This is a genomic window from Yimella lutea (assembly GCF_006715095.1).
Lineage (GTDB): Bacteria > Actinomycetota > Actinomycetes > Actinomycetales > Dermatophilaceae > Yimella > Yimella lutea.
This window is the reverse complement of the sequence record NZ_VFMO01000001.1, coordinates 340706-396209: the sequence shown is the minus strand read 5'-3', so window position 1 is coordinate 396209 and position 55504 is coordinate 340706. Positions and strand designations below refer to the sequence as shown.

At 67.8% G+C, this 55504-nt stretch carries 60 protein-coding genes, 1 pseudogene and 1 riboswitch (2 of these 62 cut by a window edge); of the genes and pseudogenes, 38 read left to right on the top strand and 23 right to left on the bottom strand.

Features of this window, described 5'->3' with window-relative positions:
* The 3 genes in view from murJ to FB459_RS01855 are tightly spaced (at most 28 nt apart) and all read right to left on the bottom strand, a layout consistent with a single transcriptional unit that may run on beyond the window.
* Window positions 1-545, bottom strand: the 5' portion of a protein-coding gene (murJ, locus tag FB459_RS01865; RefSeq protein ID WP_141927266.1) for a murein biosynthesis integral membrane protein MurJ. 3256 nt of this gene lie to the left of the window's left edge; the window shows 545 of its 3801 coding nt (coding positions 1-545); its start codon is at window positions 543-545; the stop codon falls past the left edge of the window.
* Window positions 535-3051: a DUF6049 family protein gene (locus FB459_RS01860; protein ID WP_281279581.1), complete on the bottom strand. Its 2517-nt coding sequence runs from the start codon at window positions 3049-3051 to the stop codon at window positions 535-537. Before FB459_RS01860 ends, murJ begins: the two co-directional genes overlap by 11 nt.
* 28 nt (window positions 3052-3079) lie before the next feature.
* On the bottom strand, window positions 3080-3559 hold the full coding sequence (locus FB459_RS01855) for an NUDIX hydrolase (RefSeq protein ID WP_129626344.1): 480 nt from the start codon (window positions 3557-3559) through the stop codon (window positions 3080-3082).
* 58 nt (window positions 3560-3617) lie between these two features.
* On the opposite strand from FB459_RS01855, the gene FB459_RS01850 reads away from it, so the two are divergent.
* Window positions 3618-5156, top strand: a complete 1539-nt coding sequence (locus FB459_RS01850; protein WP_141927264.1) for a CCA tRNA nucleotidyltransferase — start codon at window positions 3618-3620, stop codon at window positions 5154-5156.
* A 15-nt stretch (window positions 5157-5171) separates the two neighbouring features.
* Here the strand turns inward: FB459_RS01850 and FB459_RS17485 are convergent, their stop codons facing one another.
* Window positions 5172-5408: a biotin/lipoyl-binding carrier protein gene (locus FB459_RS17485; RefSeq protein WP_129626340.1), complete on the bottom strand. Its 237-nt coding sequence runs from the start codon at window positions 5406-5408 to the stop codon at window positions 5172-5174.
* 177 nt (window positions 5409-5585) lie between these two features.
* Between FB459_RS17485 and FB459_RS01840 the strand changes: the two genes are divergently transcribed.
* From FB459_RS01840 to FB459_RS01820, 5 genes are all read left to right on the top strand, one after another.
* Window positions 5586-6590 (top strand): Gfo/Idh/MocA family protein, encoded by a 1005-nt coding sequence (locus FB459_RS01840; protein ID WP_141927263.1) that lies wholly within the window; start codon window positions 5586-5588, stop codon window positions 6588-6590.
* Entirely contained in the window at window positions 6587-7471 is an 885-nt protein-coding gene (locus FB459_RS01835; RefSeq protein ID WP_141927262.1) for a TIM barrel protein, read from the top strand. Before FB459_RS01840 ends, FB459_RS01835 begins: the two co-directional genes overlap by 4 nt.
* Window positions 7472-7625: 154 nt before the next feature.
* Entirely contained in the window at window positions 7626-8630 is a 1005-nt protein-coding gene (locus FB459_RS01830) for a substrate-binding domain-containing protein (RefSeq protein WP_141927261.1), read from the top strand.
* A gap of 3 nt (window positions 8631-8633) precedes the next feature.
* Window positions 8634-9671, top strand: a complete 1038-nt coding sequence (locus tag FB459_RS01825) for an ABC transporter permease (RefSeq protein ID WP_141927260.1) — start codon at window positions 8634-8636, stop codon at window positions 9669-9671.
* A complete protein-coding gene (locus FB459_RS01820) occupies window positions 9668-10501 on the top strand; it encodes an ATP-binding cassette domain-containing protein (RefSeq protein WP_129626331.1) in 834 nt (277 codons plus the stop codon). The genes FB459_RS01825 and FB459_RS01820 overlap by 4 nt, the downstream gene beginning before the upstream one ends.
* Window positions 10502-10562: 61 nt before the next feature.
* On the opposite strand, the gene FB459_RS01815 is transcribed toward FB459_RS01820, so the two are convergent.
* Window positions 10563-11894: a PIG-L family deacetylase gene (locus FB459_RS01815; RefSeq protein ID WP_141927259.1), complete on the bottom strand. Its 1332-nt coding sequence runs from the start codon at window positions 11892-11894 to the stop codon at window positions 10563-10565.
* A gap of 2 nt (window positions 11895-11896) precedes the next feature.
* Window positions 11897-12895: an acyl-CoA dehydrogenase family protein gene (locus FB459_RS01810; protein WP_129626327.1), complete on the bottom strand. Its 999-nt coding sequence runs from the start codon at window positions 12893-12895 to the stop codon at window positions 11897-11899.
* 146 nt (window positions 12896-13041) lie between these two features.
* Between FB459_RS01810 and FB459_RS01805 the strand changes: the two genes are divergently transcribed.
* Window positions 13042-13773 (top strand): glycosyltransferase family 2 protein, encoded by a 732-nt coding sequence (locus FB459_RS01805; RefSeq protein ID WP_141927258.1) that lies wholly within the window; start codon window positions 13042-13044, stop codon window positions 13771-13773.
* On the opposite strand, the gene FB459_RS01800 is transcribed toward FB459_RS01805, so the two are convergent.
* Window positions 13770-14471, bottom strand: a complete 702-nt coding sequence (locus tag FB459_RS01800) for a Type 1 glutamine amidotransferase-like domain-containing protein (protein WP_141927257.1) — start codon at window positions 14469-14471, stop codon at window positions 13770-13772. The genes FB459_RS01805 and FB459_RS01800 overlap by 4 nt on opposite strands.
* 72 nt (window positions 14472-14543) lie before the next feature.
* Here FB459_RS01800 and FB459_RS01795 point away from each other — a divergent pair, with 72 nt between their 5' ends.
* Both FB459_RS01795 and FB459_RS01790 read left to right on the top strand, forming a co-directional pair.
* A complete protein-coding gene (locus FB459_RS01795; RefSeq protein ID WP_141929369.1) occupies window positions 14544-14876 on the top strand; it encodes a nucleoside triphosphate pyrophosphohydrolase family protein in 333 nt (110 codons plus the stop codon).
* Complete coding sequence (locus FB459_RS01790; protein WP_170221644.1) at window positions 14873-15196, top strand: gamma-glutamyl-gamma-aminobutyrate hydrolase family protein; 324 nt, start codon at window positions 14873-14875, stop codon at window positions 15194-15196. The genes FB459_RS01795 and FB459_RS01790 overlap by 4 nt, the downstream gene beginning before the upstream one ends.
* A 49-nt stretch (window positions 15197-15245) precedes the next feature.
* Here FB459_RS01790 and FB459_RS01780 read toward each other — a convergent pair whose 3' ends face one another.
* Window positions 15246-15470, bottom strand: a complete 225-nt coding sequence (locus FB459_RS01780; RefSeq protein WP_141927255.1) for a hypothetical protein — start codon at window positions 15468-15470, stop codon at window positions 15246-15248.
* Window positions 15471-15716: 246 nt separating this feature from the next.
* Window positions 15717-16412 (bottom strand): hypothetical protein, encoded by a 696-nt coding sequence (locus FB459_RS01775; RefSeq protein ID WP_141927254.1) that lies wholly within the window; start codon window positions 16410-16412, stop codon window positions 15717-15719.
* A 236-nt stretch (window positions 16413-16648) separates the two neighbouring features.
* On the opposite strand from FB459_RS01775, the gene trhO reads away from it, so the two are divergent.
* The 10 genes and pseudogenes from trhO (at window position 16649) to FB459_RS01730 (ending at window position 24848) form a co-directional block, all read left to right on the top strand.
* The gene (trhO, locus tag FB459_RS01770) at window positions 16649-17416 is read left to right on the top strand and encodes an oxygen-dependent tRNA uridine(34) hydroxylase TrhO (RefSeq protein ID WP_141927253.1); all 768 of its coding nucleotides are present in this window, start codon (window positions 16649-16651) and stop codon (window positions 17414-17416) included.
* 148 nt (window positions 17417-17564) lie between these two features.
* Window positions 17565-18188, top strand: coding sequence for an AIM24 family protein (locus FB459_RS01765; RefSeq protein ID WP_141927252.1), 624 nt, complete (start codon window positions 17565-17567; stop codon window positions 18186-18188).
* A 5-nt stretch (window positions 18189-18193) separates the two neighbouring features.
* Window positions 18194-18877, top strand: a complete 684-nt coding sequence (locus FB459_RS01760) for an AIM24 family protein (protein WP_129626301.1) — start codon at window positions 18194-18196, stop codon at window positions 18875-18877.
* Window positions 18874-19629 carry an AIM24 family protein gene (locus tag FB459_RS01755; protein WP_141927251.1) on the top strand — a complete coding sequence of 252 codons (756 nt, stop codon included), beginning with the start codon at window positions 18874-18876 and terminating at the stop codon, window positions 19627-19629. The genes FB459_RS01760 and FB459_RS01755 overlap by 4 nt, the downstream gene beginning before the upstream one ends.
* Window positions 19630-19665: 36 nt before the next feature.
* Window positions 19666-19908 carry a hypothetical protein gene (locus FB459_RS01750; protein WP_141927250.1) on the top strand — a complete coding sequence of 81 codons (243 nt, stop codon included), beginning with the start codon at window positions 19666-19668 and terminating at the stop codon, window positions 19906-19908.
* A gap of 422 nt (window positions 19909-20330) precedes the next feature.
* Window positions 20331-21059: pseudogene (locus FB459_RS18095) on the top strand (benzoate/H(+) symporter BenE family transporter); the annotation flags it as partial.
* Window positions 20966-21517, top strand: coding sequence for a benzoate/H(+) symporter BenE family transporter (locus tag FB459_RS18090; RefSeq protein WP_342771364.1), 552 nt, complete (start codon window positions 20966-20968; stop codon window positions 21515-21517). The pseudogene FB459_RS18095 and the gene FB459_RS18090, both read left to right, overlap by 94 nt.
* A 14-nt stretch (window positions 21518-21531) precedes the next feature.
* Window positions 21532-22737, top strand: a complete 1206-nt coding sequence (locus tag FB459_RS01740) for a M20 metallopeptidase family protein (RefSeq protein WP_246092274.1) — start codon at window positions 21532-21534, stop codon at window positions 22735-22737.
* Between the two features lie 191 nt (window positions 22738-22928).
* A complete protein-coding gene (locus tag FB459_RS01735) occupies window positions 22929-24263 on the top strand; it encodes a toxic anion resistance protein (RefSeq protein ID WP_129626295.1) in 1335 nt (444 codons plus the stop codon).
* Window positions 24264-24848 carry a hypothetical protein gene (locus FB459_RS01730; RefSeq protein ID WP_141927249.1) on the top strand — a complete coding sequence of 195 codons (585 nt, stop codon included), beginning with the start codon at window positions 24264-24266 and terminating at the stop codon, window positions 24846-24848.
* 59 nt (window positions 24849-24907) lie between these two features.
* Here FB459_RS01730 and FB459_RS01725 read toward each other — a convergent pair whose 3' ends face one another.
* Both FB459_RS01725 and FB459_RS01720 read right to left on the bottom strand, forming a co-directional pair.
* Window positions 24908-25168 carry a metal-sensitive transcriptional regulator gene (locus FB459_RS01725; protein ID WP_141929367.1) on the bottom strand — a complete coding sequence of 87 codons (261 nt, stop codon included), beginning with the start codon at window positions 25166-25168 and terminating at the stop codon, window positions 24908-24910.
* 46 nt (window positions 25169-25214) lie between these two features.
* Complete coding sequence (locus tag FB459_RS01720; RefSeq protein ID WP_141927248.1) at window positions 25215-26834, bottom strand: FAD-dependent oxidoreductase; 1620 nt, start codon at window positions 26832-26834, stop codon at window positions 25215-25217.
* Between the two features lie 63 nt (window positions 26835-26897).
* Here FB459_RS01720 and FB459_RS17070 point away from each other — a divergent pair, with 63 nt between their 5' ends.
* The gene (locus tag FB459_RS17070; RefSeq protein WP_170221643.1) at window positions 26898-27062 is read left to right on the top strand and encodes a hypothetical protein; all 165 of its coding nucleotides are present in this window, start codon (window positions 26898-26900) and stop codon (window positions 27060-27062) included.
* Window positions 27063-27120: 58 nt separating this feature from the next.
* On the opposite strand, the gene FB459_RS01715 is transcribed toward FB459_RS17070, so the two are convergent.
* The gene (locus FB459_RS01715) at window positions 27121-27468 is read right to left on the bottom strand and encodes a hypothetical protein (protein WP_141927247.1); all 348 of its coding nucleotides are present in this window, start codon (window positions 27466-27468) and stop codon (window positions 27121-27123) included.
* 161 nt (window positions 27469-27629) lie between these two features.
* Between FB459_RS01715 and FB459_RS01710 the strand changes: the two genes are divergently transcribed.
* The 9 genes from FB459_RS01710 to FB459_RS01670 all read left to right on the top strand — a co-directional run bounded on the left by FB459_RS01710 (window position 27630) and on the right by FB459_RS01670 (window position 36097).
* Window positions 27630-29327, top strand: coding sequence for a BCCT family transporter (locus FB459_RS01710; protein WP_141927246.1), 1698 nt, complete (start codon window positions 27630-27632; stop codon window positions 29325-29327).
* Between the two features lie 123 nt (window positions 29328-29450).
* Window positions 29451-30005, top strand: coding sequence for a TerD family protein (locus FB459_RS01705; RefSeq protein ID WP_211345230.1), 555 nt, complete (start codon window positions 29451-29453; stop codon window positions 30003-30005).
* The gene (locus FB459_RS01700; protein ID WP_141927244.1) at window positions 30002-31126 is read left to right on the top strand and encodes a hypothetical protein; all 1125 of its coding nucleotides are present in this window, start codon (window positions 30002-30004) and stop codon (window positions 31124-31126) included. The genes FB459_RS01705 and FB459_RS01700 overlap by 4 nt, the downstream gene beginning before the upstream one ends.
* A gap of 60 nt (window positions 31127-31186) precedes the next feature.
* Window positions 31187-31774, top strand: a complete 588-nt coding sequence (locus FB459_RS01695) for a TerD family protein (protein WP_129626284.1) — start codon at window positions 31187-31189, stop codon at window positions 31772-31774.
* An 88-nt stretch (window positions 31775-31862) separates the two neighbouring features.
* A complete protein-coding gene (locus FB459_RS01690) occupies window positions 31863-32981 on the top strand; it encodes a DUF475 domain-containing protein (protein WP_141927243.1) in 1119 nt (372 codons plus the stop codon).
* A 10-nt stretch (window positions 32982-32991) separates the two neighbouring features.
* Complete coding sequence (locus tag FB459_RS01685) at window positions 32992-33582, top strand: TerD family protein (RefSeq protein WP_129626280.1); 591 nt, start codon at window positions 32992-32994, stop codon at window positions 33580-33582.
* Between the two features lie 75 nt (window positions 33583-33657).
* Window positions 33658-34377: an HAD family hydrolase gene (locus tag FB459_RS01680; protein WP_141927242.1), complete on the top strand. Its 720-nt coding sequence runs from the start codon at window positions 33658-33660 to the stop codon at window positions 34375-34377.
* Between the two features lie 45 nt (window positions 34378-34422).
* Window positions 34423-35265, top strand: a complete 843-nt coding sequence (locus FB459_RS01675; RefSeq protein ID WP_141927241.1) for a phosphoribosyltransferase family protein — start codon at window positions 34423-34425, stop codon at window positions 35263-35265.
* A complete protein-coding gene (locus FB459_RS01670) occupies window positions 35258-36097 on the top strand; it encodes a phosphoribosyltransferase family protein (RefSeq protein WP_141927240.1) in 840 nt (279 codons plus the stop codon). Before FB459_RS01675 ends, FB459_RS01670 begins: the two co-directional genes overlap by 8 nt.
* A 29-nt stretch (window positions 36098-36126) precedes the next feature.
* On the opposite strand, the gene FB459_RS01665 is transcribed toward FB459_RS01670, so the two are convergent.
* Genes FB459_RS01665 through FB459_RS01655 form a run of 3 tightly spaced genes read right to left on the bottom strand, consistent with a single transcriptional unit; the run spans window position 36127 to window position 38758 of the window.
* Entirely contained in the window at window positions 36127-36795 is a 669-nt protein-coding gene (locus FB459_RS01665; protein ID WP_141927239.1) for a methionine ABC transporter permease, read from the bottom strand.
* A complete protein-coding gene (locus FB459_RS01660) occupies window positions 36795-37817 on the bottom strand; it encodes a methionine ABC transporter ATP-binding protein (RefSeq protein ID WP_141927238.1) in 1023 nt (340 codons plus the stop codon). Before FB459_RS01660 ends, FB459_RS01665 begins: the two co-directional genes overlap by 1 nt.
* Window positions 37814-38758 carry a MetQ/NlpA family ABC transporter substrate-binding protein gene (locus tag FB459_RS01655; protein WP_246092273.1) on the bottom strand — a complete coding sequence of 315 codons (945 nt, stop codon included), beginning with the start codon at window positions 38756-38758 and terminating at the stop codon, window positions 37814-37816. Before FB459_RS01655 ends, FB459_RS01660 begins: the two co-directional genes overlap by 4 nt.
* Before the next feature lie 185 nt (window positions 38759-38943).
* Between FB459_RS01655 and FB459_RS01650 the strand changes: the two genes are divergently transcribed.
* The 6 genes from FB459_RS01650 to FB459_RS01625 all read left to right on the top strand — a co-directional run bounded on the left by FB459_RS01650 (window position 38944) and on the right by FB459_RS01625 (window position 45298).
* Entirely contained in the window at window positions 38944-40368 is a 1425-nt protein-coding gene (locus tag FB459_RS01650; protein WP_141927236.1) for an amidase, read from the top strand.
* A 53-nt stretch (window positions 40369-40421) separates the two neighbouring features.
* Window positions 40422-41180, top strand: coding sequence for a cobalt-precorrin-6A reductase (locus FB459_RS01645; RefSeq protein WP_141927235.1), 759 nt, complete (start codon window positions 40422-40424; stop codon window positions 41178-41180).
* A gap of 1018 nt (window positions 41181-42198) precedes the next feature.
* A riboswitch (TPP riboswitch) is annotated at window positions 42199-42295 on the top strand.
* Entirely contained in the window at window positions 42287-43114 is an 828-nt protein-coding gene (gene thiM, locus FB459_RS01640) for a hydroxyethylthiazole kinase (protein WP_072626064.1), read from the top strand. Its footprint overlaps the riboswitch before it by 9 nt.
* Window positions 43111-43758, top strand: coding sequence for a thiamine phosphate synthase (gene thiE, locus FB459_RS01635; RefSeq protein ID WP_006590956.1), 648 nt, complete (start codon window positions 43111-43113; stop codon window positions 43756-43758). Before thiM ends, thiE begins: the two co-directional genes overlap by 4 nt.
* Window positions 43755-44600 (top strand): bifunctional hydroxymethylpyrimidine kinase/phosphomethylpyrimidine kinase, encoded by an 846-nt coding sequence (gene thiD, locus FB459_RS01630; RefSeq protein WP_170221642.1) that lies wholly within the window; start codon window positions 43755-43757, stop codon window positions 44598-44600. Before thiE ends, thiD begins: the two co-directional genes overlap by 4 nt.
* Entirely contained in the window at window positions 44597-45298 is a 702-nt protein-coding gene (locus FB459_RS01625; RefSeq protein ID WP_017824196.1) for a TenA family protein, read from the top strand. Before thiD ends, FB459_RS01625 begins: the two co-directional genes overlap by 4 nt.
* A gap of 213 nt (window positions 45299-45511) precedes the next feature.
* Here FB459_RS01625 and FB459_RS01620 read toward each other — a convergent pair whose 3' ends face one another.
* From FB459_RS01620 to FB459_RS01610, 3 genes are all read right to left on the bottom strand, one after another.
* The gene (locus tag FB459_RS01620) at window positions 45512-46786 is read right to left on the bottom strand and encodes an HAD-IIA family hydrolase (protein ID WP_246092272.1); all 1275 of its coding nucleotides are present in this window, start codon (window positions 46784-46786) and stop codon (window positions 45512-45514) included.
* A 254-nt stretch (window positions 46787-47040) separates the two neighbouring features.
* Window positions 47041-47673, bottom strand: a complete 633-nt coding sequence (locus FB459_RS01615) for a recombinase family protein (RefSeq protein ID WP_141929366.1) — start codon at window positions 47671-47673, stop codon at window positions 47041-47043.
* Between the two features lie 99 nt (window positions 47674-47772).
* On the bottom strand, window positions 47773-49029 hold the full coding sequence (locus tag FB459_RS01610) for a TniQ family protein (RefSeq protein WP_141927232.1): 1257 nt from the start codon (window positions 49027-49029) through the stop codon (window positions 47773-47775).
* 75 nt (window positions 49030-49104) lie between these two features.
* Here FB459_RS01610 and FB459_RS17675 point away from each other — a divergent pair, with 75 nt between their 5' ends.
* Window positions 49105-49599: a TniB family NTP-binding protein gene (locus FB459_RS17675; RefSeq protein ID WP_425472270.1), complete on the top strand. Its 495-nt coding sequence runs from the start codon at window positions 49105-49107 to the stop codon at window positions 49597-49599.
* Here the strand turns inward: FB459_RS17675 and FB459_RS17670 are convergent.
* The 5 genes from FB459_RS17670 to FB459_RS01580 form a co-directional block, all read right to left on the bottom strand.
* Entirely contained in the window at window positions 49485-49958 is a 474-nt protein-coding gene (locus FB459_RS17670) for a TniB family NTP-binding protein (RefSeq protein ID WP_425472269.1), read from the bottom strand. The two genes, FB459_RS17675 and FB459_RS17670, sit on opposite strands and share 115 nt — an antisense overlap.
* Window positions 49955-51655: a Mu transposase C-terminal domain-containing protein gene (locus FB459_RS01595; RefSeq protein WP_141844136.1), complete on the bottom strand. Its 1701-nt coding sequence runs from the start codon at window positions 51653-51655 to the stop codon at window positions 49955-49957. Before FB459_RS01595 ends, FB459_RS17670 begins: the two co-directional genes overlap by 4 nt.
* Window positions 51656-51820: 165 nt before the next feature.
* Window positions 51821-52639 (bottom strand): AAA family ATPase, encoded by an 819-nt coding sequence (locus FB459_RS01590; RefSeq protein ID WP_037161208.1) that lies wholly within the window; start codon window positions 52637-52639, stop codon window positions 51821-51823.
* The gene (locus FB459_RS01585) at window positions 52636-54033 is read right to left on the bottom strand and encodes a Mu transposase C-terminal domain-containing protein (RefSeq protein WP_141927230.1); all 1398 of its coding nucleotides are present in this window, start codon (window positions 54031-54033) and stop codon (window positions 52636-52638) included. The genes FB459_RS01590 and FB459_RS01585 overlap by 4 nt, the downstream gene beginning before the upstream one ends.
* Before the next feature lie 7 nt (window positions 54034-54040).
* Window positions 54041-54637 (bottom strand): recombinase family protein, encoded by a 597-nt coding sequence (locus tag FB459_RS01580; RefSeq protein ID WP_010534181.1) that lies wholly within the window; start codon window positions 54635-54637, stop codon window positions 54041-54043.
* A 193-nt stretch (window positions 54638-54830) separates the two neighbouring features.
* Between FB459_RS01580 and cmtR the strand changes: the two genes are divergently transcribed.
* Complete coding sequence (gene cmtR / locus FB459_RS01575) at window positions 54831-55190, top strand: Cd(II)/Pb(II)-sensing metalloregulatory transcriptional regulator CmtR (protein WP_006590980.1); 360 nt, start codon at window positions 54831-54833, stop codon at window positions 55188-55190.
* On the top strand, window positions 55187-55504 hold the 5' portion of the coding sequence (locus FB459_RS01570) for a cadmium resistance transporter (protein WP_048695616.1). The gene runs 285 nt beyond the window's last position; the window shows 318 of its 603 coding nt (coding positions 1-318); it begins with the start codon at window positions 55187-55189; its stop codon lies beyond the right edge, outside the window. Before cmtR ends, FB459_RS01570 begins: the two co-directional genes overlap by 4 nt.

Below are 55504 nucleotides of genomic sequence, written 5' to 3'. Positions count from 1 at the left end.
CAGAACCAGACCAGGCCCGCGATCGCGACGACGTTCGCCAGCACCGGCGACCACATGAACGCACCGAACCGGCCGCGCGCGTTGAGGTTCTCGCCCAGCAGCGTGTAGATCCCGTAGAACATGATCTGCGGAATGCAGATGTAGGCGAACGCGATACCGAGCGTCGTCGGTGTGGCGCCCGAGAAGTCCATGACGAAGTACGCCAGCGGGGCTGAGACCGTGAAGACGATCGTCACCACGAGCAGGATCGACATCGCCAGCGTGAGCAGCTTGTCGGTGTAACCCTGGCCGCCGTCGTCGTGCTTGAGCGCCCGCGCCATCTGCGGCACGAGCACGGCGTTGAGCACCCCGCCCGCGAGCAGGATGTAGATCATGTTCGGCAGCGTGTTCGCGGTCGCGAAGGCGTTACCGACCGGCGTGGTCGCGCCGAGGACGCCGGCCAGGAGGATCGTGCGGACCAGACCCAGAACTCTGGAGACCATCGTCCCCGCGGCCATCACCGCGCTCGAACGCAGAACGGACGGTCTGGATGCCTCAGCGCTCATCGGGTGGTGGTGCCTTCGTGGTCGGGGACTCGTCGTCGGGGTCCAGCTGCCCGATGCGACTCGGCGCGGTCGCGACGATCGCGTCCGGCGGGGTCGCCTTGGTGCTGGTCGGATCGAGCGTGGTGCGTCGCGGGCCCTGGCGCAGGCTGCGCCACAGTCCGAAGATCAGCACCAGCCCGCCCACGATACCCAGCACCCAGTAGATCCAGGTGGACGTCGGGCGCACGTTGATCTCGAGTTGGGTCACCTCGTTCGGGTCGCCTATCGGTGCACCGTCGGCGTTCGTCAGTTGGGCGTCGACCTGGACGCGTCCGGGCGAGATCGCCTCGACCTCGCTGCGGACGGCGATCCGGGAGTTTGCCGGCAGGTCCAGCGGCGCGGGCTGACTGCCGATGCGCAGCAGGTATTTGCGGGGTTGGAGTCGCAGGACGACGTCGTGCACGTCGCGATTGAGATCGTTCACGATCGTGATCGCCAGGCGTCCTGAATCGGCGAAGAAGTTCACCGTCGAGGGGTTGACGCTGACCTTGCCCAAGATCGCTCGCAGCGAATCGGACTGGGTGCGGCTGACGATCTGCAGGGCGCCCGGGTGGCCGCGCCACCGTGTCGAGCCGATGACATCGAGGGCACGGTGACGGGCGTCGACCACATCACCGGAGTCGACCAGGATGGTGCCGAGGGTGTTGACTCGCCGGCGCTGACGCCCCAGGCGGTCGATCAACTCCGGGCTGAGGGCACTCGCAGCCACGGGTGGGTAAGCGGGGCCTCTCGCCGGTGCAGGAAGCAGTGCGGTCGGGCGGGCCTTGGGATCCGTGCCGTTCATGGCACTACCGGCCAGGTCGAAGATCCATGCCGAACTGCGGATCGCCCCGATCGTCGCCTTGATCGCCGCCGGGGACGTCGTGGCCTGCCTCGGGACGGCGACGGTCAGGCTCCGGTCGCTACCGGGCGCCTGCTGGTAGATCGCGATCGACGACGCAAGGAACTTCGCCGCCCGCAGTCCAGGGTCGCCGCCGGCCGAGCTCACTGTGGCGCTGAGGTCCTCGTGGTACAGCACGACGCCTCCGGTTCCCGCCACCTTCCGGACGCTGCCCGTGACCGGTGCGCTCGGGTCCTCCGCGGCCCGACGCGGCAGCACCACGATCGGGGTCGCCTGTCCGGCCGACGTCCATGCGCCGGCGATCCGGCGCACGTCGCCGGCGCCGACCTCACCCTGGGGCCACACAGCGCGCTGCGTGCTCAGTGCCCGCAGGGCGGGGGGCAGCGGACGACGCAGATCCCGTTGCAGCAGAGCGGGATCGCGCTGGAGCAAGGTCAGCACGTCCGGGTCGTCGTAGCCGCTCCACCAGATCGTCTGGTCCGACGGCAGGCCACGCAGTTTGGTCAGCAGCTCGGCGGTGAGGGTCTCGACGGTGTTGGACGGGATGGGGTCCGCCGGCGGCGGGTCGGTCGGGTCCGAGGTCGGTGTGGACTCGCTCGGATCCGGTTCGCCGCTCGACGTCGTCGCAGAGGCACTCGTGGACGGGCTCGGGTCCGCCGACGCAGCGGGCGGCGAGGTGGGCGGCGAGGTGGGCGACGAGGTGGGCGGCGAGGTGGGCGACGAGGTGGCGGACGGTGTGGTCGACGGGCCGGCGGACGGCGTACTGGAAGCAGTGGCGGAGGGCGTGGGGGATGCGTCATCACGCCGGGCCTGGTCGGATCCCACCGAGGTGTCGGTGGACGTGGCCGGGTCGTCGATGGTGCCGGCCGGGACGTTGTCGTCGGCTGCGGCCGGTGGGTCGAGCAGGATCGGGTCGATGAGCCAGGTGACCGGTTGGTCGGCCAGCCCGGTGATCAGCTGATCGATCCTGGAGCCCGGCCCGATCGCGCGGGCCCAGGCCTGGTCACGATCCGGTCCGCTCGGGCCGAACAGCGCGGGATCGGCGGGCAGGGTCAGCGGGATCACCCAGCCGATGTTCAGCGGGGAATCGACTGCGCCGCGCTGCATCTGCAGGGTGGTGCGGGCGAAGGAACGGGTGGACGCGGAGGTGACCGTGCGGCCCTCGGTCAGCCGTAGGGTCATCGGCAGTGCTGCCAACTGGTACTTCCACGGGATGCGTGCCGCCGCAATCTTCACCCGGAACTGACGGACGGCGCCCGGTGCGATCGCGCCCACCGACACGCTGGCCACCGTCTCGGGTTTTGCCTCGGAGCGTCCGGCCTCCCATGTCGAGACGGCCCCTGGTGTGTCGAGCAGCGCTCCGGACAGAGCCACGTGCACGGTGCCGTCGTCGATCGCGGTGTCGGAGTCGTTGCTGATCGACCCGACGACGTCGACACCGTCGTCCCCGGTGACGATCGGCACGGCGGTCGGATCGAGTCCGATGCGGATGTCGGTCTGGGCCGCCGCCGTCGCAGGTTTCGTGGCCGCGAGCGTCGGCGGGACGGACAGCACGCCGAGCACCACAAGACACATGACGAGCAGGGACAACGTCCGTGCCCGTCGCGGGAACGAGGAGGGGTGCACGGTCTCCGATCGCGGGTCGATCAGCCGGTCAACCGGCAAGCCGGCGCCAGGCCATGTGGGCGATACGGCGCTCGTTGGCGAAGGTCAGCCGGGAATCGACCTCGTCCAGCCGGAACCAGGCCGCGTCGACGGCTTCCTGGTCGGGATCGTTCTCGACCGTGATCTCGCCGTCGAGTGCCTCGAGAAGATAGTGGTGCACTCGCTTGTGGATCCGAAATCGAGGGGTGCTGAACCAGTAGTCGATGGTGCCGAGCGTGACCAGGGCGCGACCGTAAATGCCGGTTTCCTCGGCGACCTCGCGCACTGCTGTCTCGACCAGCGTCTCGCCGGGCTCGACGTGACCCTTGGGCAGGCACCATTCCAGGCGTCCGGCTCGGTTGTAGCGGGCGATCAGCGCCAGCCAGGCGGCTCCGGAGCGGACGTCGATCACCACTCCACCCGCGGAAATCTCCTCCAACGACGGCAGTCGCCGCTGCGGGCGACTGGCTCGAGGCACTTGGAGGGTCATTTGTTCACTGTAACCAGGCGATGCGGCCCGGTAGAAGACTTCGACCTAACCTTTGGAGGTGCCCGATCAGCAGTCCCCCTCCCCGACCCCAGAGTCCGCCGCGCCGTCCACAGCACAGTCAGCGGCGTCGTTGCGCGCTCTTCGCGAGCGTGCGGTCACCCACCTCGCGCCCCATCTGAAGTTGCTCACCGAACTCGGTGAGATCTTCACCGGTGCCGGCCACGAACTGGCGCTCGTCGGTGGCCCGGTGCGCGATGCGTTCCTGGGGCGCGCAAGCGTCGACATCGACCTCACCACGTCTGCCTCGCCGCAGCAGACCGAGGCCTTGCTGAAACCGTGGGCGTCCACCACCTGGGACGTCGGCCGTGACTTCGGCACGATCGGCGCGCAGAAGGGGCAGTGGAAGGTCGAGATCACGACCTACCGCGCGGACGCGTACGACGGCGTGACCCGCAAGCCGATCGTGGCGTTCGGCGACAACCTGAACGACGATCTGATCCGCCGGGACTTCACGGTGAACGCGATGGCGATGCGGCTGCCGTCGCTGGAGTTCATCGACCCCTACGACGGACTCGGTGCGCTGGCCCGCAAGGAGTTGGTCACGCCGGCGCCGGCCGAGGTGTCCTTCGGCGACGACCCCCTGCGGATGATGCGCGCGGCTCGGTTCGTCGCACAGCTCGGCTTCACCGCCGCGCCGTCGGTGGTCGAGGCCATGACCGAGCGTGCGGCCACGATCAACATCGTGTCGCCGGAGCGGGTTCACGACGAGCTGGTGAAGCTGATGGTGGCGCCCGACCCGCGCGCCGGCCTCGAACTGCTGGTCGACACCGGTCTGGCCGAGCAGGTGCTCCCCGAACTGCCCGCGTTGAAGCTCGAGATCGACGAACACCACCGTCACAAGGACGTGTACGAACACTCGCTCACCGTGCTCGACCGGGCGATCGCGCTGGAAGGTCCGCGGTCGGTCGAGGCTCTGGAGTCACCCGCGGTCGTCGATGGACCCGACCTGGTACTGCGGTTGGCCGCGTTGCTGCACGACATCGGCAAGCCGGCGACGCGCAGGTTCGAGTCCGGCGGCGGGGTGTCCTTCCATCATCACGAGATCGTCGGCGCCAAGCTCGCCCGCAAGCGGATGCGGGAACTGCGTTTCGACAAGGACACCATCCGTGATGTCACCAAGTTGATCGAGTTGCACCTGCGTTTCCACGGCTACGGCGGCGGCGAATGGACCGACTCCGCGGTGCGTCGTTACGTCACCGACGCCGGGTCGCAGCTCGCGCGCCTGCACCTGCTCACCCGCTCCGACTGCACCACCCGCAACCGGCGCAAGGCCGCCACCCTCGCGGCGACGTACGACGATCTTGAGCGCCGCATCGCCCGCCTGCTCGAGCAGGAGGAACTGGGCAAGGTGCGTCCGGAGCTGGACGGCAACCAGATCGCGTCCGTGTTGGGGATCCCGCCCGGCCCAGTGCTGGGCCGCGCGTACAAGCACCTGCTGGCCTACCGCCTGGATGCCGGCCCGGTCGGCGAGGATGCCGCGCGCGAGGAGTTGTTGCGCTGGTGGGCCGAGCAGCCCGAGTCCTCGCGAACCTCCTAGTTCCGCGCGGGGTCGTCACTCCAGGACGACGAGGATGTCGCCCTCCTGGACGACGTCGCCCGGCACCACGCGGACATCGGTGACCGTGCCCTCCCATTCGGGCACCACCGGAATCTCCATCTTCATCGACTCCAGCAGCACCAGTTCCTGACCGGCCTCCACCTTGTCGCCGATGGCGACCTGCACCTGGGCGACGTTGGCGACCAGATCGCTGACGATGTCCTGGCGGGCGGGGCGTTTGAACGGGGCCATGCCGGCCATCGTGGCACGACGGGAGCTGTACCCGCCGGTATCAGTCATTGATCCGAGATGGCGGTCGATGATCAATTGTTCTGACAAATCCTTGACACCCTCCCGGACGGCCGAAAAGCTTGGGAGTGCGGCGCCGCCGGGCGCTCCATTGCTTCGAACGGCTCGGAAGGACACCCCATGCGCATCGGCCTGACGGGAGTGGGACGCATCGGTGCGTTCCATGCCGCCACGCTCCACTCCCTCGCATCCGTCGACGAACTCGTGCTCTACGACTTCGTCGGCGACCAGGCGCGCAAGGCAGCCGATGGGATAGGCGCCGAGGTGGTCGACAGCGAGGACGCGTTGCTCGCTGCCGGTCTGGACGGGTTGGTGATCGCGACCGCGACGCCGGGGCACGCGCCGATGCTGCGCAAGGCGATCGCGGCCGGCGTCCGGACCTTCTGTGAGAAACCGGTCGCCGCCACGCTGGACGAGACGATCGACCTGACCCGCTTGGCGGAGGCGTCCGACACCCCGGTGCACGTCGGTTTCCAGCGCCGCTTCGACCACGGCTACCAGCGGGTGCAGCAGGCCGTCGCCGCCGGCGAACTCGGGTTCATCCACACGATCCGCAGCCACACCCTCGACCAGAACCCGCCGCATGCGTCTTACATCCCGACGTCCGGTGGCATCTTCCGCGACTGCAACATCCACGACTTCGACGTGGTGCGCTTCGTGTCCGGACGCGAGGTCGCCACCGTCTACGCGACCGGCGGTAACCAGGGGGCCGAGTTCTTCAAGGAGTCCGGCGACTACGACACCGGCGGCGCGATGCTCACGCTCGACTCCGGGACCGTCGTCCAGATCTCCTCCACCCGCTACAACGGCCAGGGTCACGACGTGCGCACGGAGGTCTTCGGCAGCAAGGGTTCGATGTGCGTCGGGCTCGACGACACCCTCGCGATGGTCTCGGCCGAGGACGGCGTCGACTTCCCCAAGGGGCCGGTGCACACCAACTTCATGGACCGCTTCCTGCCCGCCTACCAGGCCGAACTCACCGCGTTCTTCGACGTCGCGTCCGGGCTGCGGGAGAGCCCGTGCACGGTGCGGGACGCGTTGGAGGCGTTCCGGATCGCCGAGGCCTGCGAACTGTCGCGGATGCGTGGACGCCCGGTGTCGATGGACGAGGTCGCCACGGCATGAGCGCCCTCGCCTCCCGCATCGCCGGCGCCCCGATCAGCTGGGGCGTGTGCGAGGTGCCCGGCTGGGGCTACCAGTTGCCGCCCGAGGTGGTGCTCGAACAGATGCGTGGAATCGGGCTGCAGGCAACGGAGTTCGGCCCGGACGGTTTCCTGCCGCAGAACCCGGACGCGAAGGTCGAGACGCTGGTCTCCTACGACCTACGGGCGGTCGGCCAGTTCGTGCCGGTCGTGCTGCATGACCCGGACCACGACCCGTTGCCGGAAGTGCTCAGCGCGATCGACTCGCTGGTGTTGGCGCAGGCGTCGACCGTCGTCATCGCCGCCTCCACCGGCCAGGACGGTTACGACGCCCGTCCGGTGCTGGAGGAGGAGCAGTGGGAATCGTTGCTGCACAATCTCGATCGCATCGACGCCGCCGCGACCGAGAACGGTCTGCGCGCGACGCTGCACCCGCACGTCGGCACGATGATCGAGAGCGGGCAGGAAGCGCTGCAGGTGGTCGAGGGTTCGTCGATCGCGCTCTGCCTCGACACCGGGCACCTGCTGATCGGTGGAGGCGACCCGGTGGCGATCGCCGAACAACACCCCGACCGCATCGGGCACGTCCACCTCAAGGACGTGCGCCTCGACCTCGCCCGGCAGGCGCAGGAGGGCTCGCTGACCTACATGCAGGCGGTGGCGCAGGGGATGTATGTGCCGCTCGGCGACGGTGATGTGCCGATCGATCGCATCGTGCGCAGTCTGGAGGCGTCCGGCTACACCGGTTGGTACGTGCTCGAACAGGACACGATCCTGGACGTCGATCCGGCCGGGTCGGATCTGGAACCAATCGGCGACGTCAGCCGGTCGGTCGGCTACCTGATGTCGATCGCGCTGGACTGATCCGGAAAGGGAAGGGGGCCACAACGTTCACGCAACGGTCGGTTATCTTCCCGTGTCGATTCGACCGCCGGAACGCGGCGACTGAGATAGTCGCCAGCAGACAAAGTCCCACTTCTTCATCGCCGTCCCAAGGACGTGACGGAAAGGAACAGCCATGACTGGCAAGGCTGTAATCAAACTGGCGGCCGTCGGTGCCGCCGCAGCGCTCGCGATCACCGGGTGCAGCAGCGACTCCGGTGGCAAGAAGGCCACCGAGTCGGCGTCCTCCAAGGCGGCCGGTGGCAGCGGCGGCGTCGACACCCCGTCGATGACCGTCGCCTTGGTCACCCACTCCGGTCCCGGCGACACCTTCTGGGACATCGTCCGCAAGGGTGCCGAGACGGCCGCGAAGACGTACAACATCAAGCTCGAGTATTCCGCCGACCCCGACGGCACCAAGCAGGCATCGCTGGTGCAGGCCGCCGTCGACAAGAAGGTCGCCGGGGTGGCCACGACCCTGGGCAAGCCGGACGCCATGAAGGGTGCCGTCGGCAACGCCACCAAGGCGAAGATCCCGGTCGTCGGCGTGAACTCCGGCAGCGACAAGGCCAAGGAGTTCGGTCTCATCGGGTTCTTCGGTCAGCCGGAGAAGACCGCCGGTGAAGCGGTGGGCGACAAGCTCAAGGCCGCCGGCGCCACCACCCCGCTGTGCATCATTCACGAGCAGGGCAACGTCGGCCTCGAGGACCGCTGCGCCGGTGTGAAGGCGAAGGTGCCCTCGACCCAGACGCTGTACGTCGACGGCAAGAACCTGCCGAACATCGTCACCAGCGTCCAGGCCAAGCTCTCGCAGGCCAAGAACATCGACTGGATCATCGGCCTCAACGCCGACGTGTCGCTGAACGCGCTGAAGGGCCGTGACGGGGCGTCGTCGAAGGCGAAGGTCGGCACGTTCGACACCAACGCCGACCTGGTGAAGGCGATCAAGGACGGCAAGATCGAGTTCGCGATCGACCAGCAGCCGTGGCTGCAGGGTTACCTCGCGATCCAGTCGATCTGGCTCTACAAGTACAACGGCAGCACGGTCGGCGGCGGTCAGCCGACGCTCACCGGGCCGGCGTTCATCGACAAGAGCAACGTCGACGCGGTCGAGAAGTACGCCTCGCAGGGCATCCGCTGATTCATGAGTTCCACACCGACGACGAAGGGTGACGACCGGGTCAAGGCCCGGTCGCCGCTCGCCGGTCTGCTCAGCACACCCGAGGTCGGAGCGCTCATCGGAGCGGTCGCCGTCCTCGTCCTCTTCCTGACCGTCGCGCCCCCGTTCCGTTCGGTGGCGGCGATCGGCACGATCGGGTACCTCGCGTCCACCATCGGGATGATGGCGGTGCCGGTGGCGTTGCTGATGATCGGCGGCGAGTTCGACCTGTCGGCCGGTGTGGCCATGACGACGTCGGCGCTGGTCGCGTCGATGTTCGCCTGGCAGTTCAGTACCAACCTGTGGGTCGGGGTGATCGTGGCGCTCGCGGTCGCGCTGCTCGTCGGCTTCCTCAACGGGCTGTTGTTGGTGCGGACGAAGCTGCCGAGCTTCCTGGTGACGCTCGGCACCTTCTTCATCCTGCAGGGTTTCAACCTGGCGATGACCAAGAAGATCACCGGTGGGGTCACCTCGCCGCGGATCTCGGACATGGACGGGTTTGACGCGGCGCAGAACATCTTCGCGGCCTCGCTGACCATCGGCCGGGTGAACCTGAAGATCACCGTCCTGTTCTGGATCCTGCTCACCGCGCTCGGTGCGCTGGTGCTCGCCAAGACACGGCTCGGCAACTGGATCCTCGCCTCGGGTGGCGACGCGGACGCGGCCCGCGCGGTCGGCGTCCCGGTCACCAAGGTGAAGATCGGGCTGTTCATGTTCGTCGGGTTCTGCGCCTGGCTGCTGGGCATGCACACGCTGTTCAACTACGGCAGCGTGCAGTCGAACATCGGTGTCGGCGACGAGTTCATCTTCATCATCGCCGCGGTCGTCGGCGGGTGTCTGCTGACCGGCGGTTATGGCTCGGTGATCGGTGCCTCGCTCGGCGCGCTGATCTACGGCATGACCAACCTCGGCATCACCTACGCCGGCTGGAACCCCGACTGGTTGAAGACCTTCCTCGGCATCATGTTGGTGCTCGCCACTCTGGTGAACACCTACATCCGGCGACAGGCGGAGAAGCGATGACCGACATCGGCGCCCCTCTGGAGGAGAAGACGCCGGACGCGTCCGGACGCGGCCCGGTGGTCGAGCTGCAGGACGTCGGCAAGTCCTATGGCAACGTCGAGGCGCTCGCCGGCGTCGACCTGGTCGTGCGGCAGGGCGAGGTCACCTGCGTGCTGGGCGACAACGGCGCCGGCAAGTCGACGCTGATCAAGATCATGGCCGGACTGCACGAGCACACGTCCGGCGAGATGGTGGTCAACGGCGAGCCGACCCGGTTCAAGTCGCCGCGGGAGGCGCTGGACGCCGGAATCGCGACCGTCTACCAGGACCTCGCGCTCGCACCGTTGATGTCGGTGTGGCGCAACTTCTTCCTCGGCAAGGAGATTCGTGGCCCGCTCGGGTTGATGAAGATCGCCGAGATGAAGAAGATCACCGGCGCCGAACTGTCGAAGATGGGCATTCAGATCCCCGACCTCGACCGACCCGTCGGTGCGCTGTCCGGTGGCCAGAAGCAATGTGTGGCCATCGCCCGCGCGATCTACTTCGGCGCCAAGGTGATCATCCTCGACGAGCCGACCGCCGCCCTCGGTGTGAAGCAGTCGGGTGTGGTGCTGAAGTACATCATCAAGGCTCGGGACGCCGGCCTCGGCGTCGTGTTCATCACCCACAACCCACACCACGCCCACCTCGTCGGCAGTCACTTCGTCGTGCTCAAACTCGGCGGTGTGGCGCTGGATCGAGAGCGTTCGCAGATCACGCTGGACGAGCTGACGGCGCAGATGGCCGGCGGCGAGGAGCTGGAGCAGTTGTCGCACGAGCTCGAGCAGTTGGAGTCTCCGCCGCGCGACTGACCGCCCGTCCGTCCCGCCCCCGCAGTTCGCAACTGTTGCGAGCCGGGCTCCACCAACTTGATCAGTCAGGCCTGACCGGACTGGCTCCGATGACCTCCATGCGGACGTGGTCGTCCCGGTACTGCACGACTACGCGCCGCCCTTCTCCGCTCAGACGCTCGATCGCGGCTTCATGCACGACCTCGCCGTCCATCGGCCAACCGTCCGGCTGCGGGAGCCAGTGACACAACAGCACCTCGCCGCCCTCGGTCAGACTTTCGCGGACGCGGTCCAGCAAGGCGTCCCAGCGGCGCGGGCTCAGGAAGTAGCCGACCTCGGACAGCACGACCAGGTCGAACCTGCCGTCCGGCCAGTCCTCGGGTGCATCGCGCTGCTGGATTTCGGCGTTCTCCGGTACGCGTGCGGTTGCGGCGCGAGCCGCGTGGGCGCTCGCATCGATACCGAGTACGCGGTCGCAGCGTTCGGCCAGATCAGTGGTCAGTGCACCGATCGAGCAGCCGACCTCGAGCGCCGACTCGTACCGCGCACGCGTCAGCAGACCGAGCGTCACCGCTCGCTTGCGCCGTTCGTACCAGGACTCGTCGACGTTCCACGGGTCCGCCTGCTCGTCGTGCAGGTCGTCAAGAGCTTGATCCTGAATCACGTTCTGCGACAGCAGGATTTCCTGAGCACGTGCGAAGTGCTGCAGCACGTGATCTGGCAGGAGCGCCTCGTCGCCTGGGGCGTCCGACAGCGGCTCGACCTGACTGGTGTGCGCCGCGATCGCCGTCCGCTTCCATTCGACGGTCGACGGCGTCAGATCGATGGAAACGGCTGACTCCCAAGGGAACTCGTCGACCGAACTCCAATGCCAGGCCCAGATCGGGTAGCCGAGGTGGGTTGCGTCCGTGCGGCGGGCGGACAGCGCGGCCGCCTGCGCCGCCGCAGCGTGGTCGGGGTGCCGGTCGGCGTGCCAGGGTGACAGCAACAGCGTGGACGCGCCGTCCAGACCGATCGCCTCGACGATCGCGTTCACCGGCTTGTCGCCCTGCTCGGCCAGCGCGCCGTCGGGCAGGCCGAGCGTGACGACCGACGCGTCCGGAGCCAGCGACGACACGGCGTGACGCACCTCGGCCTCCCGGATGCGGCGCAGTTCTCGCGGAGAGTGTGTCGGTGAGTTCGGATGTGACGCAGCGCCATCGGTCAGAACGACGACCGTGATCCTCAGCCCGAGAGCGGCTGCAGTAGCCATCAGTCCGCCGGCGCCGAGGGTCTCGTCGTCCGGATGCGCGGCCACGACGACAAGGTGCTCGAAGGCTCGCAGATCAAGCGTAGGAAATTCGCGCGACGCGAGGGCGGCGAGCCAGTCCCGCTCGGGAATGCCCGGGTCGGCGAGGTCGAACGTCTGCGTCATTCCTACACCACGGACGAACCGATCGCGGCGAGGTCCCGCTCGGCATGCCACTGACGCACGTACAGGTGTAGGTCGGCGACCCGGGCGGCGTGCTCCTCGTTCCCGACGAGGGGCCCGGGGCCGAGGCCGTGGTCGACGGCGGTCATCACCGTCTCGCAGGTCTGAGCCACGATCGTGCGCACCCGCGCCGCGAGCAGACCGGGGTCGTCCACGGAGCCCGCATCGATGTCGGCCGCTGCCTGCCGCAGGGTGCACCGGGTCGCGTGCAGGGCCGCGTCACAGCGTCCGATGTGCATCAGTGCGATCTGGTCGGGCTTCCGTTTGCCGGCGGCCGACGTCAGTGCGGACGCAAGCGCCACCGCAGCGCCGAACCACACGGCTGCGACACCGATGCCGCCCCACGCGAACCCCGGCCGGCGCAGGTACCAGCCCGCATCACCGACGGGCGTGGCCGCAACCCCGGCGAACTCGACGGACTCACTCGTCACCTGCGGCAGTCCGCGGGCGACCCAGGTGCCGCTGGTGGCGGTCACTGCGTCCTGTTGCAGGTCGACGGCGAACAAGCCGCGTTGCGAGTCGTCGACCCATGCGGTGACCAGCGCATGGTCGAGGTGTGCAGCCAGCGAGCACCACGGCTTGACCCCGTCGAGCCTCCACGCGTCCCCGTCCGGCGACGCGGTGAGCCGGACGCCGGGACCTTCCGCAGCGAACACACCCCAGGTGCCGCAGGGCGCGTCGTCGCCGGCCTCGGCGAGGATCGCCCGCGCGTCCAGCTGCGGCTCGATGGTGCGTGCCACGGTCAGATCGATCATGCCCAGGCGGGCGAGGCCCTCCCACAGTTCGATGGTCGACCCCGACCCGGGCAACGGCAGCGCCTCGGCGATGCGGGGCGCCAGCGCCAGAGCCGCAGCCGCGTCCCCTGCTGACCGCCGGGCCTGCTCGTAGAGATCATCCGGTCCGGCGTCCGGCGCCAGTCCGGCGCGAGCCTGCGGGTCGCTCATCGGGGTCTCCCTCGTCTACGTCCACCCCTGCGGGCGAAAGTGCATGCGTCATTGGGTTCGGCGGCAAACTTCGCGCGCTGCCAACGGCCATTTGACCACCGCGAGGTGGCACCGTGGGCCCAAACGCATTGTCCTCCGAATCGAGAATGAACATCGAAACCTGTCCCCGTAACATCCTTGTCGTCGTGCCGGCGCGCGACGAGGAGGCGCTGCTGCCTGGCTGCCTCGACCGCCTCGAAGCTGCGATCGAGCGGTTGAGCGTCGAACGGCCCGAAACCCGGGTGACCTGCGTGGTCGTGCTCGATCGGTGTACCGACTCCTCCGCCGACATCGTCGCCTCTCGGCATTGGGCGCACGCGTTGGTCAGTGCCTTCGGCCAGGTCGGGGCAGCCCGCCGCGCCGGTGTCGAGCACGCCGCGGTGCTCGCCGGCGTGCAGGACGCCCGCACCGCCTGGGTGGCCAACACCGACGCTGACAGCGTCGTCCCGGACCACTGGCTCACCCGGCAACTCGAACTGGCCTGTGGCGGGGCCGATCTGGTGCTAGGGACGGTCGTGCCCGAAGCGCTCGGCGTCGATCCGCGCGTCATCGAGGCATGGCATGCGCGACATGTCCTGGCGGAGGATCACCCGTACGTGCACGGAGCGAATCTCGGCGTCCGGCTCAGCACCTACCGCCGCGCGGGCGAGTTCCCGGAACTGCCGGTGCATGAGGACGTCCGGCTCGTCGACGCGATCCGGCGCGATGGTGCGGCGGTCGTCGCCACCGCGACGGCGCCCGTGGTGACGTCCGGACGATTCGTTGCACGAACGCCGGAAGGTTTCGCGGGCTACCTGCGCGGCCTCGCCGAACCGCCGGACAAGATCGTCTCGGCTTAACGCAGCAGACGGACGTCGAGAGCGGTCTCGAGCGCCTCGTCGTCGCGCCGTTCGACCCGGAATGCCGGGTGACCGTCCTGCTCACCGATGGCTTCGAGGAACTCGCCGTCGCGGAAGACCAGGGCGGTGTGATCGTCGACCGCCCACCCGTCCTTCAACGCGCCGGAGGCGACCCAGCCGAGGTACTGATCTCGTCGCTCGGACTCCCCGAGATTGTGCGGGCACGCGCTCCCGGGCAGAAAACCGAGACCGTCGTCCATCGGCGCGAGCGGTCCGAAGGAGTCGGTCGACGACTGCTCGAACCAGCAGTTCATCCCCGCGCTGATACCGGCCAGCACGGTGCCGTGCTCCGTTGCGCGCCACAGGATGTCGGGGAGTCCGTGCAGGCGCCACACCGCGAGCAGGTTCGCGGTCGACCCGCCGCCGACATAGATGAGGTGCTGGTCGAGCAGCATTTCCGGGTCGAGGTAACCCCACGGGTTGTGGCAGAACAGCGACAGCACGGACGTCGTCGCGCGGCCCGCGAAAGCCTCCTCGAAGCGCTGCGAGTACCCGTCCGCGTCACCGCTCGCGGTCGGTACGAAGCAGACCTTCGGCCTCGAGGCTCCCGTCAGGTCGAGCAGGAAGTCGTCGATCGCGGAGTCGCGGTGTGCATCCGAGAACCCGCCGCCGCCCAGAGTCACGATCGTCCCGTTCATGGCTCGACCCTTTCGGTGGTGGAGTCCCGGCGCAACTCGATTGCTGTCGGCGCGCGCGGCTACGGTGCGCGGGTGGAACTTTCCGAGTACGCCGACCGCATCGATCACATCTCCGCGGGCTACTCGCGTGCCTACGACGTCGACCGCACTCCCGAGTGGGTGCTGCTCAAACTGACCGAGGAGGTCGGCGAGCTCGCCCAGGCGTGGCTGACCGCGTCCGGGCAGGGCCGCGATCGTGGCCTCGACGATCAGCAGAAGGAGCAGGCGCTCGCCGCGGAATGGGCGGACGCGATCGGCATGCTGCTGGTGTTCGCGCGCCGCACCGGCATCGATGTCGACCGGGCGATCGCCGACAAATGGTTGCACTGGGAGTCGGTGCACGGGGCCGCCGGGCAGGCGCGGTGAGTCGCTCGCTCGTCGGCATCACCACCTACGCAGAACCGGTCAGCCACGGACCCTGGCGCGACCAGCCGGCGGGCGGCGCCGACATCGATCCGCTGCGGTACGCCGACATCCGCCACCCGGCGTCCGACGCTCCCCTCACGGAACGTGACGACACCGAGATCGCCCTGGTCCGGCGAACCGCTGAGCTCGACATCCCCGTGCTCGGTGCCGCGGCATGCAGCTGGCCGAGCATCCCTGGTCGGACGTGCCGCCGAACTCGGGTTCACCGACGTCATCACCCACTGGCCGCGACAGGACGCGGTCGACGTGGGTTCACGTGAAACTCTGGAGACGGTTGTGACAGACGTCATCCCTCGGCTTCGTTGAGACTCAGGTCGGCGTTTCACCAGCAACCATCGGCGTCTTACCGGGCGGGTAGGTGCCGAAGCCGGACGGGGGCGCCTCACCGTCCTTCACACACACGGAGCCACCGGTATTGGTGCCCGTGCCGGTCACCGGATACTCGCCGTCCGAGCAGGGCCTCTCGGTCCAACAACCCGTCAGCACACTCGACCCCAACAACGCAGCGGCGATCGCCACGAACACTCGACGCATGGTTTCCTTCTGCTCCCCGAGATGTGCCGATCATGTCGCATCCGCGTCGATTTTCAAGGCAGCCCCGCGCCGCTGGCACCATCGACGCCGTGAACATCCCCGAGTCCGGCGTGCACATCGCCTTCATCGGATCGGCGTTGTGGGGACTGGTCGCGGGCTTCGTGCTGTACGCCGTCCTGCGGCACCGCTGAGAAGAGAACATGTGGAAACAGGTGGGTCGGCGCGCAATCGCGCCGACCCACCTGCTCAGGACCAGAAGACCGGCTTGCCGCCCTCCGACGAGTACGGACTCTTGTCCTGGCCGTCGTAGCGCACCTTGGTCAGCTTCTTGCCGGGGAAGAGCACGAAGACCAGGCACGAGCTCGCGGTTGTGCCGTTCTGGACAGTTTCGGGCAGCTCGGCCATGGCGCACTTGTCGAAGGCGTAGCTCTTGCCTCCCGCACCGACCTTCGCCGACGCGGAGCTGTCGTAGCCGGTCTGGTCGATCGAATCCAGCGAGAGGCGCTCGGGCACCGAGTTCTCATCGCCCAGATTCTTGGCGGCGACCGCGTCGACCGCGTCGTACCGCACGGTGTACCGCACGAAGTATGCGGTGGCCCCCGACGGGTAGTCGAAGTCCTCGATCTCACGGATCTTCGCCAGGTCGTCTTCGCTGCCCTGTTCCGGCTGCTGCACCGTAATGGTCGAGCGGTACTTGCCTTTGTCGATCGTCGTGCGCTCGAAGGTGCCGGCCGTGCCGAAACGTAACTGCGACCCCGGTGGGGTGCTGCCGTCACTGTTGTGTGACGCCTGGGTGTTCGAACCGGTCGACGTGCCCGACTTGATGGAGTTCGACGTGGTGGAGCTGGACCCGATCGTCTCGCTCGACCCGCCGCAGGCGGCGAGAACGAGGCTGGAGGTGAGTGCGATGCCGAGCGCTGCCGTCCGCAGTGGTGTGTTCATTGGTGTTTCTCCTTTGAGTGGTGTGAGCGAAGTACCTCGACACTCACCAGACGGTGACCGTGAGTCCGACGATCCGGTCGCCGCATGGGCAGGTCTTCCCATGCCACGGCGGGAACCGATGACCACCCGCCACCGTCGTCGGCCACGCTCACAATGGCTCGCTCGCGTCTGGACCAGGGCTGGCCAGAAAGAGATCGAGATTTCGCGCAGCCTGCGCCCGCTGGCACCATGACCGGGTGAGTTCCGGGGTCCACATCGCGTTCTACCGCTTCGTCCGCATCGACGACGTCGCGGCTGTCTGCGACCGACTGCGTCAACTGACCGAGGGACTGCTGGGGACGATCCTGGTCGCGGGTGAGGGCGTGAACGGGATGCTCGCCGCACCGCCCGAGCGCATCGACGCCTTCATCGATGAGGCGGCGGCGGATCAGACGGTCGGTGTCGCGTTCGGCGGGATCACCTACAAGCGCACCGCCTACGAGCGAATCCCGTTCTCCCGCATGATGGTCAAGGCCAAACAGGAGATCGTCCCGCTCGGTGTCGATGGTCTCGACCTGCCGTCACGCGTCGACGACGTGGCTGCCACCGACGTTCCGCCTCATGAGTGGCGCGAGTTGATCCGACGAGACGACGTCGTCGTCATCGACAACCGCAACTCTTTCGAGTTCGAGGTCGGCCGCTTCCGGGGTGCGGTCGACCCCGGAGTGGTGAACTTCCGCGATTTCCGCGACTTCGTCGAACAACACGCTCCGGAGTGGAAGGCCGAGGGCAAGCAGGTCGCGATGTACTGCACGGGTGGCATCCGGTGTGAGAAGTCGAGCCCCTGGATGCAGGACCTCGGCTTGAAGGTGCACCAGCTCCAGGGCGGAATCCTCAACTACTTCAAGGAGATTCCGGACGCGGACGCGGACTTCGACGGTGAGTGCTTCGTCTTCGACAACCGGGTCACCCTCGACACCAACCTGCGCGACGTCGGTCGCCAACGCTCCGACATCGACGGCTGAACGTGCCCACCCGTCGAAGCGTGTTGTCCGCGTCCGCGGCTGCTTTGCTTCCGAGGGCGCCCCACTCGCCGACCCCGGAACGTTTCGCCGCCAGGTCTCGTCTCAGGCCCGGGCATCAGCCAGGATGGTGCCGACCAGGGAGGGTGAAATGGTAGAACTCGTCGCGCGTTCGTCGCGCGTCATCGAGGCCAGGTTGCAGAAGTCGTCGGTGCGCGCGATCAGCGGTTCGATGGTTTCCTACCAGGGCCAGGTGCAGTTCAAGTCCGCCGGATTCGGCGGTGGCGCAGGCGTATTGGCCGGCCTCAAGCAGAAGGCGACCGGTGAGTCGCTGACCTTGATGGAGTGCACCGGCGACGGCGTCGTCCAGTTCGCCGTCAACGCGCAGTACGTCACCGTGCTGCCGCTGAACAACGAGACGATGCAGGTCGAGAGTCGCCAGATCCTGGCGCTTGCCGGCAACCTCAACACCAACGTCCAGTTCGCCGGAGTCGGCGGGATGTCCGGCGGACAGGGGTTGTTCACCACGACCGTCAGCGGCACCGGTCAGGTCGCGCTGCTGAGCGCGGGCGGCCCGCTGATCCACCTCGAGGTCAACCCGAACCTCCCGCTGGTCGTCGACCCGGACGCGTTCGTCGCGGCCAAGGGACAACTGCAGCAGTCGTTCGTCACCGACGTCTCCTGGCGATCCGCAGTCGGGCAGGGCGGCGGCGAGGCGTTCTCGCTGCGCTGGCAGGGCCAGGGCGTCGTCTCCATCCAGCCGGCGGAACGGTGATCGGCATGTTCGAGAAGGTCAACAGCAAGGTCGTGAAGGCCGACCTTGGGCGTACCGGTCCGATCGTGTCGCGCCGCGGTTCGATGCTCTTCTACTCCGGCCAGGTGCACTTCGCGCCGCACCAGATCCCGGGCGCCGGCGGCGCACCCGGTGGCATGGGCGCGATGGTCGGCTCCATGATGCGCAGCGAGCACGAGCGGACGATGATCGCTCAGGGCAACGGCCAGGTGCACTACGGATTCCAGGGGCTGGCATTGCACGTCATCGACCTGCCGCAGGGCGGACAGGTCACTGCCGACATGTCCCGGATGCTCGGTTACACCGCCGGGATGCAGGCGTCCATCGTTTCGACCCAGTCCCAGCAGGGCGGCGGAGGCGGGCTCCGCGGAGCACTTCGCGGGGCAGCCACCGGTGCGCTCACCGGCAACGGGATGTTCACCACCCAACTCAGCGGCGTCGGTGCGGTCGTGCTGGTCGCTCACGGCGAACTCATCGAGATCCCGGTCGGCAACGGCCCGGTGGTCGTCGATCCGCAGGCGTTCGTCGGCACGGTCGGCAACGTCCAGACCCAGCTGCAGTCGGCGATGAGCTGGCGGGACGCGGTGGGTCGTGGTTCGGGTGAGGCGATGCAGTTGCAGTGCAACGGTCAGGGAGTCGTGCTGGTGCAGGCATCGGAGGAGAAGCTGTGAGCAATGTTCTGAATCCCGGTGTGCTGCAAGGCAACGACACCATCCCGGGCAACGAGTACGCGTACTACTTCACGCTCGACCGTCCCTGGTTCATGAGCAAGGGCGCGATGATCGCCTACTACGGTCAGGCCAGCTTCCACGCGCTGACCGCGGGCATCGGAGCGGGCCTGCAGCAGATGGTCGCCGGCACTTTCAGCGCCCCGATGTACCAACAGGACTTCGTCGTCGTCGAGGGCCAGGGCACGCTGATCATCGGCGACCGTGGCTACACGATCAACAGCTACGACCTGGACGAGGGCAACCTCACCGTCCGCGCGTCCAACCTGCTCGCGTTGGAGCCGGGTATCCAGCTCAACCAGTCGATCGTGCCCGGCTTCCTCACCCTCATCGGCACCGGCAAGTTCCTCGCGTCCTCCAACGGACCGGTGATGTTCGTCGAGCCGCCGCTGCGCGTCGACCCGGAGGCACTCGTGGGCTGGGCCGACTGCCCGTCCCCGTCGCTGCACTACGACCAGAACTGGGTCAACAGCTTCATGTCGGCGGGCGCGGCGATGCTCGGCATCAACTCCGGTGAGGAGCGGCAGTACGACTTCACCGGCGCCGGCACCGTCCTGATCCAGAGCAGCGAGAAGGTCGTTGACGACCACCACGTGGTGCGCAACATCGAGCAGCAACTGCCGCTCGTCTCGCCGGCCGGCTTGGCGATGTTGCAGCAGCGGATCACGGCGCAGCAACAGCAGCAACACCACTGACGTCGGTGCGGAAAGGGCTCGACATACCCTGACAGGGTGACCGACCACACCCGTTTCGGCATCGCGCAGCGCCTCGTCGCGCTGGTCACGATCGTCCTTGCGGCCGGGCTCATCACCGCCGGTGCGACCACCAGAACGGTGGTCGAGCAGGCGTCGGAACGGTGGTCGAGCAGGCGTCGGAACGGTGGTCGAGCAGGCGTCGGAACGGTGGTCGAGCAGGCGCCAGAACGGTGGTCGAGCAGGCGTCAGAACGGTGGTCGAGTAGGTGCGGAGCGTTAGCGGAGTGCCGCGATCGAGACCACGTGAGTTGTCCTCGGGCGCAACTACTTCGTGGCACGCCGCTGCAGGATCTTGCTCAGGTCGGCCGACGGACGGTCGATGATCACCGTTGATCTTTCGTGCTCCCCGGGTCCCGGATCGGGTGCGTGCGCAGCTGGGGGACTTCGCGGCGGGCGCGGGCTCTCGACCGCAGTGGCGGACTCTCACCGGAGGTCGAAGGAGTGCCCGTGGCTTTGAGCGCGGGCAGTCTCTGCGTGGCAGTCGACACCACCACCGGTCGCCGGTTCGACCTGTACCGCGTCGAACGATGCTGAGCACCGGGCGGTCGTCACTGCGGCCACTTTCTTTGACTACGGGTGTAGTGGGGGGCTGAGCTGGACGGGTCCTCGAGCGTCGGGGAGCGACTCCTACGCTGACGTCCCATGAGTTCGAGCACGACGCAGCCGGTGACGGCCTCGGTCATGCCCACGGTCATGGCCGGCATCGTCTGTGGGCTCGTCGGTTTCACCTCCTCGTTCGCCGTCGTGCTGACCGGGCTTCGCGCGGTCGGTGCATCGCAGGCGCAGGCAGCCTCCGGACTCATGGCGCTCTGCCTGACGATGGGTCTGGGATGCGTGCTGTTCAGCTGGCGCCTGAAGATGCCGGTCACCATGGCGTGGTCCACGCCAGGTGCCGCGCTGCTCGCGGCTGCGGCTGCACCGCACGGCGGATTCGCTTCTGCCGTGGGCGCATTCATGGTCTGCGGCATCCTGCTCGCGCTCTGCGGGCTCATCCGCCCGCTCGGTCGCCTGGTCGAGTCGATCCCGGCCCCGCTCGCGTCCGCGATGCTCGCCGGGGTGCTGTTGCAACTGGTCATCGAACCGGTGTCCGCCGTCCAGGCGGACCCCTGGGCGATCGGACCGGTGATCCTCACCTGGGTGGTGCTCACCGCGCTCGCTCGCCGATGGGCGATCATCGGTGCGCTGCTCGCCGCGTTCGTGGTGATGGCGGTGCGCGGCGTGTTCGGACATCTCGATCTGTCCAATGCCGCACCCAGCCTGGGTTTCGTTGCACCGCAATGGGACACGGGAGCCATGTTCGCGATCGCGATCCCGCTGTGGATCGTGACGATGAGTTCGCAGAACATCCCGGGCATCGCGGTGCTGTCGTCCTTCGGTTACAAGCCGGGTCTGCGAGGTCCGCTGCTGTACACCGGCGGTGCATCGGCGGTCGGTGCGCGCTCGCGGGAGGTCACGCGATCAATCTCGCCGCGATCTCTGCCGCGCTCGCGGCGGGCCCTGAGGCGGGACCGGACCCGAAGCGCCGGTGGGTCGCCGGAATCTCCTGTGGGCTCACCTACCTCGCGTTCGGCCCGCTTGCCGGACTGGTGTCCGCCGTCGCCGTCGCGGCCCCGAAGGTGATCGTCGAGACCATCGCCGGACTCGCGCTGATCGCCACCTTCGCCGCTGCTGCCTGGTCCGCCCTGGCCCAGGAGAGCGCGCGTGAACCGGGTGCGATCGCGCTCGTCGTGGCGGCGTCCGGCATCACGATCGCCGGGATCGGTTCGGCGTTCTGGGGGTTGGTCGCGGGGCTGGTTTTGTACGTCGTGCTGCGTCGCCGGCCGGCCTGACTACCCTCGGGTGAGTGAGCCGAACCGTCGAACTTGCCCAGCAGATGAGCGACGACCTTCGTTCGTTGCGCCGCGACTTGCACCGCATCCCGGAGATCGGCCTGCGGTTGCCGCTGACCAAGGCGCGGTTGCTCGAAGCGCTCGACGGTCTGCCGATCGAGATCCACCAGAGCGACAACCTCGACTCGGTCGTGGGCGTGATCCGTGGCGGTGCCCGCACCGACGGACCCGTGGTGCTGCTGCGCGGCGACATGGACGCGTTGCCGGTGCAGGAACTTCACGAATCCGATTACTGCTCAACGCATCCCGGGGTCATGCACGCTTGCGGGCACGACATGCACGTCGCCGGTCTCGTCGGTGCAGCCCGCATCCTGTGCCAGCTGAAGGACGAACTGGCCGGTGACGTCGTCCTCATGTTCCAGCCCGCCGAGGAAGGCCCGGGCGGTGCCGAGCCGATGCTCGACGAGGGTCTGCTCGACATCGCCGGACGACCTGTCGAGGCGGCGTACGCGATGCATGTCGCCTCCGCCACCTTCCACAAGGGCACTTGGTGGACGACCCGCGGCGCCTGCATGGCGGCGGCGGAAGACGTCCAGATCGTCGTCCGGGGCGCGGGTGGTCACGGCTCCCAGCCGCACGTCGCCCTCGACCCGGTGCCGGTCGTCTGCGAGATCGCGCTTGCGATCCAGACCGCCGTCACGCGCCGGTTCGACGTCTTCGACCCGGTCGTGGCGACCATCGGACGCATCGCGGCGGGCACGAAGTCGAACATCATCCCCGACACCGCCGAGCTCGACATCACCTTGCGGTCGCTGTCCCAGGAGTCACGAAAGCGTTTGCGCGAGAGGGTGATCCGTCTGGCCGAGGGAATCTCGCAGGCCCACGGTCTGAGTGCCGAACATCAGGTGGTCGAGTCCTACCCGCCCACCGTGAACACCGATGCCGACTACGACCTGGGGCGGCAGGTGGTCACCGACCTGTTCGGCGCGGACGCCTACGTCGAGCGCGAGGACCCCGAGATGGGCGCCGAGGACTTCTCGTTCGTGCTCGAACGCGTTCCGGGCGCCTACTTCTTCCTCGGCTGCTGCCCGACGGACGACCCGAAGACGGCCGCCGACAATCACTCCCCACGGGCAGCGTTCGACGACGACGTCCTGTGGCAGGCGTCCGCCTGGCTCGCCGAGATGGCCCTGCGCCGCACTCAGCAACTACGCGCGTAATTAAGAAAACGGGTTGCTACCGCGACCAGTTCTCGAGCCTCGACAAGTGGTCGCTGTGACGATCGGAAACTTTGACTACGGGGGTAGAGGTGTTCGGTCGGGAACGCAAGCCAATGGGCAGGGCGTTCCGCCTAGAGTGGGGAACCAAATGGGGGAAGCCCCGCACGCAAGCGTGACGAGAGAGGCAATCCATGTCCGACCTTGACCTCGGCGGCCAGCCGACCAAGCCCACCCAGACCGCGACGAGCGCACCCGGCGGTGAGGGACTCGTCCTCGAAGCGCCCGCTGCGGTAGCCGTCGTCGAGGAGAGCCAGGCGGTGCAGGCCGTCCCGGTGAATGCCGAGGCGCAGTCCGAACTGGACAAGAAGGCGCAGGCGTACGTCGAAGACCTCACCAGCATGGACATGAAGTCGCCGGCCTTCACCGAGAAGGTCAACTCCATCGTTCTCATGGGTGACAGCGAGATCCGCAAGAGCTCCGAGGTCTCCAACCGGATGCTGCAGCGCCCGGCCGCCCAGGGCGGCAAGGACTCCGCGCAGGGCAAGGTGTCGGGAACGCTGGTCGACCTGCGTCGCACGATCACCGATCTCGACCCGAACCGTGCGGACCTCAAGGGCGCCAAGAAGATCCTGAAGTGGATGCCGGGCGGCAACAAGATCGAGAACTACTTCATGAAGTACCAGTCGGCGCAGAGCCACCTGGACTCCATCATCCGCAGCCTCGCCAGCGGCCAGGACGAACTGCGCAAGGACAACGCGTCCATCGACGTCGAGCGCACGAACATGTGGAACGCGATGCAGAAGCTGGGCGAGTACAACCAGCTCGCAACGGCGCTCGACAAGGCCGTCGAGAGCAAGATCGCCGGACTCGAGGCCGAGGGCCGCACCGAGGACGCGCAGATCATGAAGTCGGACGTGTTGTTCGCGGTGCGCCAGCGCCGGCAGGACATCATGACCCAGATGGCCGTGGCGGTTCAGGGCTACCTGGCGCTCGACCTCGTCCGCAAGAACAACGTCGAGCTCATCCGCGGCGTCGACCGCGCCCAGACCACCACGGTCGCGGCGCTGCGCACGGCGGTCATCGTCAGCCAGGCGCTCAGCCAGCAGAAGATCGTCCTCGACCAGATCACCGCGCTGAACTCCACCACGTCCAGCCTGATCGAGAAGACCAGCGAGCAGCTGAAGACGCAGGGCGTCGAGATCCACGAGCAGGCGGCGTCCAGCACGATCGAGATCGACAAGCTGCAGCGCGCGTTCGACAACGTCTTCCAGACGATGGATGCGATCGACACCTTCCGCTCGCAGGCCACGCAGAACATGGCGACCACCGTCCAGGCCCTCGAGGGTCAGGTGCAGCGCGCCAAGCCGTACCTGGAGCGTTCGTTGCGCAACCAGGGTGTGGACGCGACGACCTCGGCGCAGTTCCAGCCGCCGCAGCAGCGCCCCGGAATCCCGAACAACATCCAGCAGCAGGGTCCGCGGCAGGGCGAGCAGCCGCCGTACCCGCACCAGGGCGGAAATCAGTAAGTGGGGCTCCTGTCACGACTGTTCGAGCCCGGCCAGAACGGTCAGGCTCAAGGCGGTCAGGCCGCCCGCGGTTCGGTGATGTCGGACCGCGCGCGGGCGCAGTCCCAGCGAGGTGGCCGGGCGGTCGACACCACCGCGGCCACGCCGCCGCCCAAGCCGGAAGGGGACGACGTCCCCTCATTGCTGCGGCACAACCAATCGCTGGTGCTCGAGATCAACCAGAGCGCTGCGCACCTGCCCGGGCTCGGCGTCGTGCTCGCGCGCTCGGTCACCGACACCGTCCGTACCGTGCTCACCTCGCCCGAAGCGAACATGCTCGACATCTCGGTGCGGGTCGCGATCTTCGGCGTGCTGACCGACTACCTGCCCAGCACCATCCGGACGTACGTCGGCGCGTCACGCGCGGCGGCCCCGGGTTCGCCGGAGATGGCCGCCGCCGACGATCAGTTGGTCGAGCAACTCACCGCGCTGCGCCGCTCCGTGGGTGAGTTGGCCGAGGCGAGTCGGATGCGCGATGTGCAGGCGTTGCAGGTGCACGGGCGCTTCCTGGAGTCCAAGTTCGGTCAGTCCGACCTCGACCTCTGACCCGAAAGTCCGCAGGACGCGCGGGGTCAGCTCGCGCATCCCGCGGACACTCGGGCTGGTCAGGCGAGGGACAGGAACATCTTCTCCATCGTCGCGACGTCGAGTTCGCCGTTGTCGGGCTCGGCCATGCACTTGCGCAGTCCGACCGCGATGGTGGCGAATCCGGCTCGGTCGACCGCCTTCGACACAGCCGCCAGTTGGTTGACGATGTCCTGACAGTCGCGGCCCTCCTCGATCATCTTCACGATCCCGCCGATCTGCCCTTGGGCGCGCTTCAGCCGCCGGACGACGGCCTCCATCTCTTGTGGATCCAACTGCACCATCACCTGCTCCTTCGCATCCCGGACGGGTACCCCTGGGTGTATATCACCGGCCGGTGCCCGCGACCCAGGTGCGATAGCCGCCGTCGAGATTGCGGACCTCACGCCCGAGTTGGGTCAGCAGCCGCGCGGCGGTGTGTCCTCGCTGGCCGACAGCGCAGTGCACGATGAGGTCGCCGTCCGGCAATTCGCTCTGTCGAGAACGCAACTCGTCGACCGGGACGTTGATCGCGCCAGGAATCGCGCCGCGCTGGAACTCCTCCGGCGTGCGGACATCGATCAGGTGGGCGCCGGCGGCCAGTGCTGCGTCGAGTTCGTGCCACTGGATGGTGTCGGTGGTGGACTCGGCGAGGTTGTCGGCGATGTAACCGAGCATGTTGACCGGGTCCTTCGCGGAGGAGAAGGCCGGCGCGTAGGCCAACTCGAGATCGGCGAGCTGGGCCGCCTTCAACCCGCCGGCCATTGCGGTGGCGATGACATCGATCCGCCGATCGACGCCTTCTCGACCGACGCCCTGGGCGCCGAGGATCTCCCCGGTTTCGCCGTCCACCAGAAGCTTCAGCGCCATCTGCTGCGCCCCGGGGTAGTAACCCGCGTGCGACATCGGGTGGGTGTGAATCGCGCGGAAGCTGCGTCCGGCAGCGCGCAGGCGCTTGCCGTTCCAGCCGGTGGTCGCGATCTGCAGGCCGAGCAGTCCGACGATCGCGGTGCCGAGCACAGGGCGACCGGTTCCTCGTTGGCCGGCGATGTGGTCGGCGACGCGCCGTCCCTGAAGATTGGCGGTGTTGGCGAGCGGGACGAGGGTGGCGGAGCCGTCGAGCGCGTCCTTCTTCTCCACCGCGTCACCCACCGCGTAGATGTGCGGGTCGCTGGTGAGGTGCGAATCGTCGACCTGGATGCCGCCGCGCTCACCGATGATCAGTCCGGCCGCCTTGGCCAGAGTGACGTCCGGCTTCACCCCGATGGCCGCGACGACCACGTCGGCCGGGACGGTCGAGCCGTCGGCCAGCACGACATTGTCCGCACCGATCGAGGAGACGCCTGAGCCCAGTCGCAGGTCGATCCCGGCCTCACGCAACGCGGTGTGCACCGGAGCGACCATCTCGGGGTCCAGCGGCGCCATCACCTGATCAGCAGCCTCGACGATCGTGGTGGCAATTCCCTTGTGGTGCAGGTTCTCTGCGACCTCCAGCCCGATGAACCCGCCCCCGATCACGACCGCGGTGCGAGCTCCCGCGACCGCGTCCACCATCGCATCGGTGTCCTCGATGTCGCGCAGCGACAGCGCACGTTCGATGCCCGGGATCGGCGGACGCACCGGGCGAGCGCCCGGTGACAGCACCAGGAAGTCGTACGTGTGCGTTGCGACGGACCCATTCGCAAGGTTCTTCAGTTCGACCGTGCGGGATTCCTTGTCGATGCCGGTGACCTCGGTCGCCACCCGTACCTCGATGCCGAACCGTGCCGCCAATGACTGCGGCGTCTGCAACAGCAGCGCCGAGCGATCCTCGATGACGCCACCCACGTGGTAGGGCAGACCGCAGTTGGCGAAGGACACGTGCCCGCTGCGTTCGACGACCAGAATCTCGGCTCGCTCATCGAGCCGCCGCAACCTCGTGGCCGTGCTCATGCCACCGGCCACACCTCCGACGATGATGATCTTCATGGACAGAACAATACCCCGGGGGGTATAAATTATTCCAGCCGAGATCAAGAGAAGGAGAGCGACATGTGTCGTCCGGTGAAGTGCAAGCAGTGCGGCAGGACGACCTGGGCGGGGTGCGGTCAGCACGTCGACCAGGTCAAGCGCGCAGTACCGGCGGGCCAGTGGTGCGCCGGGCACGCCGATGCGTCGAGGAACAAGCCGGGTTTCCTCAAGCGCATGCTGGGCTGAGCACCGAAAGTCCGCAGGACGCGCGGGTCAGCTCGCCGATCCTGCGGACTTTCGGGGGTCAGGTGGTCCAGGGCGCGAGGGCGTCCGCCTCGGCCCTCAGTCGTTCGGCCCGCTCATGCTGTCCGAGGCGCTCGCACGATGCGGCCTCTGCTTCGCGTAGATCGACCTCGGTCTCGATGATGAACTGCACTTCGTGCGGAGTGAGCTCGTGCCGTGGGACGTCGGTGGCGCCGGCCCCGCTCGGTGATTCCTCGATCGACCCACCGCGACCGTCCGCAGGCACCGCTGCGGCGTTCTGCAGCGCGGAGATGGCGGTCCGTAACGCCATCACGGCGGGCTGATCGCGGTCGTGCATCGCCTCGTTCAGTGCGGCTCGTAGCTGGGCCAACGTCTCCTCGAGTTCCATGCACCCATGGTGTCGCCTCGGCGCTTGTTCGTTGCGCAAACGAGTCACGTGGACTTGCGAGCGGGCACCCATGTCTGCCTTGAATAGATGCTTCAGGCACGACAACTGCAACGACGGACGACGGGGGCATTTTGTGCTGCCGCCGACGAGGAGACCGATTCATGAGTTCATCGACACCGCCATCGACCACCACCGACAGTCCGCCGGGGGACGGCAAGAAGCGCTTGGTGGAGGCGCCACGGGTCTTCTGGCCGGCCGCGATCATTCTGCTGTTGTTCGTAGCTGCCGCGCTCATCATGCCGAGCCAGATGAACGACGTGCTGACCAAGGCGAACGACACGGTCGTCCGCGATCTCGGTTGGTTCTACGTCATCACCGTGACCGGGTTCGTGTTCTGGGCACTCTGGCTGGTGTTCTCGCCGATGGGCAACATCGTCCTGGGTAAGCCCGAGGACGATCCGGAGTTCTCGCTGCCGTCATGGTTCGCAATGCTGTTCGCCGCCGGCATGGGCATCGGCCTGGTCTTCTGGGGCGTCGCCGAACCGCTCAACCACTTCTCGTCACCGCCGCCCGGCACCGGCACCTCCGAGCCCGCCAGGGCGCGCGCCGCGATGGACACCACCTTCCTGCACTGGGGCCTGCACGCCTGGGCCATCTACGTGGTGGTCGGTCTGTCCGTCGCCTACGCGGTGCACCGCAAGGGACGCAGCATCTCCATCCGTTGGGCGCTCGAACCGCTGCTCGGTGACCGGGTGAAGGGCTGGCTGGGTGACGTCATCGACGTCCTCGCCGTCGTCGGCACCCTGTTCGGCGTCGCCACCTCGCTCGGGTTCGGCGTCTCGCAGGTCGGCGCCGGCCTGGGACACCTCGGCGTCGCTGAGACCGACGACTCCGGCACGGTCAGCACCTGGCTGCTGGTCGCGCTCATCATCGGCATCACCGCCGTCGCGACGATCTCGGTGGTCACCGGCGTCGACAAGGGCATCAAATTCCTGTCGAACCTCAACATGGGCGTCGCGGGACTGCTGATGCTCATCGTCCTGGTGCTCGGACCCTCGATGTTCCTGATGGCTGACTTCGTGGAGCAGCTGGGCTCCTACCTGCAGAACTTCCTCTCACTCAGCTTCCGCACGCTCGCCTTCGAGGGCGACGCCGGCAAGGACTGGCTGTCCGGTTGGACGACGTTCTACTGGGGTTGGTGGATCAGCTGGTCACCGTTCGTGGGCGTGTTCATCGCCCGCATCTCGCGCGGACGCACGGTGCGCGAGTTCGTAGCCGGCGTCCTGCTCGTCCCGACCCTGCTCGGGTGCCTGTGGTTCGCGATCTTCGGCGGCTCCGGTCTGCACCGCGAGATCTTCGGCGATAAGGGTCTGATCAAGGACGGCAAGGTCTCGACCGACCTGGCCATGTTCCAGTTGCTCGACGGACTGCCCGCTTCGACGCTGCTCAGCGTCATCGCGATCGTCCTCGTGGTGGTCTTCTTCGTGACCAGCTCCGACTCCGGTTCGTTCGTGGTCGACATGATCGCCTCGGGCGGCAACCCGAACCCGCCGGTGTGGAGCCGGGTGATGTGGGCCTCGCTCGAGGGCGGCATCGCCGCAGCCCTGATCCTCACCGGTGGAGCGGGAGGCGAGGGCCTCGCCGCACTGCAGACGATGGCGATCCTGGTCGCGTTGCCGTTCAGCATCGTGCTGATCCTGATGGCGATCTCGACCGGCAAGGAACTTGTCGGCAAGCACGCCGAACTCGTGCACGGTCGCCGTCGCCGGTTCGAGAAATCGATCCGCGACGAGATCCGCAGCGAGATCGATGCCATCCGGCACAACCTCAAGCGGGGAAGCGACGACGGCCGTCGCTGAGCGACTCACCACGACGGACGCGTCACCGGTAGGTGGCGCGTCCGTCGCTTTCCCAACCACCCGCGCAGGCCACCGACGACCCATCGTCAGCGTCTCCCGATTAGGGTGGCGAGCGTGAGTCCGATGGCGAAGGGGGCCAATGTCGCCCTCACCCGTGAAGTGCCCGGCCTGAAGGGCCTGGTCGTCGGCGTCGACTGGGACGCCGGAGCCGAGCGTTTCCTGCACGACAGCCTCACCCTGCTCACCGTGCTCTGCGGCAGCGACCGCAAGGCACTCAGCCAGGAGCACGTCGTCCACTTCAACCAGATGGTCTCGGCCGATCTGTCCACTGGACACGTCGCCGACACGATGGGTGACGACGACGAGCAGGTCGAGGTCGATCTCAGCGGCGTGCCGGACGAGGTGCAGCGCATCGTCTTTGTTCTCTACGTCAACGAGGGCGGCGGCGGACGCCGGACGCTCGGACAGTTGCGGCGCCTGGTCGTCCGAGTGCTCAACCTCGACGGCGGAGCATCCGTGGTGACCACGGACGATTTGGTCCCCGGCCTGCGCGGCGAGACCGCGCTGTCGCTCATCGAGCTCTACCGCCACTCGGGCGAATGGAAACTGCGGGTGCTCGGCGCCGGCTACTCCGACGGGCTCAAGGGAGTCGCGCGCGACTTCGGGGTCAACCTATGAGCGACTTCGGTTTCCTTCGTCGCCGCGAGCAACCGCAGGCGGCGTCGCGACCGGCATCGAACGGTTCGAGCGCCTCACCGGTCGCCGACTTCCTGACCGGACGCGCGGCGCGCCCGGGCCGTGATGCCGCTCCAGCCCAGTCACCGGTCGCCGATCGGCCTGCAGCGCAGTCGAATCCGCTCGACCTGTCCCGCCCCGAAACCCCCGCACCCGCACCGTCGCCCCCTCAGCCACAGGCCTCGTCCGCCGGAAGGAACCCGCTCGATCTGAGTGGCTCCGACCCGACGCCTGCGCCGGGTCGCTCCCAGGGATCGAGCGGTGGGGGAGGCAATCCGCTCGACCTCGGCGGATCGGATCCCACCCCGCCGAGCCGGCCGTCTGCGCCGCGCTCCAACCCGCTGGACCTCGGCGGATCCGAGCAGCGGGTCGAGCAGAGGGTCGAGCCGCCGAGCAGAAACGCGCCCGTCCCGACGAGCAACAACCTGCTCGACCTGTCCGGTCCGTCCGGATCGGCGCCGGTGCAGGCTTCCACCGGAAGGTTCGCCCCGTTGGTCAACCACGAACTCGGCCTGCCCACCCTCGACGAAGGAGAACGACGCATCCTGACGGTCGAGGACCCCGTCGTCCACCTCACCCGTATGCAGTCGTCCGCAGGCGCGTTGGAGTTCACCGTTGCGACCGCGCAGCCGAACCAGTTGCTGCTGGGCTGCCTGTTCGAGACCGTCGACCAACGTGAGTCGATCGTGCTGCCGGGCATGCGTCCGCAGGGTCCCGACCCGCACAGTCCGATCTTCCGCTCGACCACCCAGGGCGTCACGATCAACCTGCGCGGGATCAAACGCGCCGCGAGATTCTTCGTCATCGGGCTGCCGCAGACATCCGACCGGTCGATGCCCGGGGGTACCTTGGTGGTGCAGACCTACGGGGGGTCGCGGTTGGAGGTCGTTCTCGACCGCTCGGCCACCTTCGGGGCCAAGGCGCTGATCACCGGTTACGTCGTGGAAGGAAGAATCGTGCTCCGAGCGGAACACGACCCCTTCAGCGGAACGTTGCAGCAGGTGGCCGGCGTCTACGGATACGACCAGATGACTTGGCGCGATCCGTTCACGCCACTGTTCTGAAGACTTCAGGACCGTTCGAACGACCATCAGGCCCCGCGCCTGAGCAGAAAGGGAAGAAACATGGCAGTCAGCCTCAGCAAGGGCGGCAACATCTCGCTGGCCAAGGCCGCACCCGGCATGACCACGGCGATCGTCGGTCTCGGCTGGAACCCGCGCACCACCGACGGTGCCCCCTTCGACCTCGACGCGTCCGCGCTGCTGTGCGGCGCCGACGGCAAGGTCCGCAGCGACGCCGACTTCGTCTTCTACAACAACCTGCAGGCCGACAACGGCGCCGTCACCCACCAGGGTGACAACCGCACCGGTGAGGGCGACGGCGACGACGAGCAGATCCAGGTCGACCTGACCCGTGTGTCCGCAGACGTCGAGAAGGTCGTCTTCATCGCCTCGATCGACCAGGCCGACCAGCGCGGCCAGAACTTCGGTCAGGTCGCTGACGCCTACATCCGCGTCTTCGACGCCGACGACCCCACGAATGCCGAGAAGGGCGTTCGCTTCGACCTGGGCGAGGACGCCTCGACCGAGACCGCGCTGATCTTCGGCGAGCTGTACCGCAACGGTGGCGAGTGGAAGTTCCGCGCCATCGCCCAGGGCTACTCGAGCGGCCTCGGTGGCGTCATCACCGACTTCGGCCTCTCGGTGGGTTGATCCACCGCTTGAACCACCACTGATCGCAGCCGCCTCAGTCACGCTGAGGCGGCTGCGTCGTGCCTGAACCCCCGTCACGAAAGCAGAAATGAAAGCTCTTCGGCACTTCACTCCGGACCTGATCGTCGCGGCGATCGTCCTGATCGTCGCCTTCTTCTACGACGGCTGGGCAGCCGTCGTCCTCACCGCCATCCTGATCCTCGTCGAGATCGTGTTCTCGTTCGACAACGCGGCGGTCAACGCCAAGTACCTCGTGCGACTGAACGAGTTCTGGCAGAAGATCTTCCTGACGATCGGCGTCCTGATCGCCGTCTTCGGTATGCGGCTGGTCTTCCCGTTCCTCATTGTCACCCTCACCGGTGGCATCGGCCCGATCGAGGCGGTCAATCTCGCGCTGGAGAAGGGCAACCCGGAAACCCCGGGCACCTACGGCTACATCCTGAACGAGGCACACCCGAGCATCGCCGCCTTCGGTGGAATGTTCCTGCTGCTGCTGTTCCTGGACTTCCTGTTCGACGAGCGCGACATCCTGTGGCTGAAGTGGATCGAGCGTCCGCTGCAGAAGCTGGGCAAGCTCGATGTGCTGTCGGTGATCATCGCCGGTATCGTGTTGCTGCTTGCCGCGGAGTACCTCGCCGAGACCACCGAGATCCGCAACCAGGTGTTGTTCGCCGGCCTGCTCGGCATCGTCCTGTACCTCTCGGTCAACGGCCTGTCGTCGATGATGGAGGCCCGCGAGGAGGAGAAGGACCACGAGTTCGAGGAAGCCGAGTCGCGTGGTGAGGTCGTCAAGCTCGCGGGTAAGGCCGCGTTCTCGATGTTCATGTTCCTGGAGGTCCTGGACGCCACGTTCAGCTTCGACGGAGTCATCGGCGCCTTCGCCATCACGCCCGACCCGCTGATCATCATGATGGGTCTCGGTGTCGGTGCGCTCTGCGTCCGTTCGATGACCATCTACTTGGTGCGCGAAGGCACACTCGCGGAGTACCGCTACCTCGAGCACGGCGCCCACTGGGCCATCGGTGCGCTCGCGATCATGCTGATCCTGACCATCCAGGCGCACCTGAGCGAGTTCATCATCGGCGGAGTCGGCATCGCGTTCATCGCGGGAGCGTGGATCTCCTCGGTCGTCGCCAACAAGAGGGACGATGAAACCGACGACTCCGGCCACCCGTTGGCTGAGAAGACAGCAACAACCAACAGCTAGGAGACGCACGATGAGCATCAACCTGAGCAAGGGTCAGACCGTCAACCTGGCCAAGCAGGACGGCGGCCAGTTGTCCCGCGTCCGGATGGGCCTGGGCTGGGACACCAAGATCGTCACCAAGAAGGGCCTGTTCGGTGGCAGCAAGCAGGTGCAGAAGGACATCGACCTGGACGCGTCCGCGCTCCTGATCGGTGGGGGACGTGTGCTCGACACCGTCTACTTCGGCAATCTGCGCAGTCAGGACGGTTCGATCCAGCACACCGGTGACAACCTCACCGGTGCCGGTGACGGCGACGACGAGTCGATCGTGGTCGACCTGACCGCCGTCTCGGGCTCGGTCGAGCACATCGTGTTCGTCGTGAACTCCTTCTCCGGTGAGAACTTCTCCGAGGTCGACAACGCGTTCGTCCGGGTCGTCGACTCGAACGCGAACGACACCGAGTTGGCCCGCTTCCAGCTGTCGGGTTCGGGCACGCACACCGCGCTGGTGATGGCGAAGGTGTCGCGTCAGGGCGGCGGCTGGACCTTCACCGCCGTCGGGCACCCCGGCAACGGACGCATCGCCCGCGAGTTGGAGCCCCTGGCTCTGCAGGTCGTCTGACCCGCAACCTACTGTTCACCGTCGAACCCACCAGGCCCGCCTGGTGGGTTCGACGTTTGTTAGTAGGTTCGGGGGGTGCGTGCCGAAGCAATCAGCCTGGACATCTGGGGAACGCTGCTTCGCAGCGACCCCGACTTCAAACCTGCCCGCAACGAGATGCTGCGTCGTGCTCTCGCCGCGGACGTCGACCCCGACTTCTTCGACGAGGCGATGCGGACGATGGACCGCGAGGCCGACGAGATCTGCATGGCCCGCGGCACGGACGTCGGGTTCGCCGAACGCGTCCAGCTGACCCTCGTCCACCTGGCCCGACCGGCCGCAGAACACGCGGATCAGGTCGCCCATCCCGCTGACATTCGCGAGGACGTCGTCCGGGAGCTGATGGAGCAGCAGGCGCAGATGGCCCGCGAACACCACCCGATAGCCCTCGACGACCGCATCCCCGCGCTGGTCGCCGAGCTGGCCGAAACGCGTCCGGTGATCCTGACCAGCAACACCGGGATGCTGCCGGGCGTCCTGATGCGTGACCTGCTGGCGCTGGCCGGATTCACCGGGAATCTCGGCATGGTCTTCTCCAACGAGGTCGGTTGGGCCAAGCCGGACCGGCGAATCTTCGAGAAGACTCTCACCCTCGCGGAAGCAACCAACGGGGAACGTATTGCGTCATCCTGCGTTGTACACGTCGGCGACAATCCGCTCGCCGACGAGCAGGGTGCACGTGACGCCGGAATGACAGCCGTGCTGGTCGTGCCTGACGGCAAGAGCACCGTGGACGCGTTGGAAGCGTTGCGGTGAACTGACAGCAGTCGCGCGGGGGCGCGGCCGACGTGAGGGGACACGATGAATTCGACCTGCGTCACCACCGCGCGCCTGATCGGCCCGGTCGACGCCGTCCGCACCAGTGACGGCGCACCGTTCGACACAGACACCTACTCCCGGATGAAGCACGGTGACGCGGACGCGATCCGCGCGCTGGGCGACCTGCTCGCCGACGCGCTCATCGAGCAGTGTCCGCACCTGATCACCGACGACGCCGTGCCCACCTTGCCGGTGGCGTACCTGGCGGTCCGCCCGTCCTGCTGGTTCCTCGCCGACGCTGTGCTCGACCGCCTGAACGCCGAGCGGGCGAACCGCGGTTTGCCCGGTGGGCGCATCGTGCAGGTGCACAAGGACTCTGTCACCCACACCGACTACGCCGCCTCCACGCAGGCCGAGCGTGAGGCCGAGTTGGCTCGTATCGGGTTCGTGCTGGCCGAGCCGATCGACGGCACGAACTGCGTCGTGATCGACGACGTCCGCGTCACCGGGCTGGCCGAACGCACCGTGCTGACTGCCCTCGAGGCGTCCGAGCCGAAGAGCCTGGTCACCGGGTACGTCGCGATCTGCGAACCCGAACTGGCTGCGTCCCCACACGTCGAGTCGGCACTCAACCACGCCAGCATCACCTCGATCCTGCAGATGGTGCCGGCCGCGCAGGCCGGACGCTTCCACCTCACGATCCGCTTCCTCAAACGCGCACTCGCCTCGCCCGAACTGGAGCCCTTCCTCGTTCAGGTGCCGCAGGCGCTCGTGCAGGAGATGTACGACGGCGCGGTCGCCACCGGCGAGATCTTCATGGCCGGTTACCCCGAGGGCATGGCCACGCTGCGAGCCGCCCTCGAACGGGAGGTCGTCCATGTCTGACCGAATCGCGCTGCACACGCTCGCCGCCGACGCCTGCGTCCTGCCGTCGGACGGCGTTGTCCCGGCCATCGACTACAGCCGGTTCAAGTACGGCGACGGCGTCGCGTCCATCGCGTTCGGCCGGGCGCTCGCCGACCGTTTTCACGCGATCGTCGCGCCGCGCGACGGTGAACGGATCTTCGTCACCTCCTCCGGGTACGGAGCGGTCCCGCCGGCAGCCCGGTCCCTGGTGTCGCCGTTCGTCGCGCGCATGCGCCGTCTGGCACCCGGTGTGGAGCTGAAGCCGCTGCGGGTGCACCGTCTCGGTGTCTCGCCCGGCGACTACGCCACGATGGACGCGGCCGCGCGTGAACTCGCGGTCGGCGCGAAGTCGATGCACGTCGACCCACGCATCGACGTCTCCGGCGCCCGGGTGATCGCCCTCGACGACATCCGCGTCACCGGCACGCACGAGCTGGCGATGGACGGCTGCCTCAACGAGGCCGGTGCGTCCTGGATCGACCATCTGTACATCGTCGACGCGCACAGTGCTGCCGGGCGTCCGTCGCTGGAGTCCGACCTCAACGGGGTCGCCGCGTCGAGCGTCGAGGATCTGCTCGTGATCGTCGACTCGCCCCGCTTCGTCCCGAACGCCCGGTTGGCGAAGAAGATCACCACCCTCGGCCGGTTCGACCAGGAGCGCTTCCTGGCCGCTGTGCCGCCGACCGTCGCGGCGTGGATCCTGGACGCCGTCGAGCGCGACGGCCTGAGCCACGTGCCCGCGTACGCCACCGGCTTCCGCCGCCTGCAGCTCACGGCGGAAGCCCTGGCGAAGACCACCGCCACCGCGTGATGCCCGCCGGCACCTGACCTCGCGGCGATTCAGCGGCGCATGATCTTGCGCGACAACGCGTTTCCGCTGAACTGCGCGACCTGCACGATCACCACGATGATCGCGACCGCGACCCAGGTGACGGTCCAGTCGAAGCGCTGGTATCCGTACGTGATCGCGAACTGACCCAAACCGCCACCGCCGATGGCGCCGGCGATCGCGGTCATGTCGACCACCGCGACGAGGGCGAAGGTGTAACCGAGCACCAGCGGGCCGAGCGCCTCGGGGATCAGCACCGTCCGGATTGTCCGCCACGGTGACGCACCCATCGCCTCGGCCGCCTCGATCACGCCGGGGTCGACGGAGACGAGGTTCTGCTCGACGATGCGCGAGATGCCGAACGTGGCAGCCAGCGCGAGCGGGAACAGCACGGCACGCGTCCCGACCGTCGTCCCCATCACGTTGAGCGTCAGCGGACCGACCGCGGTGATGAAGATGATGAACGGGATCGGCCGGACGATGTTCACCAGCAGGTTGAGCACGGTGTAGACGGCGCGGTTGGCCAGGATGCCGCCGGCGCGGGTCGTGTAGAGCAGCACGCCGAGGACCAACCCGAGCCCGCCGCCGACGACCACGGTCACCGCGACCATCAGCAGCGTTTGCCAGATCGACTCCTGCAGAATCGGCGACAGTACACCCCAGTCGGTGTCGTTACCCATCAGGCGACCTCCCTCACGGTGGCGATGCGGGCGAGTTCGTCGACGACGGTCTGGACGTCGGACTCCTGCCCGGTCAGGTTGAGCGTGAACGTGGTGAGGTCGTCGCCCTTGATCCGGGTGACACCTCCGTGGACGAACTCCAGCCCGACACCGCGCTCACCGACGCGTCCGATGACTGCGCCGAGGTTCTCGCCCGGGTTCGCGGTGACGGTGATCAGACGTCCGCGGTAGGAGGCTTCGAGTTCGTCGATCTCCTGCTCGTCCGGTTGGGTGTCCAGCGTCGCGCCGACGATGCGGCGGGTGGCGTCGGCCTTCGGTGCGGAGAAGATCTCTCGGACGCTGCCGTGCTCGACCATGCGTCCGGCGTCCAGCACCGCGACGCGGTCGGCGAGCGAGCGGACGACCTCCATCTCGTGGGTGATGACGACGACGGTGGTGCCGAGCTCCTCGTTGGCCTTGCGCAACAGCGCGAGGACGTCGCGGGTCGTGTCCGGGTCGAGGGCACTGGTCGCCTCGTCGGCGAGCAGGATGGACGGCTTGGTGGCGAGTGCGCGGGCGATGCCGACCCGCTGCTTCTGGCCACCGGACAGTTCCTCGGGATAGGACCAGGCGCGCTCGGTGAGACCGACGAAGTGCAGCAGTTCGGTGATGCGCTCGTAGATGTCGCGCTTGCTCCACCCCGCGAGTTCGAGCGGATAGGCGACATTGCCGTAGACGGTGCGCGAACGCAGCAGGTTGAACTGCTGGAAGACCATCCCGATGTCGCCGCGAACTTCGCGGATCTTCTTGGGGGACAATCGGTTCAACGTGTGGCCGTCCACGGTGACGGTGCCGTCGGTGGGTGCTTCGAGTCCGTTGATCAGGCGCACCAGGGTGCTCTTGCCCGCGCCGGAGAAGCCGATGAACGCGAAGATCTCACCGGGCTCGATGTCGAGAGTGATGTCGTCGAGGGCGCGCACGGACGCCTTGCCGCGCTTGAAGGTCTTGCCGACTCCTTCGAAGCGGATGATGGGTTCGGTCATTTCGCCGCGATGTCCTTCTCGAGCCGCTGCAGGATCTTGCTCAGCTCGGCCGCCGGACGGTCGATGATCACCGCGGTGTTCTTGGTCTCCTTCTTCTTAGCAGCGAGGACCTCGGGGTTGTGCCAGATCTTCACGACCTTGGCGTAGGTCGCGTTGTTCTTGTCCTCGGCACGGGAGACGACCACGTTGATGTACGGCTCGGCGTTGCGCGACTTCGGGTCGTCCTGGAACAGCGCCTTGTTCGGATCGAGGTCGGCATCGAGCGCGAAGTTGTTGTTGATGATCGCGCCGTCCACGGAAGGCAGGGACGCGACGGTCTGTGCGGCGTCCACGGGCACGACGGTCACCTTCGAGGCGGCCTTGTCGATGTCGGCCGGTGTGGACAGGGCGTTGCCGCCGTCCTTGAGGGTCAGCAGTTTTGCCGCCTGCAGCACCAGCAGCGCTCGTGCCTGGTTGGTGGCGTCGTTCGGGATGGCGATCTTGCCGCCGGCCGGGATCTGGTTCAGCTTCTGGTGCTTCTTGGAGTACAGCGGGAGCGGGGTGATGACGGTCGCGCCGATGGGCGTGAGGTTCTGCTTCGCCTCGACGTTGTAGCTGCCCAGGAACTGCAGGTGCTGGAACAGGTTGAGATCGATCTGTCCCTGGGACAGGGCCGGGTTCGCCTGCGTGTAGTCGCTGAAGCTGACCGGCTCGATGGTGAGGCCCTCGGCCTTGCCCAGGCGCTGCATGATCGGCCAGATGTCACTGTTCGCCTCGGTGGTGCCGACCTTGACGGTGGTCAGCTTCGGGCCGCTGCCGTCGTCACCCGCGGTGGCTCGGCCGATGCCGAACCCGGCGGCGAGGGCGAGTGCGCTGGCACCCGCGATGAGGCTGAGCCATTTGCCGCGGTCGTGGCCCGGGTACGGCGGCAGAGGCGGGATGGCGGAGTCGGACGCAGGCACAGCGAAACCCTTCGAACATATAACTCTTAACTATGCAATGAATAACAGAACGCTATGGAAGAGCCAGGCCATTGGTCAAATTTTTGGCCTGTGAGGGCGGTCACGGCGGGGCGGGCCAGGTTTTGCTGCGGACGGGAAGGCGAATAACGACGCGGAACGCCGTGGCTACTGCATAGTAGGGACGCATGGGACAGCGAGTTCATGCCTTCACCGACGACGCCCTCGGCGACCTGGACGCGACCGGGGTTGCCGAAGCGATCGCGTCCGGCTCGATCTCGGCGAGCGACGCGGTCGAGGCCGCCATCGTGCGCGCCGAAAAGTTGAACCCCACGCTGGACGCATTGATGCGCGATGACTTCGCACGAGCCCGGCGACGGGCCGGGGAGAGCCGAACCGGCGCGTTCGCGGGGGTGCCGGCGGCGTTCAAGGACAACATCCCGGTGGCCGGCCTGCCGATGACCGAGGGATCGGCGGCGTTCCCGCGCACCCCGCACCAGAAGAACGGCGCCGTCGCGGCGCAGTACCTGGCCACCGGCCTGATCCCGATCGCGACCACGACCATGCCCGAGTTCGGGTGGACCTGTTCGACGGAGTCGCGCATCTTCACCACCCGAAATCCCTGGGACACAGATGTTTCCGCAGGCGGGTCGTCCGGTGGATCAGCCGCGCTCGTGGCGTCCGGCGTCGTGCCCATCGCCCACGGGAACGACGGCGGAGGGTCTGTGCGCATCCCCGCAGCAGCCTGCGGACTCGTCGGGCTCAAGCCGACGCGTGGACGTCTGCGCCTCGGTGACGCCGGCAAGATGCCGGTGCGCATCGTCAGCGACTCGGTGCTCGCCCGGTCGGTGCGCGATGTCGCCCGCTTCTACGCCGAGGCTGAGAAGACCTACAAGAACCGCACGCTGCCGGCCATTGGCCGCATCGAGCGCCCACTCGAGCGGCCACTGCGGATCGGCCTGATGCTCGACTCGCCGGTCGCCCCGGCGACCGACCCCCAGGTGCGGACTGTGGTGGAGACCTTCGCCGCGTCCCTCGAAGCGCTCGGGCACACCGTCGAGCCCTACGCGGTGAACGTGCCGCAGTTCTTCGCCGACGACTTCTCGCGCTATTGGCAGTTCCTGGCGTTCATGGGGTCGAGCCAGGGGGAGAAGTTGTTCGGCAAGGGATTCGACGCGTCCAAACTCGAGCCGCTTACCGTCGAACTCGCCCGCCGCGGCAAGGCCTCGTTGCCGAAGGCGCCGCTCTACTTTGCGCGCCTGCTTGCCTCGAGTGCTGCGAGCCGCCGGGAGTTCCGGCGCGGCCCGGACGTCGTGCTCACTCCGGTGCTCACGGCGCCCACTCCCGAGTTGGGTTTCCTCGGTCCGGACGTCGACCCATCGGTGCACTTCGATCGTCTGCTTGACCTCGTCGGATTCACCCCACTCGCCAATGCGTCTGGAGCTCCTGCAATTTCGTTGCCGGCGGGGGTCGACGACCGGGGTTTGCCGGTGGGCGCGATGCTGTCGGCCACCCACGGCGCCGAGCGGTTGCTGCTCGAGCTCGCACTGCAGGTGGAGCAGGCGCATCCTTTCGAGCGGATCCAGGATGCATTCCCGGGCGCCGAGCAGTAGCCGGGGCCGGCGCGCCGGTGCGGCACTGTGCAGCGACCGGTAGAACTGTCTGCGTGACCGTGTTGATTCTTGGCGGGACGGCCGAGGCGAGAGCGCTCGCCGACGGCCTGGTGGCCGCCGGCGTGCCGCTGATCTCCTCGCTCGCCGGACGCGTCCAGCACCCGCGCCTGCCGGCCGGACCGGTGCGTTCGGGCGGGTTCGGCGGGGCCGAAGGACTCGCCCGTTACCTGCAGACGGAGCAGATCGAGTTGCTCGTCGATGCCACCCATCCCTACGCCACGGCGATGACGGCCAATGCGGCGCAGGCGTCGCGGCTCGCCGACGTGCCGGCGGTGCGGTTGGCGCGGCCCGGGTGGGCGCACCACCCTGACGCCGACTCGTGGACGTGGGTCGACGACCACCAGGAGGCGTTGCAGGCAGCCGAGGACCACCTGCGGCACACCGGCGGCGTGCCGTTCCTCAGCACCGGTCGGCAGACCTTGCCGCACTACGCCGCTTGGCGTGAGATGCCGGTGCTGGTGCGGGTGGTCGAGCCGCTCGACGACGCGCCGCCGGCATGGACGGTCGTGCTCGATCGTGGCCCCTACACGCTCGAATCGGAGCGAGAACTCTTGCAGCGCAACAACATCGGCGTGCTGCTCAGCAAGGACTCCGGCGGTGCCTACACCGCCGCCAAACTCACCGCGGCCGGCGAACTCGGCGTGCGGGTGGTCGTCGTCCGCCGCCCGGACGTGCCGTCGGGGCTGGTCGAGGAGCCGAGCGTCGAGGCCGTGCTAGGGCGGATCGTCGCCGGACGCTCAGCCACGGACTGATCATCATCGAGCAACAGCGGTGCAATGCGCGTGGCCTTGCTCGGATTGTGTCGTGTGCTCTTTTTGCAACGATGGTGGCGCCCGGTCGTTCTAGGGAGTTCCAACGTGGAGGTCCACGCGAGCGAGGAACTTGAACGGCGGCCCGAAACCTGTCCTAGCCGAAGCCGCTGCTGCTGTACTTTCCTTCGGGATCGGTCTCTTGTTCGAGGGGGCCGGGAGGACTTCCTTTCTTTGTGGAGTCTCTCTCGGAAGAGGAGAAGGAGAAGTATCGGCAGCGCGCCCGGATCGGTGGGTAGGGCTACTCGCAAACTCACGGATCAACGAGCGCAGCCCGGCGCTGGCTCCGGCTCCGGCTCCGGCTCCGGCTCCGGCTCCGATGAGCTGTAGCTGGAATGTGGCAAATGGGTCGCTCGAGCCCGGCGTAAAGGTAGGACGCTACTTGGCGAACTCGACGCTACGCCACTGCTGGTGAGGTCGTCGACCAACTGCTCACGGTCGACGAGCGAGTGAGCCGCTGCATCGACGCGACCAGCATCGTGTCGCCGCGTCGCAAATATCGCAGTGCAGTGGCGAGCCGTCCCGGCCTTCCCTGTTCTCGCCGGACACATGGCCGGTGAACAGTTCCCCGACCATTCCAATCGCGCTCAGTTGACGGTCGAGGTTCTGTGACGTCGACGAGATGCGGGCATATCCGAGGACCTGTCCAAGCACATCTAGACCCTAGACGGAAAGTGTCCGGAAAAGCTGATCGGATCCCATTCGGACGCGTCGTTCCGGGGTGCTGTGACTTCGTTGTCAGTTTTCGAAGTCCACTGCACGAGTGTCCGAAGTCGACTGCACATTTTAAGGTTGCGCAGCCGTTGTCTGGTGAGGCGCCATGGTGAGGGCTGCGGCGGCCAAGGAACGCCGTAGCGCAGCCGGGCACTGGTGACAGCACGCCCGGACGGTCCGAGGCGCGACCCTTTTGCGATCGCTGAAGCGAGGGCACGGTGCTGGGAACGGTGCGGATGTTAAGCTGGTGAATGACGCGGGGTGCCGTGCTGGTACGGCTGAGATCACACCCGTTGAACCTGATCTAGTTCGTACTAGCGAAGGGAACGTCGCCGATGTCGGCACCTTCTTCCGTCCCTACTGTCCCACTCGATGCTGCCGCTGTGGGCGAGGCCTTGGCTGCGATGCGCGGGCATGCCCCGCTGGTGCAGTGCCTGACCAACGTCGTCGTCGCTCAGTGGACAGCGAACGTCCTGCTCGCGGTCGGCGCCAGTCCGTCGATGGTGGACAACCCGGAGGAAGCCGGGCCGTTCGCCGCCGTCGCCGACGGGGTCCTGGTCAACCTCGGCACGCCCCAAGAGGCGACGGTGGCTGCGATGCACGGCGCGGTCAGTGCCGCCGCGGCGGCCGGCACCCCGTGGGTGCTCGACCCGGTCGGGGTGGGTGGGCTCGCCTGGCGCAGCCGGGTTGTCGTCGACCTGCTCGCCCACGCCTCCCCGGCACTCGTCCGTGGCAACCCCTCAGAGATTCTCGCTTTCGCCGGTGGGGGCAGCGGTGGGCGGGGTCCGGAGAGCGTCGACGCCGCCGAGGATGCCCTCGACGCCGGCCGGGCGCTGGCCCGGGAGCACGGCACCATCGTCGCGGTCTCCGGGGAGGTCGACCACCTCACCGACGGCACCCGGCTGGTGCGGGTGGCCAACGGCCATCGATGGTTGACCCAGGTCACTGGCGGTGGGTGCGCGCTGGGCGCGCTCATGGCTGCCTTCGCCGCCACCACCGACGACCCGCTCCTGGCCGCCACGGCCGCGACCGCGACGTACACCGTGGCCGCCGAGGTCGCGGCCGAGCGTGCCGCCGGGCCGGGGAGCTTCGCCGTTGCGCTGCTGGACTCTCTCGCCACCCTCAACCCGCAGGAGCTGACCGAGAAGGTGGTGCTCCGGTGACCCGCCGACCGGTGAACCTCAGCCTCTACCTGGTCACCGACACCGGTTTGTGCGGCCCACGGGGGGTGCCCGCGACCGTGCAGGCTGCGGTCGCGGGCGGAGTCACCGTGGTGCAGTTGCGTGACCCGGGCGCCACCGACGCCCACTTCGTCGCCCTCGGCGTGGCGGTCCGCGAGGTGCTGGCGGGGACCGGGGTGCCGCTGATTATCGATGACCGGGTCCACCTCGTTCAGGACATCGGCGCCGACGGCGTCCACGTCGGTCAGCGCGACATGCCGCCTGCTCAGGCCCGGCAGTTGCTCGGGCCGGACGCCATGGTCGGGCTGTCGGTCAGCACGATCGAGCAGGTTCGCACAGCACGCGGGCTCGGTGACGGCGTCTTGGACTACCTCGGCGTTGGACCGGTGTGGCCGACGGCGACCAAGCCTGACCACGGCACTCCGATCGGCCCGGGCGGGGTGGCTGCGGTGGCCGCCGCGAGCCCGTGGCCGGTCGTCGCCATCGGCGGCATCACCACGAAACGCACCGGCATGCTGCGCCACAGCGGCGCCGCCGGCGTGGCGGTCGTCTCGACGGTGTGCGCCGCGGAGGAACCAGCCGTGGCGGCCGCGAGCCTGCGGGCCGCGTGGGACGGGCAACCGTGAACCCCCGCCCACCGATCGCGCTGACGATCGCCGGCTCCGATCCCTCCGGCGGGGCCGGTATTCAAGGCGACCTCAAGACCTTCTCCGCACTGGGTACCTACGGCACCGCGGTGCTCACCTCACTGACCGCCCAGTCCACCCAGGGAGTCACCGGTGTCCACGTCGTCCCCGCGGACTTCGTCCGCGCCCAGCTGGACACCCTCGTAGACGACGTGGCGGTTGACGCCGCCAAGATCGGGATGCTCGCCTCCGCGGCCACCATCGAGACCGTCCTCGCCTTCCTCGACAAGCGCTCCGACGCGGTGCCGGTTGTGGTCCTCGACCCCGTCATGGTGTCCACCGCCGGTTCCCGGCTGCTGGCCGAGGACGCCGTCGAGCCGATGCGCCAACTCCTGCCGTACGTCTCCCTCATCACGCCGAACGTCCCCGAGGCCGCCGTGCTGCTCGACGCCGACCCCGCCGAAGACCTCGACACCATGCGCGCCCAGGCCATCGCGCTCCGGGAGCTGGGCGCCGCGCGGGTGCTGGTCAAGGGGGGCCACCTCGGCGGCGACGCACACGCCACCGACCTGTGGCTCGACGACGCGGGCGAGCAGCTGCTGACCGGCCCGCGGGTAGCCACGGTCAACACCCACGGCACCGGGTGCGCCCTGTCCTCCGCGATCGCCGCACTCGCCCCGCGCACCGGGTCCCTGCTAGAGGCCACCCGCCAGGCCAAGACTTGGCTCACCGGCACCCTGCGGGCCGCCGACGCGCTCCACATCGGCCACGGACCCGGCCCCGTGCACCACTGCCACGACATCTGGAAAGACGAGAACGACTGGAAGGACAGCGACCGATGACCAGCCCACACACCTCCATGCCCGAGACGATTCGCGACCACGACGACACTGGCGTGTTCAGCACCGTGGCGTGGCATCGCACGGCCAGGGTCCGCGAGGCGATCGACGCGCTGCCCTTGTTGCACCAGCTGAGCGACGCGACCCTGGCGGAAGAGACGTTCCGGCACTACCTCGCCCAGGACGCGCTCTACCTGGCCGACTACGGCCGGGTCCTGGCCGCGGCCGCCGCTCAGGCCCAGGCGTCGGAGGAAATGGCATTCTGGGCGCAGGCCGCGCGGGAGGTGGTCGAGGTCGAGCGGCAGCTGCACGCCACCCACGTCACCGACCTCACCGCCGCCGAGCCCTCACCGACCACGGTTGCCTACACCTCCTACCTGCTGAGCCTCGCGACAGCGGGAAACTACCCGGTCCTCGCGGCCGGCATCCTGCCGTGCTTCTGGGTCTACGACGACGTCGGCACCCGTTTGAAGGCCGCCGTCGGTGACCTGAGCACGCACCCGTACGGGGACTGGATCGCCACCTACGGCGATCCAGACTTCACCGCCGCCACTGACACCGCCCGGGACATCGTGGACCACCTCGCCGACCAGGCCAGCCCCGGCACACTGGCGCGCATGCACACCGCGTTCCACCGCGCCACCCAGTACGAGTGGATGTTCTGGGACGCCGCCCACCGGCAGGAGACCTGGCCCATCTGAGGTCATTGGTCGGTGCGCCCTTGGGCGCGCGCTCATCATGATCTTTCGAGAGCTGGTCGCCGCCCTGGAGACTCCTACCGTCCGGTGGTGTTGCTCGGACGGTGGGAGACCGGACCCGGGGTTGATCAAGGTAAACGGCGCGCTCAGGCCGGTGCTCCGCACGAGAAGCGCCAGCGCTTTTGACACCATGCGCCCCGAAGGGGATGCGTCCTATCAGTCGATGAGTCCTGTGTCGCCTGAGAGGGCGTCGGTGAGCCACCGCGGGTGCATGGGGAGCAACGGTGCCGGAAGCTCATCCGGGGAGAAGAAACCCGCCTGTGAGGTCTCCACACCATCAGGGTGCATCTGACCGCCGCGCGGGAGGCAGGCGAAGGTGGTGGTGACGAACTGGGTCACTCTCCCGTCGGGATAGGCGAAAACCTGCGAGGCGGGGTCCGAGTACACCCCCACCAGCCGCTGCACTTGCACCTGCAAGCCGGTCTCTTCGGCGACCTCCCGCACCGCCGCCTGGGCGGCAGTCTCGCCCACCTCGACGTGTCCCGAAGGCAGTCCCCACAGCCCGTTGTCCAGCCTGCGCCCCAGTAGCACGCGCCCGGCCTCGTCGAAGACCACCGCGGCCACACCCGCCCGCACCTCGTCCGGCCACGGGTACGGCGACGGGCGCATCGGGCCGATGTCAAGGGCCGGATCAAACAGCCCGGCCAGGCCCGTGACCGTGGCCTCCGCAACGGTGGGATCACACTGCCGACGGCCGCTGCTCGGCGTCGCGGGAGCGACGAGGATCGCCGGCAGGCCCGCGCAGTGCGCCCCGACGACGTCCGTAGCCGGGGTGTCCCCCACGACCACCACTCTCGTCGTAGCAGGGAGCCCGCGCTGGGCCAGGCGGAACATCTCCGGTCCCGGCTTGCCCACCACGACCGGTCGGCGCCCACTGGCGGTCTGGATCGCTGCGACGACCGCGCCGGTGGCCGGCCACGGGCCGCTCGCTGTGGGGAACGTGGCGTCCACGTTCGTGGCCACGAACGGCACGCTGGTACGCAGGAGGGCGGTGGCCTGGGCGAGGTCCCGGTAGGTCACCGTCTCGTCGCAACCGACCACCACCGCCTCGGCCCCAGACCCCTCCACGGATTCCACGCCTTGGGCCGCGAGTTCGCCGCGGAGGCCATCACTGCCCACCACATAGGCGCGGGTAATGCCCTGCTGGCGCAGCCAGCACGCCGTAGCCCACCCGGAAGATACGATCTCCTCGACGGTGGCCCTCACGCCCAGGCGGCCCAGACGGTGGACGACGTCTTTGCGGGACGGGCGGGGATCGTTGGTCACGAACCGGACCACCCGGCCCCGACTCCGCAGGCTGGCCAAGGCTTCGGTCACGCCGGAAAGCAAGGTGTCTCCGACGTAAACCACGCCGTCAAGATCAAGCAGAAAAACATCGAACTGGTCAACGAGCACAACAACCTCCGAGGTCAAGGGACAGTCAGCGCGCATGCTGGCGCTGAGCCATCCCCCTCGGGCATTTTGTGCCAATAGGTGCCCTCCCGCCTGTTCGGCGGAAGCTGCAGCGCTCGGTCACAGACCCCCAGCCGGCTGGGGCGGAACCCTAGCTGCCTTCTCCCGGCTCGCCCACAATCCTAACCGACCCGACACGAAGTAGCTGAGCGGTGGAAGTCCCCCCGCGGGCGTGCGAGAGTCGCGGGAACGTACCCCGCTCATTGACGTTCGTAGGTTCCGGACAACAGAGGTTACCTGGCTACCTTGCTGCGGTCCTTGGCCAGGAGCTTGCGTCCGTCCTCGCGGAGTTCGCCGGTGGGTGAGACGTGGCGGTAGAGGGTCTGGCGGGTGATGCCGAGTTCCTTGCAGAGGTCACCGACGTTGGTACCGGGCTTTCCCATGGAGGCCATGGCGAGGCGGAGCTTGGCGGGGGCCATCTTGTAGGGGCGTCCGCCTTTGCGGCCGCGGGCCCGGGCGGCGGCTAGGCCGGCGATCGTGCGTTCGGAGATGAGTTCGCGTTCAAACTCGGCCAGGGCGGCGAAGATGCCGAAGACGAGCTTGCCGGATGCGGTGGTGGTGTCGAGGGCCGCGCCTTGCCCGGTGAGGACCTTCAGGCCGATGCCGCGTTGGGTGAGGTCGTGGACGATGTTGACCAGGTGACGCAGGTCGCGGCCGAGCCGGTCCAACTTCCACACCACCAGGGTGTCCCCGTGACGTAGGGACTTCAGGCACGCCGCAAGCTCGGGACGGTCCTCCTTCTTGCCCGAGGCCCTGTCCTCGTACAGAGCCTCCGGGTCGACGCCCTCAGCTAGGAGCGCATCCCGCTGCAGGTTCGTGGTCTGCGATCCGTCGGCCTTCGAGACGCGCATGTAGCCGACCAGCACGAGGTGCCTCCCATCTATCACTTATACGACCGTTTACGTGACAGCACCGGTGCCGCCAGCTCGCTGAGGGTCAATGCGTCACGTAACGAGTCACCTAATCTACGTTACGCGAAGGTGGTCCGCTGCTGAATAAGTGACAGTCGCGTCCGAGCCGGTCCGAGTCTTTGGTGGATGCGTCTCGGCCAGTGTCGGTGGAAGGTGGCCGTCGGGGATGCCGGCGGTGATCAGGTCCTCGCGGGTGCGCTGGAAGCTTGTCTCGCTGCGGGTCATGGAGGTGAGTCCGGTCAGCAGCTGCCGGCCGGCGGCGGGGTCGTGTCGGGCGAGGGAGATGGCCTCGTCCATCGCGTCTCTGGCTTCTTTCCAGTAGTCCCGCCGTGCGGGGGCCGGTGGGGTGCCGTCAGGAACGGGCCGATGAGGCTCGGGGGTCAGGAGCTGGGCGAGGGTGCCGTGGCCGAGGATGTCGCCGGTTTCGATTAGGTCCAGGGCGGTGGCGGCGGCGTCGAGGAACGTCTGCTGTTTTGGCCAAGGAAGTGCCTCGTAGCAGCGCCAGTGACCGACGAAACCGGCACGGACGGGGTGGCCGGCCCTCTGCCAGATGTGGTCCATGGTGCGCCGGGACCGGATGCGCAGCTTCGAGTACGGGGTGGACAGCTCGTCGATGAGCGTGCGCAGCAGACGGAACCAGACCCCGACGTGGACCGGTCGGCGCAGCAGAGTGAGCGTGCCCATGCGCAGGCCCTGGTGCGTGCGCCGATCCATGGCAAGGGCGGCTTCCGAGGGCGCGGAGGCCGTCATGTCCGCGGGTCCCCAGCCGAGGAACGTGCCGGCGGCACCGATGGTCGGCGTGAGTGTGCAGCCGTGCTCGGGGCAGCTGAGCGTCAACGGCAGCTGAGAGACCACAGTGAAGGCCGGCGCCGTCGTCATGCAGTGGCGGCAGGCGCGACGCAAGGGGCCGGAGGCCGGCAACCAGGCGCGCCAGCCGGGTACCGGGCGGTGGCGTCGTTCCTTGGCAGTCAGGAGCAGCGAGTCCTGATGGACGTAGGTGTCGAACGCCGCCCCGGGCTCCGGCTCTGGGCCGAGGGTATCCAGTAGCCAGGGCACCTGCCCGGCGATGGTCATCCGGCGCACGTCGCCGAGAGCAACGCCGGTGCGTTCTGACAGCGCCAGCAGCACTGAGGTCGGCGGGTCCCAGTCCAGATCGCCGCGCGTGCGGACGGGGTCGGTTCCGGGCGGGGCGAGGTCGTGCCGGAGCAGTTCCTCGACCTCCATGTCGTAGAGCGCGGCCAGCCGGTGCACCCAGGACGAGAGTGCCTCGTCGTTGCGCGGTGGCGGGTGCAGCGGCCAGCGGCGCCTCATGCGAGTTCGCGTTCGAACATCCGGCGTCGTTCGGTGGGGCCGGCATAGGGCGTCATCAACAGAGTGCGCTGGTTGATGGCCTCTTCGCCGGACTCGATCGCGGCTACGGCGGCGTCGGTGGAGCAAGCCACACTGTCGCTGCTGCGCGCGGTCGGGGTGCGGGTCCTGGTCATCGACGAGCTACACAACGTCCTGGCCGGCCGCGGGAACACCCGACGAGAGTTCCTGAACCTGATCCGGTTCCTGGGCAACGAGCTGCGCATCCCGCTGGTCGGGGTCGGCACCCGCGAGGCGTACCTGGCGATCCGCTCCGATGACCAGCTGGAGAACCGCTTCGAGCCTGTCCCGCTGCCCCGGTGGGAACCCGGCGAGGAGACGCGTGCGCTGCTGGCCAGCTTCGCCGCCGCCTTCCCGCTACGCCGCCGCTCGGCCATCGCCACCGAGGACATGGCCCGCTACCTACTCACCCGCAGCGAGGGCACCATCGGCGAGCTCACCCACCTGCTCAGCTCGGCCACACGCTGCCGGGACCGCAGCGGCGCACCCATCGCGGCCAGCAGCGCGACGTAGAACCGGCTCACTGTGGGCTCCGAGGGCATCTGCACGGCCAGCACCGGCATCTGCTCACGATCGGCGTGGGACGTGGGCGGGTGGAGGCGGCGGAACTTCTCGATGATCATCGACTTGCCGTTGTTCGTCGGGCCGATCAGCAACAGGTTCGGCATGCGTTGCTTGCTCGGCCACGCGTACAGCGTCTCCAGTCGCTCCAGCGCCGCGGTGGCGCGCGTGTAGCCGATCCACCGATCGGCGCGGACGTGCCGCAGCCGCTCCTGTGCCGGCAGCCGCGCCACCGACCGAGCGCTCTCATGCAGATGGTCCAGGTCGTGAACCGTGAAATCCGCGCCGGACCAGTAGTGGCCCTCGGTCACCACTGTTCGATCACCTCGAACGGTGCCACGGACTCCGCGTCAGAAGCATTGCCGTTCTCGTCAACGGCAGCCGGGATGTCATCGGGCGGCGCGGCGGCGGGTTTCGCCCGTGAGGCTGCGTTGCCCGCGTTGTTGCGGCGTTCGGTGTCTCGGCGGGCCTTGCGCGTGGTGGACTCGGCGGTGTCGGTGATGGTGCGCATCTGCTCAACCATCCGGAACAGCGCCTCCTCGTCGACCTGTGCCCGGCCCTCGGCCCGGAGCCGCTCCAGTGCGGCGCGGTGCTCCCACACGCTCACCGCCGGATGCGACAGCGTCCGGTAGGGCACCGGCAGATAGGACGCACCCTCGGGATCCAGGACCCAGATGCGGCTGAGGTCGCGTGGGTCGCGGCGGATGACGAACCGGTCCAGTCGGTCGCGGCGGGCGATCCACGGCTTGAGCGTGTCGTTGAAGTAGTGCACGTGGTCGATGACGAACCCGGTGCGGGTCAGCGTCCTGCGGAACACCGGCAGGAAGTCCACCAGGAACGCCGTCTCATTGGCCACCGTTACAACCGGCGTCTGGGCAGTACCGGCGGCCCAGCGGGCCTGCGGGGTCTGCCCGATGGTGCTGTGGACCTGCCCGTGATAGCTCGCCACCGCCAGCGCCAGCCACTTCTCCAGCTCCGCGACCGTCAGGACGGCCTTGGTCTCGGAGTCGTAGTCGCCGCGCTGTGCCGGGTTGGAGAACGTCGTACCGGGCAGCTCATGGACCATCTCCATCAGCGTGCCGATGACCCGCTCGACGATGCCGCCGTAGTGCGGGCGACCCGGGGGCCGGTAAGCCAGCCTGATCCCGTGCTCCTCACAGCCTCGCCGCAGGGCCTCGCTCTTGAACTCCGCGGCGTTGTCCATAAACAGCTCGCCCGGCTTGCCGGCCATCGGCCAGTCCACCTCGATGCCGAGGCGCTCGACCCAGGCCCGCTTGTCGGTGACCATGTGCGCCAGACACAGCCCGACCGACAATGCCGAGGGCGCCTCCAGAGTGATCACCAGACCCACGATGGACCGGGAGAAGACGTCGATCGCGACCGTCACGTACGGCCGCCCGATCGGCAGACGGTGCCGTTCATCGACCACGATCAGGTCCACCACGGTGTGATCGATCTGGACCTGCTCCAGCACGCCGGACACCGGTGGCACCCGACCGCCGGCTGACTCCAGTGGCCGAGCCGCGTCTCGCCCCTCGCGGGCCACTGTCCCGGCGTGTGGGTCCAGGGCGGCGATGCGACGCATGACCGCTCCGCGTGAGGGAACGGGCAGGCCCCGAGTCCGGCACGTCCGCATGATCTCCCGGTGGACTGCCGCGGTCTTTTTCCGCTGCCGGGTCAGGTAATGCTTGCCCAGCACCTCCCGGATCACCGCCTCAACCGCGGCCGACAGTCGCTGCCCGCCACGGCCGCCGCTGGAACGACCCGGGATCAGGTCCGAGACCACGCCCTGGCCCTCGCGCCACCGATGCAGCAGCACATAGATTTGCCGCCGGGAGATGCCCAGCTGGTTGGCTGCGGTCTCCACCGCATCTCCGCCGGCCGTTCCGGCGTCGGCCAGCGGACCGATCACCTCGGCCCGACGGACCGCCAGAGCCCACATCTCATCGGAGACGGCCAACAGACCGCGCTCAAGAACCACGTCATCATCGACTGCGTCGTCGCGCACAAGACTATGGAACAACGAGTCGACCGTGCACACGGGTACGGACACGCCGAACGGCCACACCCCTGTTCACCCGACCCCAAACACGCAGGTCACCTGTGCAGACAACTTCGGACATTGACATTCGTCTGCTGAATGGCGGGGTTCTTCGGTCGCTTCGTGGCGGGGTCAGGTGACACCGATGACCAGGGTGCTCTGTGCGGCTTCGATGACGTCGTTGGTGATGGTGTCGAGTTCGTTGATCTTCAGGACCCGCTGGATCTGGGGGAAGAGGCGTTCGAGGAGCCGGAAGTTGCCGCGGGTGATCCGTGCGATGGCTGCGATGGCTTGGGCGTCGGTGAAGTCGTCGGGGTCGAGGGTCTTGCCGAGGGATCGCCAGTGTCGCTCGAGGACGAACAGCAGTTCGTCTTGTCCCAGGGGCCGGTACTGGTGGGCGAAGCCGACTCGGCTGTAGAACTGGGGGTAGTGGCTGAACTGCTTCTCCAGGCCGGGCATGCCGATCAGGATCAGGGCGATGTCGTCGCGGTCGTAGCGATCGCGCAGCAGTTCCAGAGCGGCGGGACGCAGTCGTTCGGCCTCGTCGACGATGATCAGCTCCACGTAGTTCCTGCCGTGTCGCCATCCCCAGGCCTCGGGAGTGGCCGTGCCGGGAGGTACGAGGTGCTGCTCGATGCACATGTTGGTGCGGGTGATGGCTTGGGTCAGCTCGTCCTTCAGGGTCCGCGGGGTGGTCAGCACGCTGGGGGTGTAGAGCACGGTGCGGCTCCGGTTCAAGGCGGCGTAGATCTTGGCGTCGTTGTCGGAGCGCGGCCCCCAGTAGGTCAGCAGGTCGTGAGCCTTCTCGTAGTGTGCGTAGCGGCGCGCGGAGAGTGTCTTTCCTACGCCGGCTGATCCGAAGCACAAACCGATGGTGTGCCCGCGGCGCACGGCGTCGGCGAACTCGGTGAAGCGGCGGTGCTCCTTGGTGACGATGAAGCGCTGGCTCACCTGAGGTCCTCCTTGTAGATCTTCAACGCCGACCTCGGCGCCGGAGTCGGTGCTTCGGTGATCCGTGGTGTCTCGGTAGGTGCGGCCACGAGGGCGATGCGTTCGTTGATGCCGGCTCGCAGCGCTCGGCGGCGGGCGTTGCGCGCGGCCTGGATCTCCTTGAGGCTGACCTTCTGGTCGTGGTGCTCTTGGTTGACGGCCTTGCAGACGAATTCGTCGTGATCGAAGACGCGGATTTCGGTGATGTCGCGGGGGTCGTAGCGGATCACGACCGAGCGTCCGACGTAGCCGGCCAGAGTTGGCGAGACGTAGCGCAGGCCCTGGAAGCGGATGCCATCGCGGCGCACGACGCGGGTCTTGGCGACGGTCAACAGCAGTCTGTCGAGGTCTTCCAGGGTCTCGGGCATTCGGGGCAGCCAGCCATCGGCGATCCACGCGCTGCGCGGGGAGGTTCCGAGCTCGCTGTGCGTGCGGTCGTTGTAGGTGGCCACGAACGCCTCCAGGGCGCTATCGAGGGCGGCCAGGGACAGTTTCGGTGTCGGCCAGGGGTGCCCTTCGGTGATGTGTCCGGGCAGGGTGGCGAGTAGCTCGGTGTTGATGGTGCCGAAGAACCGCTCGATCTTGCCCCGTCCCTGGGGTCGGGCGACGGTGGAGTGGATCAGTCGGATGTGGAGGTCGACGGCGGTGTGGGCGAGCTGGTCACTGGTGAAGTCGCTGCCGTGGTCGACGTAGAGCACGTCGGGCAGGCCGCACATCGGCCAGGCCGGGTCGGTCTTGTGCCAGATCGCTTGGCGCAGCGCCAGGGCGGTGTTCATCGCCGACGGTGCGCCCAGGAAGACTGTGTAGCCGCAGACCGCCCGGGAGCAGTCGTCGAGGATCGTTGTCAGCCATGGCCGTGCGGGCTTGCCGTCGGTGCCCACCACCAGGATGTCGAGCATGGTGTGATCGGATTGCCACATCGCGTTGGGCAGCTCTGCTTGCCGGCGGAGTACCAGCTCGTGCTTGTCGCGGTAGGACGCTGCGCCCTCCAGGGCGAGGGTGACCATGCCGGGATCCAGGGTCCGCACGATGTCCCACACCACGGAGTAGGAGGGGACCGGCCACCTCCGGGCGGCGCAGATGCCGGTGACTTTGCGGTGGATGGTGGCGATGGCCGGCCGCGGCTTGCTCAGTGCCAGGCCCTGGATCAGGTGGACGAGGTCGGGCGGAAGGCGGCGGGAGCCGGTGTCCGCTCGTGAGGCTGTCTCCAGTCCGGCGTAGCCGTCGGCGCGGTAGCGGGCGTGCCAGCGCTCCAGGGTCCGCAGCCCTACATCGGTCTCGCGAGCTAAGCGCGCGAGGGGCACCTGGTCCTCGACGTGGAGCCTGAGGATTCGCCACCGCGCTCGAGCGTCCACGACGCACCTACTGCAAGGCGTTCTCGCGCCCGCGCTCGGCGCGCTGAAGGGCGCGGTAGACCGTGGAGCGGCCCACGCTGAACAGCTCGGCCAGCTCGCCCACGGTGTGCTCGTCGGCAGCATGTAGCTGGACGAGGTGAGCTTCTTGCCGGGGGGTGAGTTTCGGTGACTTCCCGCGCAGCCGGCCCTTGGCCTTGGCGACCTTCATCCCCTCGCGGGTGCGGGCACGGATGAGGTCGGCTTCGAACTCGGCGACCATCGCCAGCACGTTGAACAACAGTTTCCCCATCGGGTCGGTCGGGTCGTACACCGATCCGGCGATGCTCAGCTTCACTTCCCGCGCCGCGAGGTCGTCGGCGATCTGGTGGGCATCACGGACTGAACGCGCCAGCCGATCGAGCTTGGTGACCACGAACGTATCGCCGTCCCGACAGGCAGCCAGCGCCTGCCGCAGGCCCTCACGGTCGGCGTTGCGGCCCGTGAGCCCGTGATCGACGTAGATGCGCTTGGGATCGACGCCGAACGCCGCGAGTCCGTCACGCTGCGCGGTCAGGTCCTGCTCGTCGGTGGAGACTCGGGCATAGCCGACCTTCAAGGGGGACATGCTCCCCAGTGTGTCATATAGCCTCCCTTCACCGGACAGTTCACCGGACGGGTCTTACGGGACAGCCCGCCAGGCGTGCCGTCGTTCCTCTCGATAAGTAGCGGTGGTGTCCGGTGAGGGTTCCCCTTACGGGCATGCGATCTGGGCTGACGCCTGTGACCGAGTGTTCAGTGCGCGCTGTATAGTTCAGTCCATGCTGACTATCGCTTCGCGTCTCGACGTGATGAACCGCCTGGGTCGTGCACTGGCCGACCCCACTCGATCCCGGATCATCTTGACCCTGCTCGACCATCCCGCTTACCCGGCGGAACTGGCCCGAGATCTGGACCTGACACGCCCGAACGTGTCCAACCACCTGGCATGCCTGCGCGATTGCGGGATCGTCGTCTCCGAGCCCGAGGGTCGTCGGACACGATATGAGATCGCCGATTCGCACCTGGCGCAGGCGCTGACGGCACTGGTCGATGCCACCCTGGCAGTGGACGAAGACGCCCCGTGCATCGATCCCGCCTGCTCGCTTCCCGGATGCGACGCAGCTGGGGAGGGCGCATGATCCTCACCTCGGTCTTGCAGGCGATGGGCCTGTTCGCAGCGACCAACATCGACGACATCATCGTGCTCTCCCTCTTCTTCGCGCGAGGGGCAGGCCAGCGCGGCACTACCGCCCGCATTCTGGCCGGCCAGTACCTCGGATTCGCCGGCATCCTCGGTGCCGCGGTCCTGGTGACTATCGGTGCCGGAGCATTCCTGCCCTCGGCAGCCATCCCGTACTTCGGTCTCATCCCTCTGGGCCTCGGCCTCTGGGCCGCATGGCAGGCCTGGCGCGGAGACGATGACGACGATGACGACGAGGTCAAGGTTGCCGGC

Bases quoted from the DNA above. Each gene is read 5' to 3' on its own strand.
- FB459_RS01685 (WP_129626280.1), top strand. From the start codon at position 32,992: ATGAGCATCAACCTGAGCAAGGGTCAGACCGTCAACCTGGCCAAGCAG.
- FB459_RS18090 (WP_342771364.1), top strand. From the start codon at position 20,966: ATGGGACACGGGAGCCATGTTCGCGATCGCGATCCCGCTGTGGATCGT.
- FB459_RS01625 (WP_017824196.1), top strand. From the start codon at position 44,597: ATGACCAGCCCACACACCTCCATGCCCGAGACGATTCGCGACCACGAC.
- FB459_RS01580 (WP_010534181.1), bottom strand. From the start codon at position 54,637: ATGTCCCCCTTGAAGGTCGGCTATGCCCGAGTCTCCACCGACGAGCAG.
- FB459_RS01675 (WP_141927241.1), top strand. From the start codon at position 34,423: ATGAATTCGACCTGCGTCACCACCGCGCGCCTGATCGGCCCGGTCGAC.
- cmtR (WP_006590980.1), top strand. From the start codon at position 54,831: ATGCTGACTATCGCTTCGCGTCTCGACGTGATGAACCGCCTGGGTCGT.
- FB459_RS01855 (WP_129626344.1), bottom strand. From the start codon at position 3,559: ATGACCCTCCAAGTGCCTCGAGCCAGTCGCCCGCAGCGGCGACTGCCG.
- FB459_RS01720 (WP_141927248.1), bottom strand. From the start codon at position 26,834: ATGAAGATCATCATCGTCGGAGGTGTGGCCGGTGGCATGAGCACGGCC.
- FB459_RS01825 (WP_141927260.1), top strand. From the start codon at position 8,634: ATGAGTTCCACACCGACGACGAAGGGTGACGACCGGGTCAAGGCCCGG.
- FB459_RS17485 (WP_129626340.1), bottom strand. From the start codon at position 5,408: ATGGCCCCGTTCAAACGCCCCGCCCGCCAGGACATCGTCAGCGATCTG.
- FB459_RS01670 (WP_141927240.1), top strand. From the start codon at position 35,258: ATGTCTGACCGAATCGCGCTGCACACGCTCGCCGCCGACGCCTGCGTC.
- FB459_RS01780 (WP_141927255.1), bottom strand. From the start codon at position 15,470: ATGCGTCGAGTGTTCGTGGCGATCGCCGCTGCGTTGTTGGGGTCGAGT.
- FB459_RS01800 (WP_141927257.1), bottom strand. From the start codon at position 14,471: ATGAACGGGACGATCGTGACTCTGGGCGGCGGCGGGTTCTCGGATGCA.
- FB459_RS01815 (WP_141927259.1), bottom strand. From the start codon at position 11,894: ATGACGCAGACGTTCGACCTCGCCGACCCGGGCATTCCCGAGCGGGAC.
- FB459_RS01820 (WP_129626331.1), top strand. From the start codon at position 9,668: ATGACCGACATCGGCGCCCCTCTGGAGGAGAAGACGCCGGACGCGTCC.
- FB459_RS01620 (WP_246092272.1), bottom strand. From the start codon at position 46,786: ATGCGCGCTGACTGTCCCTTGACCTCGGAGGTTGTTGTGCTCGTTGAC.
- FB459_RS01695 (WP_129626284.1), top strand. From the start codon at position 31,187: ATGGCAGTCAGCCTCAGCAAGGGCGGCAACATCTCGCTGGCCAAGGCC.
- FB459_RS01705 (WP_211345230.1), top strand. From the start codon at position 29,451: ATGGCGAAGGGGGCCAATGTCGCCCTCACCCGTGAAGTGCCCGGCCTG.
- FB459_RS01660 (WP_141927238.1), bottom strand. From the start codon at position 37,817: ATGACCGAACCCATCATCCGCTTCGAAGGAGTCGGCAAGACCTTCAAG.
- FB459_RS17070 (WP_170221643.1), top strand. From the start codon at position 26,898: ATGTGTCGTCCGGTGAAGTGCAAGCAGTGCGGCAGGACGACCTGGGCG.
- FB459_RS01830 (WP_141927261.1), top strand. From the start codon at position 7,626: ATGACTGGCAAGGCTGTAATCAAACTGGCGGCCGTCGGTGCCGCCGCA.
- FB459_RS01765 (WP_141927252.1), top strand. From the start codon at position 17,565: ATGGTAGAACTCGTCGCGCGTTCGTCGCGCGTCATCGAGGCCAGGTTG.
- FB459_RS01665 (WP_141927239.1), bottom strand. From the start codon at position 36,795: ATGGGTAACGACACCGACTGGGGTGTACTGTCGCCGATTCTGCAGGAG.
- FB459_RS01805 (WP_141927258.1), top strand. From the start codon at position 13,042: ATGAACATCGAAACCTGTCCCCGTAACATCCTTGTCGTCGTGCCGGCG.
- FB459_RS01650 (WP_141927236.1), top strand. From the start codon at position 38,944: ATGGGACAGCGAGTTCATGCCTTCACCGACGACGCCCTCGGCGACCTG.
- thiM (WP_072626064.1), top strand. From the start codon at position 42,287: ATGTCGGCACCTTCTTCCGTCCCTACTGTCCCACTCGATGCTGCCGCT.
- FB459_RS01690 (WP_141927243.1), top strand. From the start codon at position 31,863: ATGAAAGCTCTTCGGCACTTCACTCCGGACCTGATCGTCGCGGCGATC.
- FB459_RS01700 (WP_141927244.1), top strand. From the start codon at position 30,002: ATGAGCGACTTCGGTTTCCTTCGTCGCCGCGAGCAACCGCAGGCGGCG.
- FB459_RS01810 (WP_129626327.1), bottom strand. From the start codon at position 12,895: ATGAGCGACCCGCAGGCTCGCGCCGGACTGGCGCCGGACGCCGGACCG.
- FB459_RS17675 (WP_425472270.1), top strand. From the start codon at position 49,105: ATGGCCTCTTCGCCGGACTCGATCGCGGCTACGGCGGCGTCGGTGGAG.
- FB459_RS01715 (WP_141927247.1), bottom strand. From the start codon at position 27,468: ATGGAACTCGAGGAGACGTTGGCCCAGCTACGAGCCGCACTGAACGAG.
- FB459_RS01710 (WP_141927246.1), top strand. From the start codon at position 27,630: ATGAGTTCATCGACACCGCCATCGACCACCACCGACAGTCCGCCGGGG.
- FB459_RS01835 (WP_141927262.1), top strand. From the start codon at position 6,587: ATGAGCGCCCTCGCCTCCCGCATCGCCGGCGCCCCGATCAGCTGGGGC.
- FB459_RS01610 (WP_141927232.1), bottom strand. From the start codon at position 49,029: ATGAGGCGCCGCTGGCCGCTGCACCCGCCACCGCGCAACGACGAGGCA.
- FB459_RS01840 (WP_141927263.1), top strand. From the start codon at position 5,586: ATGCGCATCGGCCTGACGGGAGTGGGACGCATCGGTGCGTTCCATGCC.
- FB459_RS01760 (WP_129626301.1), top strand. From the start codon at position 18,194: ATGTTCGAGAAGGTCAACAGCAAGGTCGTGAAGGCCGACCTTGGGCGT.
- FB459_RS01775 (WP_141927254.1), bottom strand. From the start codon at position 16,412: ATGAACACACCACTGCGGACGGCAGCGCTCGGCATCGCACTCACCTCC.
- FB459_RS01735 (WP_129626295.1), top strand. From the start codon at position 22,929: ATGTCCGACCTTGACCTCGGCGGCCAGCCGACCAAGCCCACCCAGACC.